Source organism: Aquirufa novilacunae (assembly GCF_045310505.1).
GTDB classification, from domain to species: domain Bacteria; phylum Bacteroidota; class Bacteroidia; order Cytophagales; family Spirosomataceae; genus Aquirufa; species Aquirufa novilacunae.
The window spans coordinates 172,833-230,503 of sequence record NZ_JBEWZG010000003.1 but is presented as its reverse complement, the minus strand read 5'-3'; the positions used below and the strand labels follow the sequence as shown (position 1 = coordinate 230,503).

At 41.5% G+C, this 57,671-nt stretch carries 41 protein-coding genes and 1 tRNA gene (1 of these 42 only partly in view); 14 read left to right on the top strand and 28 right to left on the bottom strand.

The annotated features are described in order from the left end of the window. Positions 1-211 carry the 5' end (the start) of a carboxylating nicotinate-nucleotide diphosphorylase gene (nadC, locus tag V7S74_RS09155; protein ID WP_406778455.1) on the bottom strand. Its footprint begins 644 nt before the window's first position, so the window shows 211 of its 855 coding nt (coding positions 1-211); its start codon is at positions 209-211; its stop codon lies beyond the left edge, outside the window. An 83-nt stretch (positions 212-294) separates the two neighbouring features. Here nadC and V7S74_RS09150 point away from each other — a divergent pair, with 83 nt between their 5' ends. The 3 genes from V7S74_RS09150 (at position 295) to V7S74_RS09140 (ending at position 5,206) form a co-directional block, all read left to right on the top strand. Further along, positions 295-624: a hypothetical protein gene (locus tag V7S74_RS09150; RefSeq protein WP_406778454.1), complete on the top strand. Its 330-nt coding sequence runs from the start codon at positions 295-297 to the stop codon at positions 622-624. Positions 625-761: 137 nt separating this feature from the next. After that, positions 762-3,692, top strand: coding sequence for a protein translocase subunit SecDF (secDF, locus tag V7S74_RS09145; protein ID WP_406778453.1), 2,931 nt, complete (start codon positions 762-764; stop codon positions 3,690-3,692). A 65-nt stretch (positions 3,693-3,757) separates the two neighbouring features. Beyond that, complete coding sequence (locus tag V7S74_RS09140; protein ID WP_406778452.1) at positions 3,758-5,206, top strand: amino acid permease; 1,449 nt, start codon at positions 3,758-3,760, stop codon at positions 5,204-5,206. Positions 5,207-5,325: 119 nt separating this feature from the next. On the opposite strand, the gene V7S74_RS09135 is transcribed toward V7S74_RS09140, so the two are convergent. Beyond that, positions 5,326-6,048 carry a DUF3800 domain-containing protein gene (locus V7S74_RS09135; protein ID WP_406778451.1) on the bottom strand — a complete coding sequence of 241 codons (723 nt, stop codon included), beginning with the start codon at positions 6,046-6,048 and terminating at the stop codon, positions 5,326-5,328. 146 nt (positions 6,049-6,194) lie between these two features. Here V7S74_RS09135 and V7S74_RS09130 point away from each other — a divergent pair, with 146 nt between their 5' ends. Continuing rightward, a complete protein-coding gene (locus tag V7S74_RS09130; RefSeq protein ID WP_406778450.1) occupies positions 6,195-7,787 on the top strand; it encodes a peptide chain release factor 3 in 1,593 nt (530 codons plus the stop codon). Between the two features lie 40 nt (positions 7,788-7,827). Here the strand turns inward: V7S74_RS09130 and V7S74_RS09125 are convergent, their stop codons facing one another. Next, positions 7,828-9,171 carry a hypothetical protein gene (locus tag V7S74_RS09125; RefSeq protein WP_406778449.1) on the bottom strand — a complete coding sequence of 448 codons (1,344 nt, stop codon included), beginning with the start codon at positions 9,169-9,171 and terminating at the stop codon, positions 7,828-7,830. A gap of 232 nt (positions 9,172-9,403) precedes the next feature. On the opposite strand from V7S74_RS09125, the gene V7S74_RS09120 reads away from it, so the two are divergent. Then, complete coding sequence (locus V7S74_RS09120; protein ID WP_406778448.1) at positions 9,404-12,949, top strand: T9SS type A sorting domain-containing protein; 3,546 nt, start codon at positions 9,404-9,406, stop codon at positions 12,947-12,949. 133 nt (positions 12,950-13,082) lie between these two features. Here V7S74_RS09120 and V7S74_RS09115 read toward each other — a convergent pair whose 3' ends face one another. Genes V7S74_RS09115 through V7S74_RS09105 form a run of 3 tightly spaced genes read right to left on the bottom strand, consistent with a single transcriptional unit; the run spans position 13,083 to position 16,130 of the window. After that, positions 13,083-14,819, bottom strand: a complete 1,737-nt coding sequence (locus V7S74_RS09115) for a phospho-sugar mutase (RefSeq protein ID WP_406778447.1) — start codon at positions 14,817-14,819, stop codon at positions 13,083-13,085. A gap of 1 nt (position 14,820) precedes the next feature. Beyond that, positions 14,821-15,594, bottom strand: coding sequence for a diaminopimelate epimerase (gene dapF / locus V7S74_RS09110; protein WP_406778446.1), 774 nt, complete (start codon positions 15,592-15,594; stop codon positions 14,821-14,823). Positions 15,595-15,602: 8 nt separating this feature from the next. After that, positions 15,603-16,130: a DinB family protein gene (locus V7S74_RS09105; protein ID WP_406778445.1), complete on the bottom strand. Its 528-nt coding sequence runs from the start codon at positions 16,128-16,130 to the stop codon at positions 15,603-15,605. A 75-nt stretch (positions 16,131-16,205) separates the two neighbouring features. Between V7S74_RS09105 and V7S74_RS09100 the strand changes: the two genes are divergently transcribed. After that, a tRNA-Asp gene (locus V7S74_RS09100) sits at positions 16,206-16,282 on the top strand. A 45-nt stretch (positions 16,283-16,327) separates the two neighbouring features. On the opposite strand, the gene V7S74_RS09095 is transcribed toward V7S74_RS09100, so the two are convergent. The 4 genes from V7S74_RS09095 to V7S74_RS09080 all read right to left on the bottom strand — a co-directional run bounded on the left by V7S74_RS09095 (position 16,328) and on the right by V7S74_RS09080 (position 24,884). Further along, positions 16,328-18,499 carry a B12-binding domain-containing radical SAM protein gene (locus V7S74_RS09095; RefSeq protein WP_406778444.1) on the bottom strand — a complete coding sequence of 724 codons (2,172 nt, stop codon included), beginning with the start codon at positions 18,497-18,499 and terminating at the stop codon, positions 16,328-16,330. A 182-nt stretch (positions 18,500-18,681) separates the two neighbouring features. Next, on the bottom strand, positions 18,682-19,389 hold the full coding sequence (locus V7S74_RS09090) for an alpha/beta hydrolase (protein ID WP_406778443.1): 708 nt from the start codon (positions 19,387-19,389) through the stop codon (positions 18,682-18,684). Then, the gene (locus V7S74_RS09085; protein ID WP_406778442.1) at positions 19,389-20,696 is read right to left on the bottom strand and encodes a flavin-containing monooxygenase; all 1,308 of its coding nucleotides are present in this window, start codon (positions 20,694-20,696) and stop codon (positions 19,389-19,391) included. Before V7S74_RS09085 ends, V7S74_RS09090 begins: the two co-directional genes overlap by 1 nt. Before the next feature lie 57 nt (positions 20,697-20,753). Beyond that, positions 20,754-24,884, bottom strand: coding sequence for a T9SS type A sorting domain-containing protein (locus tag V7S74_RS09080; RefSeq protein WP_406778441.1), 4,131 nt, complete (start codon positions 24,882-24,884; stop codon positions 20,754-20,756). Between the two features lie 197 nt (positions 24,885-25,081). On the opposite strand from V7S74_RS09080, the gene V7S74_RS09075 reads away from it, so the two are divergent. Beyond that, positions 25,082-25,909 carry an alpha/beta fold hydrolase gene (locus V7S74_RS09075; RefSeq protein WP_406778440.1) on the top strand — a complete coding sequence of 276 codons (828 nt, stop codon included), beginning with the start codon at positions 25,082-25,084 and terminating at the stop codon, positions 25,907-25,909. A gap of 36 nt (positions 25,910-25,945) precedes the next feature. Here the strand turns inward: V7S74_RS09075 and V7S74_RS09070 are convergent, their stop codons facing one another. Together V7S74_RS09070 and V7S74_RS09065 are read right to left on the bottom strand one after the other, a co-directional pair. Then, complete coding sequence (locus V7S74_RS09070) at positions 25,946-27,262, bottom strand: serine hydrolase domain-containing protein (RefSeq protein ID WP_406778439.1); 1,317 nt, start codon at positions 27,260-27,262, stop codon at positions 25,946-25,948. A gap of 9 nt (positions 27,263-27,271) precedes the next feature. After that, the gene (locus tag V7S74_RS09065; protein WP_406778438.1) at positions 27,272-28,177 is read right to left on the bottom strand and encodes an alpha/beta hydrolase; all 906 of its coding nucleotides are present in this window, start codon (positions 28,175-28,177) and stop codon (positions 27,272-27,274) included. A 227-nt stretch (positions 28,178-28,404) separates the two neighbouring features. Between V7S74_RS09065 and V7S74_RS09060 the strand changes: the two genes are divergently transcribed. Next, positions 28,405-29,607 (top strand): hypothetical protein, encoded by a 1,203-nt coding sequence (locus V7S74_RS09060; RefSeq protein ID WP_406778437.1) that lies wholly within the window; start codon positions 28,405-28,407, stop codon positions 29,605-29,607. Beyond that, positions 29,601-30,464: an EamA family transporter gene (locus V7S74_RS09055; RefSeq protein ID WP_406778436.1), complete on the top strand. Its 864-nt coding sequence runs from the start codon at positions 29,601-29,603 to the stop codon at positions 30,462-30,464. Before V7S74_RS09060 ends, V7S74_RS09055 begins: the two co-directional genes overlap by 7 nt. Here the strand turns inward: V7S74_RS09055 and V7S74_RS09050 are convergent, their stop codons facing one another. The 3 genes from V7S74_RS09050 to V7S74_RS09040 all read right to left on the bottom strand — a co-directional run bounded on the left by V7S74_RS09050 (position 30,465) and on the right by V7S74_RS09040 (position 34,238). Continuing rightward, a complete protein-coding gene (locus V7S74_RS09050) occupies positions 30,465-30,761 on the bottom strand; it encodes a hypothetical protein (protein WP_406778435.1) in 297 nt (98 codons plus the stop codon). 87 nt (positions 30,762-30,848) lie between these two features. Then, positions 30,849-33,227, bottom strand: a complete 2,379-nt coding sequence (locus V7S74_RS09045; protein WP_406778434.1) for a zinc-dependent metalloprotease — start codon at positions 33,225-33,227, stop codon at positions 30,849-30,851. A 60-nt stretch (positions 33,228-33,287) separates the two neighbouring features. Further along, positions 33,288-34,238, bottom strand: a complete 951-nt coding sequence (locus tag V7S74_RS09040) for a phytanoyl-CoA dioxygenase family protein (RefSeq protein WP_406778433.1) — start codon at positions 34,236-34,238, stop codon at positions 33,288-33,290. A gap of 114 nt (positions 34,239-34,352) precedes the next feature. Between V7S74_RS09040 and V7S74_RS09035 the strand changes: the two genes are divergently transcribed. After that, a complete protein-coding gene (locus V7S74_RS09035) occupies positions 34,353-35,189 on the top strand; it encodes an AraC family transcriptional regulator (RefSeq protein WP_406778432.1) in 837 nt (278 codons plus the stop codon). On the opposite strand, the gene V7S74_RS09030 is transcribed toward V7S74_RS09035, so the two are convergent. Beyond that, a complete protein-coding gene (locus tag V7S74_RS09030) occupies positions 35,190-36,146 on the bottom strand; it encodes a Fic family protein (RefSeq protein ID WP_406778431.1) in 957 nt (318 codons plus the stop codon). It abuts the gene before it with no gap. 86 nt (positions 36,147-36,232) lie between these two features. Next, positions 36,233-37,132, bottom strand: coding sequence for a hypothetical protein (locus tag V7S74_RS09025; protein WP_406778430.1), 900 nt, complete (start codon positions 37,130-37,132; stop codon positions 36,233-36,235). Positions 37,133-37,303: 171 nt separating this feature from the next. On the opposite strand from V7S74_RS09025, the gene V7S74_RS09020 reads away from it, so the two are divergent. Further along, positions 37,304-37,795, top strand: a complete 492-nt coding sequence (locus V7S74_RS09020; RefSeq protein ID WP_406778429.1) for an ester cyclase — start codon at positions 37,304-37,306, stop codon at positions 37,793-37,795. 21 nt (positions 37,796-37,816) lie between these two features. On the opposite strand, the gene V7S74_RS09015 is transcribed toward V7S74_RS09020, so the two are convergent. From V7S74_RS09015 to V7S74_RS09005, 3 genes are all read right to left on the bottom strand, one after another. After that, positions 37,817-38,998: a helix-turn-helix domain-containing protein gene (locus V7S74_RS09015; protein ID WP_406778428.1), complete on the bottom strand. Its 1,182-nt coding sequence runs from the start codon at positions 38,996-38,998 to the stop codon at positions 37,817-37,819. 92 nt (positions 38,999-39,090) lie between these two features. Next, positions 39,091-40,485: a Gfo/Idh/MocA family oxidoreductase gene (locus V7S74_RS09010; protein WP_406778427.1), complete on the bottom strand. Its 1,395-nt coding sequence runs from the start codon at positions 40,483-40,485 to the stop codon at positions 39,091-39,093. 184 nt (positions 40,486-40,669) lie between these two features. Next, a complete protein-coding gene (locus V7S74_RS09005) occupies positions 40,670-41,716 on the bottom strand; it encodes a helix-turn-helix transcriptional regulator (protein WP_406778426.1) in 1,047 nt (348 codons plus the stop codon). An 85-nt stretch (positions 41,717-41,801) separates the two neighbouring features. On the opposite strand from V7S74_RS09005, the gene V7S74_RS09000 reads away from it, so the two are divergent. After that, positions 41,802-42,074 carry a hypothetical protein gene (locus V7S74_RS09000; protein ID WP_406778425.1) on the top strand — a complete coding sequence of 91 codons (273 nt, stop codon included), beginning with the start codon at positions 41,802-41,804 and terminating at the stop codon, positions 42,072-42,074. On the opposite strand, the gene V7S74_RS08995 is transcribed toward V7S74_RS09000, so the two are convergent. The 7 genes from V7S74_RS08995 to V7S74_RS08965 form a co-directional block, all read right to left on the bottom strand. After that, positions 42,071-42,955: a PorP/SprF family type IX secretion system membrane protein gene (locus V7S74_RS08995; protein WP_406778424.1), complete on the bottom strand. Its 885-nt coding sequence runs from the start codon at positions 42,953-42,955 to the stop codon at positions 42,071-42,073. The two genes, V7S74_RS09000 and V7S74_RS08995, sit on opposite strands and share 4 nt — an antisense overlap. Next, a complete protein-coding gene (locus tag V7S74_RS08990; RefSeq protein ID WP_406778423.1) occupies positions 42,956-48,304 on the bottom strand; it encodes a putative Ig domain-containing protein in 5,349 nt (1,782 codons plus the stop codon). It abuts the gene before it with no gap. 189 nt (positions 48,305-48,493) lie between these two features. Continuing rightward, positions 48,494-49,405: a bile acid:sodium symporter family protein gene (locus tag V7S74_RS08985; protein WP_406778422.1), complete on the bottom strand. Its 912-nt coding sequence runs from the start codon at positions 49,403-49,405 to the stop codon at positions 48,494-48,496. A gap of 31 nt (positions 49,406-49,436) precedes the next feature. Further along, a complete protein-coding gene (locus V7S74_RS08980; protein ID WP_406778421.1) occupies positions 49,437-50,084 on the bottom strand; it encodes a hypothetical protein in 648 nt (215 codons plus the stop codon). Between the two features lie 65 nt (positions 50,085-50,149). Continuing rightward, entirely contained in the window at positions 50,150-50,686 is a 537-nt protein-coding gene (locus V7S74_RS08975; RefSeq protein WP_406778420.1) for a YceI family protein, read from the bottom strand. Continuing rightward, positions 50,683-51,594 carry a DUF5777 family beta-barrel protein gene (locus V7S74_RS08970; RefSeq protein ID WP_406778419.1) on the bottom strand — a complete coding sequence of 304 codons (912 nt, stop codon included), beginning with the start codon at positions 51,592-51,594 and terminating at the stop codon, positions 50,683-50,685. The genes V7S74_RS08975 and V7S74_RS08970 overlap by 4 nt, the downstream gene beginning before the upstream one ends. Continuing rightward, positions 51,594-52,025, bottom strand: a complete 432-nt coding sequence (locus tag V7S74_RS08965; protein WP_406778418.1) for a Rieske 2Fe-2S domain-containing protein — start codon at positions 52,023-52,025, stop codon at positions 51,594-51,596. Before V7S74_RS08965 ends, V7S74_RS08970 begins: the two co-directional genes overlap by 1 nt. A gap of 153 nt (positions 52,026-52,178) precedes the next feature. Between V7S74_RS08965 and V7S74_RS08960 the strand changes: the two genes are divergently transcribed. Together V7S74_RS08960 and V7S74_RS08955 are read left to right on the top strand one after the other, a co-directional pair. Then, a complete protein-coding gene (locus V7S74_RS08960) occupies positions 52,179-52,775 on the top strand; it encodes a DUF4956 domain-containing protein (RefSeq protein ID WP_406778417.1) in 597 nt (198 codons plus the stop codon). Beyond that, positions 52,768-54,873, top strand: coding sequence for a TonB-dependent receptor domain-containing protein (locus tag V7S74_RS08955; protein WP_406778416.1), 2,106 nt, complete (start codon positions 52,768-52,770; stop codon positions 54,871-54,873). Before V7S74_RS08960 ends, V7S74_RS08955 begins: the two co-directional genes overlap by 8 nt. A gap of 195 nt (positions 54,874-55,068) precedes the next feature. On the opposite strand, the gene V7S74_RS08950 is transcribed toward V7S74_RS08955, so the two are convergent. Next, a complete protein-coding gene (locus V7S74_RS08950; RefSeq protein WP_406778415.1) occupies positions 55,069-57,498 on the bottom strand; it encodes a TonB-dependent receptor in 2,430 nt (809 codons plus the stop codon). Positions 57,499-57,671 lie beyond the last annotated feature (173 nt).

Genomic DNA, 57,671 nt, shown 5'->3' with positions numbered 1-57,671 from the left:
GTACTTGAAGGGATGAATCCACTTCCTTGAAAATAGCTAGAGCTAATTCCACGCCCGCCAGCACGCCTCTATCCTTTACCTTAAGTTCTGCCGTACCTGTAGCAGTAGCTGGAACGGTAGAAAGGGAGGTATGATCTCCATCACCCACATCTTCCCGAAGGGCGGATTGGATGAAAGCTTTCACATAAGAGGGTTCTGTGTAGTCGAACATAGGGGTGTTTTATCGCCCCAAAATTACGAAAATTACCCGGAGAATTGATTTCTAAGAAAAATATCCTATTTTTGCTACTCTCAATGCAAAAGAAGGTCAAAATATCCCATCTTATTCTGTTTATCCCCGTGCTTTTTTGGCTCGTGGCTAAACCCATCTCGCTGTTCGCAGTAGAGAAAGGGGCAGTGAAGACGGAAAAGACTTCGAAGCAAACGATTGTAAAGGCTGAGCAGCACGTTTATCAAGTTGCTACGAACTTACAACTCGATTTTCCACAAGATTGGAACTTCTCAAGCCCTACGGAATTCTTCGTAGCGCGCTCAATGCAAGCCATTAAATTGCCTACATTCACTCATCGTACGCAATTCTTACGAATTTTATTTACCCAATTTATCGCCACTCTGGCGCCGTGAGGGGTAGTCGCTAGTCACTAGTCGGGAGTCGCTAGTCGTCAGTCGGCAGTAGCCAGTCACTAGTCGCTAGTCGATAGTCCGGAGGGACCATTCATCATTTATTTACCATTTACCATTCACCATTTATCATTTAAATCATGCGTTACAAAAGTGCCATTATTTGGCTGTCTACGATTATTTCAGCCTTATGTATATTCTTCCTATCGTTTACGTGGAAGTCTAATCAATTAAAAGAACAAGCGATCAAGTATGCCACTACAGCAGATGGCAAAATAGATGCAGCGAAGCGTTTGCATTTCATTGATTCCCTTTGGAAACAACCGGTATATATTGGATATACCTTACAAGAAGTGACTCAGTATGCATTGCAAAAAGGTCTTGACTTAGAAGGTGGTTTGCACGCGGTATTAGAGGTTTCTCCAGCGGAAATCTTACGTGCTTTATCTGGAAAGTCAAACGATCCAGCATTTGAGAAAGCATTAGCAGCGGCAGGTGCAGCGCAAGCGACTTCGACACAATCGTTTAACGAATTGTTCTATGAAGAATTTGCGAAGGCGGCTCCTAACCAAACTTTGGCATCTGTATTCGCTAATTCAGTGAACCGCGGAAAAATCTCATCTACTTCTACTGATTCGCAAGTGAAGAAGGTGATCGATGCGGAGATCGATGGTGCGGTAGATCGCGTTTACAAGATCATCCAAGCACGTATCGATAAATTCGGTGTGGCTAACCCGAACATCCAACGTCTTCCAGGTACGAACCGTATCCAGGTTGAATTACCAGGTGTGGAGAACCCAGAGCGTGCACGTAAATTATTATCAGGTGCTGCGAAGTTAGAGTTCGTAGAGTGCTATGAATTGAATGAATATGGTGGAGGCTTGAATGCATTAGGTGCTTTATTAGATAGAGAAGCAAAAGCGCCAGTAGCGGCTGCACCAGCAGCGGCAACAGCGGCGAAGGATACGGCTGCAAATGCTTTGGCAAACAAATTAGCCGCAGCTCCAGCTACGAAAGATTCAGGAAAAGCAAAAGCAGATACGTCTGCAGGTTCTGCTTTAACGAAGTTATTCTTGCCTTTAGGTAATAACATCGGTGTATATGTAAAAGATACGGCTCGTGTAAACGCTTTGTTTGCTCGTGCGGATGTAAAAGCGATGTTCCCTGCGAATTTGACGTTTGCTTGGGCTGCGAAAGGAATTCCAGCTAAAAATGGCGACGAAATTCTTTCTTTAGAAGCTTTGAAAAAAGGCGAAGGCCAATCAGCTCCATTAGAGGGTGATGTAATTACAGATGCGGCGCAAGATTTCGATCAAGCAGGTCGTCCAGAAGTTACAATGGCGATGAACGGAACTGGTGCTCGACTTTGGAAAAACCTAACAGGTGCTAACATCGGACGTCGTATCGCGATCGTTTTAGATGGTTATGTGTACTCTGCTCCAGTAATCAACGGTGAGATTCCAGGTGGTCGTTCTTCGATCTCAGGTAGTTTCTCTGTAGAAGAGGCAAAAGACTTAGCAAACGTATTGAAGGCAGGTAAATTACCAGCTCCTACACGTATTGTTGAAGATGCATTCGTAGGTCCATCTTTAGGTGCGGAGTCTATCAATCAAGGTTATATGTCTATGGCTTTAGGGCTATTGTTAGTGATTGTCTTTATGGTGGGTTATTATGGTACTCCAGGTTGGATGGCGAACTTAGCTTTGTTTTTTAACGTCTTCTTTATCGCAGGTGTCTTAGTCCAAATCCAAGCGGCTTTAACCCTTCCAGGTATCGCAGGTATCGTGTTAACTCTAGGTATGGCAGTTGATGCAAACGTATTGATTAACGAGCGTATCCGCGAGGAATTACGCAAAGGAAAGGGATTGCTAGATGCGATAAATTTAGGTTACGAGAAGGCCTTGAGTGCGATTTTGGATGGTAACATTACAACCGTATTGATCGGTGTGATCTTAATTATCTTCGGTTCTGGTTCTGTGAAAGGTTTCGGTGTGACGCTTTGTATCGGTTTAGTTACATCGGTATTTACAGCGGTGTACATCTCTCATATCTTAGTGGATTGGATGGCAAAACGTGCTATCAAGGCAGGTAAGGAGAAAGAGATGACATTCGAGACATTCATTTCTCGTGATCTTTTCAAAGGAATGAACTTCGACTTTATCGGAAAGCGTAAGTATTCGTACTGGTTCTCTTGGGCTTTAATCGCTGCGGGTGGTATCGTTTTATTCCTACAAGGAGGATTTAACTTAGGTGTGGATTTCAAAGGTGGTCGTTCGTACGTAGTTGAATTCAACCAAGCGGTTCCTACTGATAAAGTAAAAGAAGCATTAACGGATGATTTCGGCGGAAAAGGAGTGGAAGTGAAAACTTTCAACGGTCCTACGAAATTAAAAGTGACTACGTCGTATTTAGTAGAAGATGAGTCCATCACGGCTAATAATACGGTTCGTACGGCATTAGAAACTGGATTGAAGCAATTCTCTGCACAAGCACCTAAAGTGGTTTCTGAGTCCAAAGTAGGAGCAACAGTGGCCGATGATATTTTGACACAATCATTCGTGTCGATCTTCTATGCTTTAATCGCGATCTTTATCTACATCTTGATTCGTTTCCGTAAATGGCAATATTCATTAGGGGGTATTGTTGCCTTAGTTCACGATACCTTAGTGGTATTAGGAATGGTGGGTATCGTTCGTTTATTCGGTTTCGAATTAGAAGTGGATCAAGTATTCATTGCAGCGGTATTAACGGTGATTGGTTATTCAATTAACGATACCGTGGTAGTATTTGACCGTATCCGTGAGGAGATTGGTTTGGATGCTGATTTAGGAAATAAGGCCTTGATGATTAAGACCATCAATGAGTCGATTAACCATACGATGTCTCGTACGGTGATGACAGCGACAACGGTATTCTTAGTAGTAACGGTGTTATTGTTCTTCGGTGGTGACGTGTTAAGAGGTTTCTCTTTCGCAATGTTTATCGGGGTTGTTTTCGGAGCGTACTCGTCTATTTTCGTGGCGGCGCCTATCGTGATCGACTTTGGTACTTCGAAGAAAGAAAAGAAATAATTGTTTTGCCGGCTGATCGTTTGATTGGCCGGTTTTTTTATATTTCATCCAATTAAATTAAGACTATGAACAACAGTATTTGGAGAAAGAAACCGATGCATATGTTTGAGCAAGACATGCAAAAAAGCGAGCTCAAGCGTGTATTAGGTAAATGGAGTTTAACTGCGATCGGTATCGGTGCGATTATCGGTGGTGGAGTTTTCGTATTAACAGGTACAGCAGCGCATTACCACGCGGGACCAGCTTTGGCTATTTCGTTCGTGATTGCGGGTATTGGCTGTATTTTTGCGGCACTTTGTTATGCAGAATTTGCAGCGATGTTACCAGTAGAAGGTAGTGCCTATGCCTATGCTTACGGTACAGTAGGAGAGTTATTTGCGTGGATTATCGGTTGGGGATTAATCCTCGAATATGCGATGGGTGCGATGACAGTCGCCGTGAGTTGGTCGGGTTATTTTAATAAGCTCCTCCATCTCTTTGGGATACATTTACCAGCGAATTTAACGAATGATCCAGTTTCCTTCGGTGGTGCTGCGGTGAACTTACCAGCTTTAGTGATCGTGTGGTTTGTGACTTGGATTCTAGTCAAAGGGATTAAAGAAGCGGCTAGTGCGAACAACTTAATCGTAGTATTGAAAGTAGCCGTGATCTTATTCGTGATCATCATGGGTGCGTTCTACATCGATGTAGCGAACTGGACTCCCTTCATTCCAGAAGAGACTTTAGTGAAGCACGAAAGTGGTGAAATGCTTCCAGCATACGGTTGGGGTGGTATCATCTCAGGAGCATCTGCGATCTTCTTCGCATATATCGGTTTTGATGCCGTTTCTACGCAAGCTGGAGAGGCAATCAATCCGAAGAAAGATATGCCTTTCGCAATCATCGCGTCTCTATTGATCTGTACGGTATTATATATCGCGGTTTCTTTAGTGTTAACAGGTATGATTAATTACAAAGACATTACTGGTGATGCGTTAAAAGCACCAGTAGCCTTTGCTTTTGATGTAGCAGGTCAGCCTTGGGCGGTATTTGTGATCACAGCAGCTGCGACAGCCGGTTTATTATCTGTGATGTTAGTCATGATGTTAGGTCAAACACGTGTGTTCTTAGGTATGGCGAAAGATGGTTTATTGCCAAAGTTCTTCGCTGAAGTTCATCCTACGTTCAAAACACCTTACAAGTCAACGATTTTAGTAGGTGCCGTGGTTTCATTAGTAGCCGGTTTTACACCGATTTCTTTATTAGGTGATATGACTAGCTTCGGTACGTTGTTCGCCTTTACGATGGTATGTTTAGCGGTATGGATTCTTCGTTTCAGAGATCCTAACCGTGATCGTCCATTCAAAGTGTCTGGTTTGAACATTATTGCTCCACTAGGTATTATTGTGAACACGTTCTTAATCTTGAACTTAGGCCGCACAGCGCAAATATTTGCGTTAGCTTGGTTATTATTCGGATTAGTGGTTTACTTCTTATATGGTAGACCAAGATCATTGCTGAATACGAGAGAGTAAAAATATAAGTGATAGATAATTAATTTCTTTTAATTAGTCATACATTTGTATTGGATTGGGTGTAGCCCGGTCGGCAGAAGAGTCAACGGTATCCCGTTGGCTCTTCTGTTTTTTTGCCTTTAGCGAATCAAGATTTTGTTTAATGGAGGATGAATTTTGTCTTTTATTATTTCAAAGGCCAAGTTTTTCTTTTCATGATTAATTAGGTGCTGGGCAATTGGATGAGCAATTAAATCCGCCAATTGTAGTCCATTGCAATTTTCCTTTTTACTCTTAAATGTGACTACTATTTCAAATTTTTCAATGACAAATTTTGAGATTTTGGAAGTGCCATTTAATAGAATTTCATCTAAATGGGATCTCAGTTGTCTATCTTCTCTTTTTCCTCTCTTTTCAATTATAATATCAAGTTTGTAGGATTCTCGAATTGTTTTATTCACGATTTGAATAGACTTTTCTATTATTGCTGATAGGCAGAGTTCATAAATGTCATCTGATTTGCAGCCATTTTGATGAATGTATTTATTCTTGTTTACACCAGAGGGGATGATGAAAAATTTAGAATCCTTCATCATAGTATTTACTCTACTATGAAAGTTTGATTTGAGCCGTTTATCTAAAAGGATTTTGAATTCATTTGAACATTTTCTGATATCTCTTGAATGAAATATGATGGCATCAGTTTCCCAAAATTTTCTTTTAATCTTATCTAATGCTTGATTTAGGAAATCATTTTCATTGGTTGAAATTAGAATTCCGCATAGTAGAAATAGAGGATTTTGACTGTCAATAAATGATAATCCGTGGTCACCACTTTCATCTAAAAATAAATAATGTTTCATCTTTCAATTTAGATGTATTTACTCTTAGCTTGTATAAACTACTATGTTTTACCACTTAATTGGCATTACCTGTAATAACATAGACCAAACTTTTTATCCAATAGATTTTGGCGTAATTTTGCACCTTGATTTTTAATGAAGAACGAATGAGTCAGATTATAACTGAAATTGCGAAACGTAGAACCTTTGGGATTATTTCTCACCCCGATGCTGGTAAAACCACATTGACGGAGAAATTGCTACTCTTTGGGGGTGCGATCCAAACAGCCGGCGCGGTGAAGTCGAATAAAATTAAGAAAGGCGCGACGTCTGACTTTATGGAGATTGAACGTCAACGTGGTATCTCGGTCGCGACTTCCGTTATGACCTTCGAATATAATAAATTAAAAATCAACATTCTGGATACGCCGGGTCACAAGGACTTCGCAGAAGATACGTATCGTACGTTAACAGCGGTGGATTCCGTGATTCTAGTGATTGACTGCGTGAAGGGTGTGGAAGAGCAGACGGAGCGTTTAATGGAGGTTTGCCGCATGCGCAAGACTCCCGTGATCATCTTTATCAACAAGATGGACCGCGAAGGTCAAAACCCTTTCGACCTTTTGGACGAATTAGAGCAAAAATTAGGCATCTCCGTGCGTCCTTTGACTTGGCCGATTAATATGGGCCAAAACTTCAAAGGCGTCTACAACCTCATGGAAAAATCGCTGAATTTATTCTCAGCGAATAAAACCAAAATCGAAAAAGAAGTAGTTGCAGTCGACATCGACTCAGCTGACTTGGACGCTCGCGTGGGAGACCGTGACGCAAACCAATTACGTGAAGACGTAGAATTAATCGACGGCGTTTACGAACCCTTCGATCGCAACGACTATTTATCTGGGGATATCGCTCCCGTATTTTTTGGCTCCGCCGTAAACAACTTCGGGGTACAAGAATTACTCGATACCTTCACCCAAATCGCCCCGTCCACCCAAGCACGTGGCACGGATATCCGTACCGTGGAACCTGAAGAGAAGAAATTCACTGGATTTATCTTCAAAATCCACGCGAACTTAGACCCAAAACACCGCGACAGAATCGCCTTCTTGCGCATCTGTTCTGGTGTCTTTAGACGTAATACCTTCTACCAGCACATCCGCTTAAAGAAGAACGTCCGCTTTGCAAACCCCTATAACTTCATGGCTCAAGACAAAGAGGTCATCGAAGAAGGCTTCCCAGGCGACGTAGTAGGTCTTTACGATACAGGTAACTTCAAAATCGGGGATACCCTCACCGAAGGTGAAGTATTAAACTACCAAGGTATTCCATCCTTCTCCCCTGAAATCTTCAAGGAGTTAATCAACCTCGATCCAATGAAAGCAAAACAGCTCGAAAAAGGCATCGACCAATTAACCGACGAAGGAGTAGCCCAATTATTCACCCAACCACAACTAGGCAATCGCAAGATTGTAGGAACGGTAGGGGATCTACAATACGAAGTAATCCAATACCGTCTAGAACATGAATATGGCGCGAAGTGTCGCTTCGACGGAATGTCTGTCACCAAAGCCTGCTGGATCACTTCTGAGGATCCCAAGAAATTGCAAGAATTCGTCCGTTTAAAGGGCCAAAACATCGCCCAAGACAAAGACGGCAACTACGTATTCTTAGCCGAATCAGACTGGATTCTCCGCATGAATCAGACGAACAATCCGGAGATTGAATTCCACTTTACGAGTGAGTTTAAGTTAGCATAGAAAAAGGGCCTCACTTGTGAGGCCCTTTTTCTATGCTAATCTAATTTTTATGAAGCTTAACAGCTTTTTCAATAATACCTTCGATACCTGGTTTCAGATGGTAATTAAAAATCCTTTTATCTTCCTCCGAAGGCGTTCGTTCAATCGCATTATTTATATTAAAGTGATTTTCTATTTTTTGATTAATTTGATTCAAAATGAGATAGCGAATTCGTCGTTGGTTTTCCTGCGATTTAGTGGAGCAATCAAGTAATTCATTTAAATCAATAGTGCTTATTATTTGACCTTTTGATTGTAATAAATGTGCTAATAGCTTGTGTTCTAAATCATCTAATTTGATAGATTTTTTACGCTTCTTTCTTATTAGAATTAGAATAAAGACACCTAGAAAAAGAAAGGCTAATATCAATAAATAAGTGTTGGTGGAAGTTGATTCTGAATAAAATTTACCTACAAATTTAGATTTTTTTAATAGGCTGTTAACGGGGATTAAACGTAAATTTCCATTGTTTTGTGCACTATAATAAATGACGGTATCTTGTGAAACATAATGATATCCTGCATCCTCAAAGTAGGTTGTATTATCAGAATAGACATGTATGGTGTTTTCCTCTGGATTTAAGAAATATACTTTATCTCGTTCCAGTTGTACAAAATGCGTACCATTCCAAAAAATTATTTTTTGAGCATTCATGGAATGCGGGAAGTTTATCTCTCCTAGTTTGATCCACATTTTTAATTTAAAATCAAATTTAAATAGGGTAGGAGTCTGATTAATTTCTTCGTTTTCTAGAAAATTTTTCTTTGTTGATCCGCCAGAGAAAAATACATCAGCTTGCTTTGAATATCCTTGATATCCATCAGAGATTACTTCAGGGCCTTCGTTTTTTGGTCGCAATATTTCCCATTCTTTGCTATTTTGCTCGTCAAAATAGGTAATTCGTTTATTATAGGACCAAAATCCTTCCCCTCCGATAGAATACAATATGTTATCTCGATAGAAGCGATGTGAATTGAAGTTATGACCACTATGAATGGTTTTATCAATTCGAGTTAATTTTTTCTGTTTTTCGTTGAAATCATAGATCAGACCTGTTCCCTGAACAACAAAACGAATGATTTGATTAGGTCTAGGTAACGGATCTGCATTATTGAACTTCCTTACTAACTCAGCAAGTTCATCTGGTTGAATCATGACTTGTCCTAACTTGACCCACTCATTTGTCCTTATTTCTGCTTCAAAACTTAAATCATCCAGATTGATTCTTTTTCTGAGCTTGGATTGATAATCGGAAATCCAATGCAAGTTTTTCGAATCAGCTATTCCTTTTGCTGAAATAAGAAGTAAGGTTATAACGCAAACAAATGAAAACAGTTTGTTCATTGGGCTTTTTAGTATAAGCGTAAAAATACTTAATTAAACCATTTAAGAAGCTTTAAAAGCGTTATTCACGTTATTATAACGCAATAAATCTAAATGTTTGTTGCCGTTTATGGTAGCCTAGTTAACTTAAAAATTATTATTAGATTTTAAATTTCGCTAAAAGCTTGAACGTTTATTTTAGTTGAAATCATTTTTAAGTCGATCACTTATTAAATCTCTTTATTATATGTTGATGCCAAAAATTGCAAAATTGAGATCAAATCAATTATTGTTGATATTATTTGTTTTAAATTTTACTGGAATCTCGCAAGATATTCGAGTGAAATCGGTCAATAAAAATGTTTTGACATTTGATTCTAGTTCGGATGCATTGATGACTGAATTAGGAATTAAAGATCGTTTTCACGTGTCACGTTATCAAGAATACGCGGATTTCACTGGCGATGGTAAGAAGGACTTTTTTATCAATTATGCGGGTAATCCAGAGAAAGCTGCTTTGAGTGCTGTCTTCGTTCAGAAGATGATCAATGGTAAATTACAGTGGGTGGAGGATGTAAATTACCGAGTAAAACAAAATTCCGATTTTGGTTTTGTAACGGGTTTATCTGCTGATTTCAATGGAGATGGTAAGCGTGATATTTATCAGTTCACCCAAAATTACCATGGTAAGGATGGCAATCAACCTCCTAATTACATTGGAGGAAAAAATAATTACCCAGATAATTACCTCATCAATACGGGGACTGGATTTACTTATTTGAAAGGGGACGATTATTTTCAGGGGGATTACCTTAATCAGAAAGAGCCTATTATTTTAGATGTAGATCGTGATGGAATCCCGAATGTGATTTTTGGCAATGACGGACAATTTGGAAATGATGTAAATCCAAGAAAACCAGGGGTGTACGATTTATTCTATTCGTATGAATTAGATGCCAATAATCAATGGAAAAGGGAATTTCTGTATCCAAATGCCAATCCTATTAATTTTTGTTGCGATCGATTGACTGCATTTCCTTTTAATGGGCAAGTATTAAATGGGAATGATTATTATTTTCTGTTGCATTATAAACAAGTTTGGGATAAGACAAGTAATACCATTATCCCTTTTACATCTTGGAACTTGCCTGATAATCAGTACGTTGTTAATCAATATCAAATTCGTAAAAATGATTTGACTCGTAAATTCGATACCAATGGTGCGCAGGATTTTGGCAATTTACAACGCGAGTATCCCTATTCCATTGTCAATGACTGGGGAACTCATTTTGTTGATTTGGATCAGGATGGAACAGTGGAGTTAGTTACGTTGGAGTGGGGGAACAATAAATCAGGTGATAATCGTCCAAACAAAATTGGCGTATATAATCTTAAAGGGGAAGAGATTTCATCTCAATGGTTTGAAAATCGATTGAATTATGATAATACAAATTCGCATGCGAATGGAATTCATTTAGTAGATGTTAATAACGATGGCTTAATTGATATCGTCCCTCAAAATGGATGGTATGAGAAAAAAAATGACCAATGGGGTTATTTTATTTTCATCAATAATGGAAAAAAAATGGTCAAGCGCTCCGTAGTTTTTTCTACCAATGATCATTCGAGTGAGTTTTTTGACCAAGGTGGTAACTGGAAAGGATTTAAAATTCCAATCGATTTTAATGAAGATGGAATATACGAAATCATGCAAATTCGCATGGATAAGAATATCGATATCGTTGAATTAAACCTGTCAGATGTCGATAAAGATGGAATTTTAGATGATCTTGATAATTGCCCAAAATCCTATAATCCAGATCAAGCAGATAACGATAAAGATGGCATTGGAGATGTGTGTGACGAGCCTAATTCATATATGGTCTCACCAATTAAATTTAAGTCGACAGCTACTCATGATTTTTACGCGATAAAAAATCCATTTGGATTCGAAAATGCAAATGGTCGCATGGTGAATGGATTAGAAGAGTTTCATCCTCCTTTTGATCGAGGTACTATACCCTTTGATTTAGATCAAGATGGGCAAATGGATATCATTCACCCTAGCACTTACATCGCATATGGAAGTTCTGCTGTAGCAATGGCTCATATGGGTGTTCCAATTTACTTTAAAAACAAAGGAAGATTAAATTTTGAAGTTTATCGAAATCCTAATTACCTGGACTATTCAATTTTACATGCTCCGCAAAATTACGAAGTGTTGGATTTAAATAAAGACGGAAAGCCAGAGTTGTTTATTGGAGGAGAACATTATCACGGAGAAATGGAAGGTAAAGACAATCAAAAAATATTACATGAATGGTTAGATAGAAATAGTAATCACCGTATGGGTATCGATTACGATGCGAATGAGTTTAAATTAAACCGTTATTACTCTATTCAAGCAAATAAATATCTGATAGACGAAGTAACAAAAATTGATTTAACTGAATTGCGAGCGTCTAGTCCAGAAAATATTTTTGAATCAATTCATTCAATAGGTTCCGGTGATTTGGATAAAGATGGCGATGTTGATTTGATAAATATGGCCCAATCGTCCAATGGTTATACCTTTTCTATTATGTTGAATGATGGAAATGGCAAATTTACCTTGAAAAAATACCCCACCGATTATTTGCTGTCTGAGGGTCGTTTGATCGTTGAAGATATAAATCAAGATGGTTGGTTGGATATTGTGGGTGTTGGGAAAAAACTTGATACTAAGCCTAATTACTTATTTCAATTTAATAATATGGGTAAAGGGATATTTGACTTTAAAAACCCTAAGACAATTGAATTGGTTTATGCTGCAGATAATCCTATAAATCCAGGGAATCAAAGTTTGCGTAATTACATAAAAATTGATTTGGACAAAGATGGTCAAATGGAATACATCTGTTATGTAACTAATCAATATTCTGGATTAGGCAGTTTGGATATGCAACCAACAAAATTAGCCCTCTTGGAGCCTCATAATCAGGTACTGGTTTACACGCATAAAAATAATGTATTAATAAACACAACATCAACTTTCATACCAGATCAGAATAATTTTGGTAAATGGTTTACGAATGAAAGTGGTATGTATTTTATTGATTTGGATTTAGATGGCAATCTGGATTTGGTACCTTATGTGAATACGTTAGAGCCTAAATACCTTTGGAATAGTAGTTCTGATTTTCAGTATTTTGCGTTCAATCCATCGACCAAAAAATTTGATTATAAATCAAAGCCAAGCTATGCATCTTTATTTACTTCAGATGATAAAAATTATGGTTCTTTAGCAAGAAATTTAGGTCGATATACTTATGATTATGTGGATTTAGATGGCGATGGAAATCTGGAAGTTATCCAGCCATCGGTCAAGATTGACCTTGATCCGAATGTAAAGGGGAATGAAAATTATATGTTGATCATTAAAGATAAATCCTTAGATAAGCGTCCGGATGATGATGGTGATGGCGTTAAGAATGTAAATGATAAGTGCCCGAATTCCAGCCCTGGAGCTAAAGTAGATTCAAAAGGTTGTGAATTAATATTATCAAATGCATTAACTGATGATAATGTTGTGATTTCGCCAAATCCTTTCGATCATTCCATTAAAATTAAATTTCCTGAGGATTTCGGCCCATTAGTTACAGCTAAAATATATGATCTGAATGGTGTAATTGTTTGGGTAAAGGAATCTGTTCGAGATTCAGAAATAGTAGATTTATCTGGTCTAGCAGCCGGTAATTATTTTTTAAACTTTACTTCAAAATTGAATGGTAAAATGGGCATGATGAAGATAAGCAAATAGATTAGAGCAAAAAGCATAAAGTAGGAATCTCCTACGGAGATGACCGTATGAAATATTTCTGAATGTATAAAAAATGGGGCTGAAGCCCCTTTTTTTATACCACCTTTATTCTTTGTGCTCTATTCTTTATTCTTTAAACAAGACCTAAATCCTCCTGAATAACCCCCACCTTCTTCTGCAATTCCGCATAGACCGTAAAAAAGTCAGCTGCGGAAGCTAAAGGTGCGTTCACAGAAACGTAGAACTTGATTTTAGGTTCGGTGCCGGATGGGCGGGCGGATACTTTAGATCCGTCGGCTAAGATTAATTGAATCACATTCGACGCTTCAATACCTAAACCTAATTGGATAGGTGTTGTTTCGCCTGTTAATAAGTCAGTCGAAACTAATCCTTCGTAGTCTAACACGCGAACGGGTTTTGAACCTGCCACCGTAGCAGGGACGTTCGAGCGCAAGTTGATCATCATTTGTTTGATCTCTTCGGCGCCTGCTTTTCCTTTTTTCGTCAGGGAAATAAGTCCCTCGTAGTAGAAATTATTTTCTACGTACATCTCCGCTAAGAAGTCGAATAATGATTTGCCTTGGTCTTTCGCGTAAGCGGTTAATTCAGCGATCATGGCACAAGAGGCCACCGCGTCTTTGTCACGCACGGCATCGCCGATTAAATAGCCGTAGGACTCTTCGCCACCGCCTAGGAACTTTTCTTTTCCTTCTAATTCGCGGATAACTTGGGCGATGTATTTGAAACCGGTAAGTGTGTTATAGCAAGGCACGCCTTTGGAGGTGCACATTTTGTCGATTAAGTCGGTCGTCACGATGGTCTTCGCGGCGAATTCGTTTCCTTTTAAATCCGATACTTTTAATAGGTAGTAGAGGATGAGGCTGGCCATTTGGTTCCCGTTTAAAAGGGCCCATTCGCCGTCTGGGCTTTTTACTGCGGCACCCACGCGGTCTGCGTCAGGGTCTGTGGCGATGACTAAGTCGGCGTCGATGGCTTTGGCCTTATTTAATGCCAAAGTCAAGGCTTCCTTCTCCTCCGGATTCGGGTAAATCACCGTTGGGAAATTACCATTCGGTTCCGCTTGCTCTTCCACCACCGTTAAGGCCTCGAAACCTAGCAATTGCAAGGCTTGAGGAACTAAAGTAATTCCGGTTCCGTGGATAGGAGAGAAGACGATTTTGAGGTCTTTTTGTCGCTTAATCACCTCTGGCTGGCGGCAGTTGACTAAAATCGTTTGTAGGTAGGCCTCGTCGATGGAACCATCTAATAGGTGCAATAAAGCGTCGTTTCCTTCAAATTTGATATCAGCGATGCTCGTAATCGCGTTTACTTCCTTCACGATGTTTTTATCGTGAGGTGCTACGACCTGTGATCCATCAGACCAATACGCCTTGTATCCGTTGTATTCCTTCGGGTTGTGAGATGCGGTGATCACTAATCCTGCTTGGCAGCCTAGATGGCGAACCGTGAAGGATAATTGTGGCGTAGGGCGTAAGGCTGGGAATAAAAAGACTTCGATGCCGTTCGCAGTGAAAATGTCTGCAGCGATGCGGGTGAACTCAGGCGAGTTGTTGCGTGAATCGTGCGCGATGGCTACTTTGATTTTTTGGCCTGGTAATGACGCATTCAAATAGTTCGCAAAGCCCTGTGTGGCAGCGCCTACCGTATATTTGTTCATGCGATTCGAGCCTACACCCATCTCACCGCGCATACCGCCTGTACCGAATTCCAGCGATTTATAGAATGAATCAGTCAAAGTAGTTTGATCTCCTTTTGCGATTAATTCCTGTATCGTCGCCTTCGTCGCAGCGTCGTAGGGGCCAGAAAGCCATTGATCAATATTTTGTTGTGTGGTTGAATCTAAGGTCATATTACACGGAAATTGTGCCGGTAAACACGTGTTTTGCCGGGCCTATTAAGAAAATATTTGTAAATCCAGAGATGGCATCGCCGTCGAAATTCACGGCTAATTCACCTCCTAGGGTTTTGATTTTAACGGGAGTTTGTACGTTTTGAAAGGTTTTAGCCACTAAAGCTGCTGCCGTCACACCCGTACCGCAAGAATAGGTTTCGTCCTCTACGCCGCGCTCATAGGTGCGTACGAAGAGAGTTTGGTCATCTAATTTTTCTACAAAATTAGCGTTCGTTCCATGGATGGGCTGGTATGCTTCGGAATAGCGAATCGCTGAACCGGTGTTTTTGACATCATAAAACTGCACCTGCTTCGTAAAACGCACGAAATGCGGGGAACCAGTATTCGTAAAATAATCGTCATGGTGTTGCTCGATACCTTTCACATCCATCATCTGCAGAGAGATGGTTTCGGGATTAATATAGGCCAAATGCGGTCCATCTACCGCAATAAAATGGGCTTTCTCGGTCACAATGCCTAAATCCGCTGCAAAGCGAACTAAACAACGGCCGCCATTTCCACACATCGTCCCCTCCGTTCCATCTGAATTATAATATACCATGCGGAAATCATAGCCCTCTGCTTCTTGTAAAAGCATAAAACCATCAGCCCCTATCCCAAAACGGCGGTGGCAAAGCAACGCAATCGCCTCCTGATTTAGGTTAAAGGTCTTTGCGCGATCATCGACCACGACAAAATCATTTCCAGTTCCTTGGTATTTGTAAAAATGCATAAGGCAATTTAAGAATTTTGGCACAAATATCGCTCCTTAATTATCCTAAGGTGGTGTTTTTCGTGACCCGCGATCATCCAGGCTAGAGCTCTCGCACTAATCGACTTCCCATTTGCTTGACCCATTTGGTTCCATTGCTTAGTTGAAAGTGAATGTAAAAGCAGGGTTGTCGCCTCTCTTGTCACCTTGTATTGTGCGATGATATCCTCTGTGGCATGCATTTCATATTCAGAGGCTGCTTGGTATTCATTTTCATCAAACCCCGGAAGAGCTGTTTTTTCGCCTCTGGATAGGGCCAAAACTCGGTAAGAAAATATCCTTTCCGAATCGACTATATGCCCTAACAAGCCTTTCAAGCTCCACTTTCCTGCTGCATAGGCTTTATCGGCAAATCCGTTTTCTGCTTTTTCAAAGATTTCAATCAGTTCGTCGTACTGATTTTTCAGCACATCAAATAAATTTTCATCTTCTCCAAAACTCAGATATTCAGCGAAATACGGCGCATTCGGGTATTCGTAGCTAGCAGGTATGTGCATATTTTCTTATTTTTTTACCCAAAGGTATTGTTTCAAAGCATAATTTCCCTAATTTTGTGCCACTAATTACAAGACGGTCCGGTAGTTCAGTTGGTTAGAATACATGCCTGTCACGCATGGGGTCGCGGGTTCGAGTCCCGTCCGGACCGCCAACTAAGAGAAAAGCTTCAAAGAAATTTGAGGCTTTTTTGTTTTTATCATATTACTAACAATCCCATCTCCCGTAATTCTTCTACGATTTCTCCTTCCCAGAAATTGTCGAAATCACCTAGGCCAGCATCTGAATAGGCAGCTTGAAATTCAGCAAAGGTTCCTGTTTTTTCAGTTCCCAAGGAAAGTGCAGGTAATGCATTTGTAAGCCATATTCCAAGTTTTTCTGGTACCTCTAATTCCACTTCCTCTCTGCCTAAACTGAATAATAAGGCTTTTTTTACCTTGCTAGGCGTAGGTCCTAGCCAAACGATTTTAGCAGTAGGTTTAGGAAATGTATCCTCTTTTTGAGATAGAATGCGGGCAATGTAATTCTTCGGGATCTGCGTGCGAGGAATTTTGAAATCAAACCATTCCTGCAACGGCATGTCTAAACCGATGCCATGCATGTAATTGAATAAGGATTTCTTCAATCCTTCACTGAATTTGGCATGATCCGTTCCAGTAGGATCTGCATGTTCTAAATCGTTATTTGCAAAACGTCCCGGTTCTGGATTTAAAATCTGTATTTGGTAGGCATCAGGATAGAGACCTACTGGACTATGAGCCGTTAGCGCAAATTGATGCCAAAAACCTGAATGCATGACTCCATTTTCTACCAACTGTCTCACCACTTCTAGTGAATCCACCGTCTCTTGCGCGGTTTGGGTTGGGAATCCATACATTAGGTAGGCATGAACTAAAATGCCTGCCTGAGTAAAATGGTCAGCCACTTGGGCAACCTGGGCTACCGTAACGCCTTTGTCAATTAAATCTAATAATCGATCAGAGGCCACCTCTAATCCTCCCGAAACGGCGATACAGCCGGAGCGAACGAGAAGCTGACATAGGTCTTTGGTAAAACTCTTCTCAAAACGAATATTCGTCCACCAAACCACCGTCAAACCCCTGCGAATAATCTCAATGGCCACGTCTCGCATCAAGGCGGGTGGAGCAGCTTCATCCACAAAATGAAAACCATTATTCCCGGTTTGGGCAATCATCGCTTCGATGCGATCGACCAGCATCGGTGCGGTAGTCGCTTCGTAGTCTTTAATATAAGATAAGGAGATGTCACAAAAGGTACATTTACCCCAATAACAGCCATGCGCCAGGGTCAATTTATTCCATCTTCCATCGCTCCACAAACGGTGCATCGGATTTGCGATCTCGATGACGGATAGGTATTTATCTAAAGGCAAATCCGAATAATCTGGAATGCCCACATCTTTTTGTTTGACGTCTGAATCTTTGGACCCATTTAGGTAAGTGACTTCACCTGCTACCAGGCAAAACGTGCGTTTCAAATCCTTCAATTCACGCGAACCTTTCAAATGTTCCAACAGATTCATTAATGGTGTCTCTCCATCATCTAGCGTGATAAAATCCACAAATTCAAAAACGCGCGGCTCTTGTAAGGAGCGCAATTCGGTATTGGCATATCCTCCTCCAAAGGCGACTTTGATGGCCGGGTGGTGTTTTTTAATCCACTGCCCACAACGTAAAGCACTGTATAAATTGCCTGGGAATGGGGCAGTGATAGCGACTAAATCGGGTTTTTCGGCAGCGATTTTTTGGGCTAAAACGTCTACCAACAATTTATCAATATAGGTTAATGGTGTGTTCAAGGCTTCATGTAATTCCTGAAAACTGGAAGCAGATCTGCCCAGCCTCTCCGCATAGCGACTAAAGCCAAAATGCGGATCCACCGCATCAATAATCAGATCAGAAATGTCTTCTAAATAAAGGGTGGCTAAATGCCTCGCTTTGTCCCGCACCCCCATACTCCCGAAGGCCCATTCCAGATCACTTATTTGCTGAAAGCGAGAAGCTTCTGGCAAATAGTTTTGCTCTGCAATCACATGCGCCAGGGTGGGGTTTTTGTCGTGTAAAAAGGAAATTACGGGGTCAATCGTGCGAATGTAGGACTGTTTTAGTCGCAGCATGCGCTGCCCATTTTCATTCAGTTTATTGCCTGAATTTTCAATCTGGGTGAAAAGTTGTTGAAGTCCTTTGGCGGAAAAAAGCTGCAATATGACTTCGAGCCCTAGATCCGCCTGAAAAGAGGAGATGTTGCGGGTATTCAAAAATCCCTTCAAATATGCCGTCGCAGGGTAGGGCGTATTTAATTGGGTAAAAGGTGGGGTAATAAAAAATACCTTGTGGTCTTTTGAACTCATGTTCCCCAAAAGTACTTAAAAAAACAGGCCATCTATTGATAGCCTGCTTTCTTTTTTTCTCTCTTTTCTTCTTTTTTCTCCTTCGGAGTTTTAGCGGGTTCTTTCTTTGCCGCCTTTTGGGAATTCATGCCTTTGGCCATGGTGTTGGGGGTTTAGGGAGGCAAGGTCGGGAAATTAATTGATTATTTTTCCTCTAACCAGGATTTTATCACCTCCGCCGTTTTTTCAAAATCCTTATCCAGCATCAAATCATGCGACCCTCCTTTGATGATTTCGAGTTTCGCCTTGTAAAGTTTCGCGGTGTTCGCAAATTCTTGAATGGTGATCAATCCATCCGCTGAGCCACCCACCACTAAAAGAGGGACAGATGTGCGATGATGAAAAGGGAGCATTAATCCTAAATAGGCAACAAATGATTCTGCACACATCAATGGTGCATAGCGCTCGGAAAGTGCTGGGTCATTTAAAATCAATTTTGGAAACCGCGTAAAAGCTCCTACCAGGTCTCTGCTGATTAAGTAAGGAATTACACCAGGGTATCTGAGTAACACACGAAAACTAGCAGCTAATACTCCTTCAGGAGGAACTGAACCTAAAAGTACAGCCTTTTTGCAAGTGCCTGTTTTTAGGAAGTGCTGCAAAATCATGCCACCCATGGAATGTCCAATGATGATGGGTGGTGCTTCCAGATCTGCTACTACACGGTGTAAAGCTTTCACATAATCACCTAAGGAATACGAAATTCGCCGAGTGCTGCCTTGGACCTCATGTCCCGGAAGGTCAAAGGCAACACAGTTATACCCCAGCTTCTCGAAATAGGGAATAAAATGCTCCTCCCAACACCAAGCGCCGTGTGCCATGCCATGAACGAATACGATCGTTTCTTTCATCAGATGGGGTTTTTACTGACGTAGTTTTTAGGCAGGTGTTTTTTCAGCTGATTGACGAACAGATGAAAGTCTACCGTTATCGTGTGTCGCGGGGTTTTAATTTGGTTGAGGTGGGGATGTGTGACCTCTCTTTGGCATAATTCAGCGATATTTTCCGGTCTCTGCCAAAGGCCCTTAATCGCCCTCGCCGCTATCTTGCTTTGCAATTCCGCACCCGGCCAAATACAACCCAGTGGCTGGAACATGCCCACGAAAAACAGGTTATCGTATTTCTCATGCAACATTTTGAGGTAAAGTGGCACATCGCCTTCGCTGTAATTTAAGAAGTCTTTTCGGAAGAAGGGGTGTTCCAAAATATAGCCGGTGCAGGCAATAATCGTGTCAAATTCCTCCACAGACCCATCCTTGAAATGCACATTTTGGCCCTCAAAATGATCAATATCAACTTTAGGGAACACCTTTCCGTGCCGTACTTTATACAATAATTCTTCGTTGATGGTAGGGTGGGTAGCTGTAATCGCATGTTCTGGCTCTTGAAGACCATACATTTTATTGGAACCGGAGAATATTTTGACGGATAATTCCGAAAGGAAAAATTTCAATTTCGTAGGCAGCCAGGCTAAACGGGAAGCCACCACATCACTCGGTTTGCCAAACAAAAACTTAGGCACAATCCGGTACCCTCTTCTCCAGCTAATACTTGTTTTCTTACTCACCCGGCTCGTTTCTACCGCCACATCACAAGCTGAATTCCCACCTCCTATGACTAGAATTCGTTGATCTCTAAACGGCTCAGCTTTCTTGAATTCATGCGAATGCATCAAACGACCCGTAAATTCCCCCGGATAATGGGGCATTCGAGGCAACCAGTGGTGGCCATTGCACACAACTAAGTGGGTAAAGTTTTCTGTTTTTTCTACCCCATCCTTCTCGGAAACGATGACCCAGTTTTTGTCATCGTCTAACTCGCAAGATTTTACTAAGGTCCCAAACTCAATATTCGGCGCGAGATTAAAATGAGCCGCATAAGCTTGAAAATAACGTCTCAATTGATCATGTGATGGATAATCAGGCATCCCTTTCTCGAAATCGTCGAAGGTGAAGTCCTCGTATTGCGATAGAGTTTTGGAACTAATAATGTGCGTAGTCTCAAAAACACTGGAGTGTCCTGTCTTCTCGTTATAGACCCAGTTTCCGCCTACCTGATAGTTGTATTCATAACAAACTACATCAAGTCCTTGATCTTTTAGGTTTTTTAAGGCTGTGATGCCGGATGGTCCAGCACCGATTACGCACACTTTGGTCATAGAAATGGCTTTTTGTCAAATATAACAAAAAGACAATTTAATCCCTGAATTCCACTATTATTCCTTTATCAACGCCACGGTACTTATCCGATTGTCAGTATCTGTAAATCGAATAATATACTTTCCTACAGGTAAGTTTGACATATCAATCACATCGCCATTATTTATTTGATTTACTCGTTTGATGACTAGGCCAAACGAATTAATGAGTTCAATATCCCCTTGACTTTCAGTCGCTATTTTTAGTTGATTCCTAGTTGGATTAGGGTAGACAGAAAAAGTAGGGACCTCTAAAATACCCGTGATGGCAATGCTTATCGCTGCCGATGGAGCACTTGGGCATCCTTGCGCATTGGTTACCACTAAACTATAGGCACCCGTCGCAGTGGCTACATAATTATTTTGTGTAGCTCCAGTAATTGCTTTATTATCCAAAAACCATTGATAAGTCCCAGTCGCAGTTGTACTTAAATTTTGAATGTTTGCAACGCTAATGGTAGGGGTATTTGGCTTTTGAACGTCCAATAAACTTGAAATGGTGGCTTGGTTTTTATTGCCCACCGTATCGAGCAATTTACCTGCCAATACATTTAGCGTTAAGCTATCTGCACAAGTTCGGTCAATGCTAATTTCAAAGTTTCGATTATCCACCTTTTTAATACCTGTAATTGAACCATTTTTGATAGATAGATCAGCAGTGGATAAGGTATTTCTAATGTATTCATTCGAGCGAACGTTAAGTACTAATTTACCGTTCGTTGAACTTGTTTTTGAGATACTCAAGATGGGATCCCGCGTATCCTTGTAGATAGTTGAAATAATCGGCTCACTTTCGTTATCCACAGAATCTCTCACGATACAACTAACTTCAATTAACCCATCTTCAAAGCCTTTTAACACGGAATCTTTGACACTGATGTTTGAATTAGAGAAGGTTCCGGTTATTGTTTTTACCAGAGCTTCTGTTTTGTAAAAGCCAGGCGAACTTTGTTTTGTAGGTGTAACACTGGCTTGTTTAATGCTCAAAATATAGGATCCTTTTGCTTCAGAAGCTTTAATCTGGTAGATCAATGAGTCAATATTAGTCTTGCCAAAATTCGCCAAATTGGTTTTTAAAATCGCAGATTTTGGAGCAAGCACATCTTTAGCATAGATCGATTTGCCTATCCCTAGGAGTGTTTTTGTCGAGTCTAGCATGAAGACGGTGGCATATAAAATTCCATCATTTACGCCTGTTAATTTGATGTTTTCGACCACGATGGAGTCTTTGCTCATCTTCCCTTCACTTACGACAGAATTACCTCCCATACTACTATAAAAACGGGCACGGTAATTCTTGTTCTTGCAATCTTTACAACTGATGGAAAGGCTAAGTGCCTCTGCATTTTTGGCATTCACTTTTTTGCCTAAAATTTCCACTTTTGGCTGTACTAGTTTCGTCGTATCTGCTTTTTCTAAATCAAAACGAACCACCTCTGTGAAGTTGTAGTATTTCTTATTTCCTGCACGGTCAAAAAGGGTTATACCTTCCACTCCCCATAAACCAGGGGCAGAACCTTTAGGCAATAAAGTGGATACTTTGTATTTCCGCCAATTCCCTGGAGGGCCTACTATATCTTTAAGAGAGAAGAAGAAATCCTGTCCGAATGATTTGGTGAAATCACCCTGCATTCCATAGTAGAAAACTTTTCCTTGAGGGTCTCTTAAAGTATAACCGCCATTTTGTAATCCAGCCTCATTACCTAAATATGCAGAGCTATCTCTTGCGAAAAATTCCATCTCGAACAAGGTTTCCCCATCTGGTGCTGTCGGGTTACTAGGCGTTGCTTTAATATAAATTTGATTAATATCTAGAATTGGAGGAATGAAATCTGGGTATTTTGTTTTAACATATACACTATCTCTTAGATGTTTAGTTGTATTTTTTTCAACTCGAAAAGCAGTAGTATCCCTCATAAAGAAGGCTCTGGCTTCATTTCTTGCCTCATCAATTAAAAACATGCTGGTTGTCACATAATAACCTGTCGGATAGTATTCAGGGATAGGAAATTTGTAGTTAACGTGGTTGATGTTTTTATTTTGAACATCTTTTTGAATATAGGTGGGATTATCGCCTAAAACACCGAATTGAAAATCTTGGCGAACTCCATTTTCGTCATTTTTAGGTATTGCAAAGTTCAAGCCAGTATAAACCATTTTATTGGTTTCTATCAAATCAAAATCGGCTTGAATATTTTGGTAAGTGTCGCCGTCCGCATATTCATCGGTAGAGAAATATTTATATTTACCCGAACCCGTTTTTAGTTTTAACGTATTTTCGGAATACTTAGGATTAATGATGTCTTCTTTGGGATTATTGATGAAAATTTTTAGTCCAAACGTACTGTTATTTTCATAGCGTTGATTCCCTACCTGATCAGTAAGTACAATTTGATTCACACTCCAATATCCGGCTTTAGAAAATTTCGAAATGGTAATTTTCCCCTCCAGAATAAAGCCTTTCCCATTATCTATTGGATTTAAATACATATCATATGCACTGCCTATAGAACTACTAATTCTGGTGAAGGCATACTTTGCCCCATCTTGTTTTTCATCAATCTTATTTAATTCAATTCGAATGACTAATTCTTTATCCTCCTCAGGTAAACCATTGACTTCCACATCAACTTTTTTGATTTTGCCGGGGTAATTATAGTCAGGAAATAGATTATAAACCTGGAAGGTTAAATCCTTACGAATAATGGTTACATACCTTGTTCCTTGCATAATCCGATCCCGAATAAATTCAAATTTCTTCATGGATCTAGACCGAAGAATTTCTGGATTGACCACATAAGCAGCAATGGATTCTGCCATATCCTCATTCGGATTTTTCGCATGTGCATAGGCGGATACAAATTCTGTCGTATTACTAGTGCTCCACCCTTCTGCCGCTGTAGGGTCCAGAAACCATCCTCCAGTAGTTGCCCAATCATCTCGTAGTTTTTGGTCAAATAAGCCTTCCCACATAAAGTGGGCTTTTTCATGTAATATCAAGCGTTGAACATCGGAGTATTGAGCACTATTAAATGCTTTCTGCATAAATTCAATCGTTTTTCTTCCTACCCAAGCAATGGCTGCTGCTGGTGGATAAGTCGGATTGTCTTGTCCTGCAATTCTTCTTGCTAGATATTTTAAATTGCTTTGAACATGCATTCCATCCGGTAATTCTTCGAACATGGACAAAATGGATATTTTTTCTGAAGCTGAAAACTCTTGGAAATTGGAGAAGTCTTCACCCATGATTTGTTTTAATTCTGCATTAGGAATAAGAAAGCGAATCCCAAAACGGCTATTTGCGAGCTGATCTACAGCATTCTTATCGTAGCCATAATTAGTGGCAAAATTGACGATGGCTCCATAGAGTCTTTTGGAATAAAATCGACCTTTCACCCCATCCAAAGTAACCACAAGGGGAGAGGAATAAGTAAAGGCTTTTCTGGAAATTGTGACAAACTTGATATTATTTCGTTCGACGATTTGAATGTCATCAATCACCTCTTGATCGGTGATGTACCAAACCGATTTCACCTCAGACTTGAAGGTGGCTAAGGCATCATCATTAATGATAAGTGATGGAATTCTCTTAACTGTTTGAAATAAACGGAAGGCGTCCTCTGGCGTCCAAGGGCTAACTTTATCCGATAAGGCAATGCCGTGTTTGTTGAGTAGGTTGATTGAATTAAAGTCCTCGGGTATTTTGATACTTTGGTCTAAAATCTGAATCTCGTTTGGTTCGTTGATATAACTTTGTTGCGCGTGTCCCACATAACTCGAATCATCTTGCCATTTATAAACATAATTGGTCTTATTCGTCAGTGTGATGGGGTTTAAGCGAATCTCTAAAATTTTATCCGTCCCATTTAATTCAAAAACCTCTGTGGAAGGGAAATAATACCCGGTAGCATCTAGTTTTAACGCCCATTTTCCATTACTTAAATTCGGGAATGTATGCTCAAGGTTGCCTGTAGAAATGCCGCCTAACTTTTTGAAGAAGAAAATTTCTGAACTTTTTTGAATCTGAACCGTGCACGTATCGCCTACTTTTAAGCCAAGTAGTTTTACCTTAATGGAGTTTTGGGCGGAAAGGGAAAGGCTTGAGGTGAATGCAAGGAAAAAAAGTGTTCTAAAGAGAATTGATCGCATAAATTTGAGGCTTTGCAATGCAGAGGTTACAATAACATAAAAATAAATTCATTTCATTAAAAACACAATTCGACAGGATGTTCAAATGAGTACAGATAATTCATACATGTTTCTATTCTGTTCCTAAATCCGCAAAAGGGAACAGATTAAATTTCGTAATCCACAGATTTACTTATGAAAATGCGCTTATTTGTAACATGAAACACTTAATCTTATTACTTGTCATAAGCCTCTCCACTTTTGGCCAACAAAAAATACCCTACGGAAACAATCCGAAAGCCGGTCATTATGCGGCTATACGTGGAATCAACCTCTATTACGAGACCTATGGAAAGGGGGCTCCTTTGCTTTTTATTCATGGGAATACCGGTTCAATTAAGGACTTCAGCAATCAGATTCCTTTTTTTTCGAAGCACTACCAGGTGATAATTGCCGATAATCGATCACATGGGAAATCCATTGATACGCAAGATTCCTTAAGTTATGAACAGATGGCGGATGATTTTGCGGCACTCCTCGATCACCTGAAATTAGATTCGGTAAACGTCGTGGGCTGGAGTGATGGCGGAATTAATGGACTTTTATTAGCGAGTCGTCACCCAAAGAAAGTGCGTAAACTAGCGGTTACAGGAGCTAATTTAATTCCGGATCCGATTAAAAGCACCGATCCATGGGTTGTTGAACTAGTTAATCATATGATTGATAGCTTACAAAAAGCGCCCGAATCTTTGGAGCGCAATCGCGTACTCAAATTGAGTCGAATTTTAGTGGAACAACCTCACATCACGCACGCTAATTTAGCGAAAATTGAGTGTCCTACGTTGGTAATAGCAGGTGATCATGATGTGATTTTACCGCATCATACCCTAAAAATTGCCTCTGCCATCAAGCGTTCTTATTTATGGATTTTGCCAAATTCCGGCCATTCCACCCCCGTTTTTTATAAAAATATTTTCAATTCCACTGTACTTGATTTCTTAAAAACACCTTACCGGAAGATAGAGAAGCAAGCTAGATTCTATTAAATAAAATAAGGCCCACCGCAGGTGGGCCTTATCTATTTATTTTGCTATACTACCCCAAACGAGGTGGCGGTATTTGCCATTATGTCCCGTGGGTTCAGGAGCTAATTGCATAAAAACCATCGAGAACATATCCTCTTTGCGATCTATCCAGAATTGTGTCCCAAAATACCCGAGCCAGAAATAAGATCCCGCTGAAATCGTTTCGAATTTCGCTTGTTCTTCCGGATATACGTACACCGTTATGCCTGCTTTGAATTGAGAGCGGCCGGTTACACCCATCGCTACCCCATCTTTTGTAGCGACGTCGAATAGTGGTTTTTCGATCATTTCTACGGTTTTTTTGCTCAAAATTCGAGCACCATCTAGTTCTCCGTAATTTAATAGCATTTGGAAAAAACGGGCATAATCGTCCACATTACTCATGACGTCCGTTCCGCCCATGGCTAATTGTGTATTTGTGTCTTTCCAAAAATCCATCGATGTCTCTGTCGAGAATCCCATTAAATCACGTCCCACTTGGTCGGTATAAATGCCCAGTTGTCCATTGCTTTTACGCGTATAAACTTGTGTTACATTTTTCCATTCTTCTGTAGGAACTCCCAGATACGTACGATTCATTTTGAGTGGAGCAAAGATCTCTTGACGTAAAAAATCAGGAAAGCTGCGGCCATCTAATTTTTCAATGACACGCCCTAAAACCTCTAAATTCATTCCATACGTCCAGCTTTCACCAGGCTCGTGGGTTAGGGGTAATTTAGCAGCGCTTTGAATGATCTCAGCCAGTTTTAATCCACTTTTGACCTTAGGGAAGGCAAAGGTAATATTTGCTCTCACGTAAGCTTCATGTCCTAAACTTGCGAAAGGGGGATAAGCAATTCCTGAGGTGTGTGTGAAAACGTGCTTCATCAAAATCTTGTTTTTCGCAGGACGGGTGATGAATTCGTGCTTCACTGTGTCATATCCAATCAAAACTTGCATGTTCGCAAATTCAGGCAAGATGTCGCCTAAGGGAGTATCCATGGTGAAAAGTCCGCGTTCATACAATTTCAAGCCAGCCACCGCTGTGATGATTTTGGACATACTGGCCATACGGAATAAGTGGTCTGTCCGCATGGCTTCACCTGTTTCTAGGTTTGCTTTTCCAAAAGCCTTTTTATACACCACTTTGCCATGGCGCACGATCATTCCGATGGAACCAGGAATGATTTTTTTATCTGTTTGGGAGGTTAAAAATGCATCTACGCGCTGAATACCTTCTTTAGATAAGCCAGCTTGAATAGGATCTCCAGTAGGGAGTCCGGATTGCGCAAATACGTTTATTGCGCAGAAGAGGAGTAGGAATAATTTTTTCATGGTTTGGGTTTATTTATCTGCTTTGTGACCTTTTCCTAATGATCGATCGACTGGTAGACCATAGAAATAATAGAGGATTTTGCCTGTCAAAGCACCTATTTCAGAAACGTGGCTTTCATCTTGGAAAACATGATGTGTTACGTTGAGTCCCGGATAATTCCTACTTTTTAACGCATTAGCTAAGTTCAAGGCTCTTTTTTCAAATAAATTTTTGCCTTCCAGCGAGGAGGCGGAAATGAATACTTTGCCTGACAATTTCTTCTTCGAAGCGAAGAAGGCTTTCTCTAAACGCATCGTTTCATCATCATTAACAAATAGGGGAGCGCTGTTGATACCTATTTTGGAGAAATAACCCGGATCCTTGAACATCACATGAGATGCAAATAAAGAACTTAGGGAATGACCTGTTAAACCACGATCGTCAGATGTCTTGTAGTTTGCTTCGATGAACGGGATCACCTCCGTTTTAATGGCATTATAATACTGTGCCCCATCTCCAGAATGCAGTTTTACTGGTGCTCCGCGAAGCAAATTTGCTACATGGAAAGAGTCTTCATAAGCCACATTGTCAAAATTCAACACGGGGTAACGAGAAATAATCCATTCAGGTAAACTCATGCGATCATCACCTATACCCACGATGATGGCCGGCTCGATTTCTCCCGCCATCATTTTATGCATTTCGTGCATCAATGGGAAAGAATAGAAGGCATCCAGCACATATAGTACGGGGTATTTTTTATCTGACTTAGCATCATATCCCATCGGTACGGAAACCGAAACGCGGATATTGCTTTTCATGATTTTGGATGGAACATCGTACGCTTCTGCACCGAAAAGTGTGGCTGGTTGTGGGCTTTGAGCTAGGGCGCTGAAAGTGGCGAGCGCTACTAATAAAACGAATAATTTTTTCATGAGGGTTTGTTTTGGTTATCACCAAAAATATTCGGTTAGCCTTGCTATATCCTTAAATTCTCGAATAAGTTTGTTCCCATTTCCGCAAAAGGGAACAATTTCAACGTTAGCAAAATGTCCAAATGTGTCCAAATGGTAAAAAATAGGCAAGATTTTTGAACAAAGGAATTCTCTAAAGGTTCCTCTTTTAAATTTAATCGTATATTGAGCGGTTATTGTTCTAATTTATGCCAGCATCTATTCCCCTTAGCTCCCACGAAAAAAAGTGGTTGATTAAAATTATTCAGGAAGTTTACGGGATTCAGATTTTGGATGCTTACTCCTGCCAAAAACTAAGCGACGAATTACTCTCCAGAGCACGTATTTCCATTTCATATAATACGATTCGGCGGCTTTTTGGCGTTATAAAAGGACCCACACAAGCCTCCCGCTTTACCTTGGACAGTTTATGTAAAGGCCTAGGCTATGCCGATTTTGCTGCTTTTCAACAAGCGGTTAATCAATTCGAAAAGGATTTCTTTAACGAGATGTTGATTTTAAATCGCCTGAAAAAGCGAAAAGACGATGCCATTATCCTCGGAATTGCGCAACAATTTCAGATGAAGAATTGGGATGAGGTATATCAATTTAAATCGATCATTGATCTCTGCCTAGAGGTGGAAAATTTCGATTTATTGACACAGATTTTTGAGCTGAAATTTGACACGAAAAATCAAGACGTCACTTGGCGTTTATACGTTTCTTTTCAGTCCATCTATGTCCAAAGTTGCCAAAACAATGAACGTGTCATTGCTTATGTGGAGGAATTGTTGAGGACAAATGAACTTGCTCAGCGGATTTTATTGCAGTTGTTTGTAGAGGAGGAATGTCTTCAGGGCTATTACGGCAGGTGGCTGCGTGCAACCTCAGAGGATTTAGTGGAGGATATGGTGGTGTTTAAAAATAGCATGCTGTGTCAACTGGCTTTTGAAAATAAAGAGATTGAAACCGCTAAAAAGCATTTATTCATCGCAAAGCAGGCCTTCAAGGAGCACATGCATCCGAATCTAAGGGGTCGTATTGCCGCCTGGGATTATATCTTACATGGCAATCGGCAAACATGTGAAGATTTTTATACAGGTCTCCATGAATTTACTGACAAGCTATCCTTTTTGGTCTTTTTCTATCGTTTATTAGAGGTCTATCATCAGGAGCTGTTAAGTTTTGATTACCTTGAGACCTTTGTAGTGGACGATTTGCTCATTAATTTTTCCTTCCCTGAGAAGCATAATTTGAATAAAATGTATTTGTTGAAGGCACGATATTGTATCCAAAAAGGCGATGTAGGACTGGCAAGACAGTTAAAGGGTAACCTGAATCTACGCTACATTTACAGTTGTGATAAAGCCTGGGTTGATCGTCAGCTCGCATTTGTGGAAGCAACATGCTAGGTCTACTTTACATCGTTTTAAGCTCTGTTTTCTTCGGATTCAGTAACGCGTATTGGAAGAAGGCCATACAAAACACTCCTTTTTTGCAAGTCATTTTTATGCGAGGGCTTTATACGACTTCGTTTTTTGGCCTCTGTTATTTGCTCGATTTGCGGTGGGGGATTTTCGAGCCTTGGCTAGGTGCCCTTCCTGATTTTTCGGCAGAGCAGCTCGGTCTGAGTTTTGGACTCTGCGTTTTTAGTGCTTTTGGATTATTTTTTTTCGTTCGTACGCTGAAAACAGAAGCTGTTTCACTAGTAGCTCCCATCTCTTCGATCAATGTATTTGGCTTGTTAACGGCGGTGCTATTTTTCGGGGATTCCTGGGGAATGAATCAGACAACTGCGATTTTTTGTGTGTTAGTGGGCCTCTTATTTATCTTTAGAAGTCAGTGGCAATTTGCGTCGATTTCCTCTTTTTGGAAGGCTTTAGGTGGGAGTATTTTAGCCTCTTTTTTCTGGGGAGTTTCCTATTCTTTGTTTAGATTCCCCATTCATTGGCTGGGCGTTTTACCCTTCACGTTCTTGCTCGAAGTAAGCGTAACACTTTTTGTAGGGGTATTATTAGTTTCCCAAAAGCACAGCTGGCAGGCAATTCCCCAGCGCCCCATTCAAGTACTAGCTCTGTGCATCATTTTAGGATCTATTTTTTTGCACATTTCCTACCAGTCTGCATCGGTCACCCAAATCATTTTCATTGGTAAATCACAACTGGTTTTGACCTTGTTTTTTAGCCATCTACTCTACCGCGAAAAGCTTACCTATCTTCAAATAGTGGGGGTAGGTTTTTTAATTCTATCTATTTATTTAGTCGTCTAATTAGAGTAGCATCGCTAAATAACTCTTCATTCCAAAGGCCTCCCGCGGGCGAAGGTGACGCAAAGAGCAAAAGCGATTTTTCGTTAGAGCGATGAACGTATCGGCTAGTACTAGATTTTCAATGGTCCGTATCTGTACCACATCGTTGACAGGAAATGTGTGGACGAGTTTTTTAAATCGGAACAGGCGCAAAGAGTACACCTCGATCATCCCGTCGTGAATCAATACCTCGCGTCCTTCTTTTCCAGCTAATAGGATATACCAAGGACTTTTGCAGACAAATTGCTTTGAATTCATAGTTTTCGTTTCTATGATTCAAAGCTAGTCTAACCGCTTGATACATGCTTTGGCCAAATAGGTTCAAATAAGTTCAAACGTGTCCATTTACTCAAAGCAATCCATACCAATAGGCGCACCATCCGGAATCACCGGTGTTTGCATCGGTTTCCAATCCGCTGGATTTGCCTTGAATTGATCAATGGTTTGAACTAAATACCCAGCAAAAGACCCGGTCTTTTTGCTGTAAAATTCCCGAATGCCTTTCACAGAGGAAGCGACCTCTGCCGCCGCTAATGGAGAAATGGATGGCGCATTCAATACATTCAATAAGGAAGAAACCACCTTGAAATTAATCGTCTCTTGTGTAGCCTGTAGATAGGCGTCAGTGTGAGACGTAAAAAGTGTGGCCTTCAATAAGGTATTCAAGGTCTCTGAAACCCCTAATTGCTGCGCGTTTACTGCTTTATTACCAGCTAACCGAGAAAGACGATCAGGGTGTAATAGAAAGTCTAAGGTGTAATCAGCCGCTGATTCGACGGCGCCGAAAGGATCGAATGTGATTCCTGTTTTCCCTTTAAAGGATTCCCTTGTGCGGTCATTGTTGAAAGCGCGAGGTGGGAATAAAGCTAATTTATCCTTCGGAATGGCTAATGTTCTAGCGTCTAATGTCGCTGCCACCGATTTCAAGGCTTTTTGTTGTAAGGCTACCGAAGCATTTTCTAGCACGAGTTCTTTGCCACCTCTGACCGCGTAATTGTATTCGTAGCCTCCAATGATCTTAGTCGTTGCCTCTGTTTGGTAGCGGTGCAAGAAATACAAGGGAACAAAGACGTCTTCTAAGTGTGAATAGGTCTCGTTCGGGCGAATGTTTTTCACAGAAAAGTTCGCGATGGCTTTTTGGCGAACGGCTAAAATGTGGTCTAATTCGTCTACGATGGTTTTTCCATTGTCCCAAAGGTGGGCATAGATATGCGCCCCACCCGGGTTACGTGCATCGGAGTCGGTGATGAAGCGAAGTCCTTTGGCATAGGCATTATCAATCACCTGATTTAATTCAGCTGTGGTTTTGTGATCCCCATACGCATAATCTACAGACACCTTATCCCAGTCGCCTATTTTCGTATCATAAGCGTGGCTGAAATCCATCTGGTCTCCCTTAAAATCGATTTGTGGATGCGGATAATCCATTACACTGCTATTCTCCCGAGCACTGGCCGCATAGTTATGGGCAAAACCCAAGGTATGGCCTATCTCATGTGCGGCGAGTTGTCTGATGCGAGCCAAAGACATCTCCATCATCGGTCCATTCGCAGAACCATCGGTCGCAAATGGAGCGTTCATTAACGCTTGCGCGATCATGAAATCCTGACGAATCCGAAGACTACCTAGACTCACGTGCCCTTTCATAATTTCCCCGGTACGAGGATCCGTTATACTCGCTCCATAGCTCCAGCCTCGCGTAGAACGGTGCACCCACTGAATAACATGATATCGGACATCCATCGGATCCGCATCCTCAGGTAATAATTTAACCTGGAAAGCATCCTTATAACCAATGGCCTCGAAAGCCTGATTCCACCAGCGACCACCCTCCATTAAGGCAGAACGTACGGGTTCCGGTGTGCCATTATCTAAATAATAAACGATTGGTTTAACCGCCTCGCTCACGGCTGCTTTGGGATCTTTTTTCTCCAAATGATGACGCGTAATCCACTGCTTCAATACTACTTCATTCACAGGAGAAGAGTAATCTTGAAACGAAATCGCATTTGCTCCGGAACGCGGGTCGAATACACGCGGCTGGTAGTTATTGTCTGGTAATTGAATAAAGGAATGGTGCTCTACCACGCTCACATAATCCGCGTTAGGGGCGACGGAACGAATTTCTGCTCCATTTCCATTGCCAGCAAAGGTCAAGCGGGCTTCGAATTCGGTGTTTTGCGGGAAGGATTTTGTGCGCTCTAATGCTAGTGAGCTTTTGGACTTATCTAAACTATAGATTCCTTGTTTTGCCTGATTTAAGCGCTTCAAAACGCCATGTGCGTCTTGCATCAAGAAATCAGTAATATCGATAATATAAGCCCCCTCTGAAGTGCCTTCAATTTTGAAACCGAATAAAACTGATTTTGCGAAGGCCTGCTGCACCGATAATTTCTCGAGAGGATTGGTGGTGTTCGCCCGGTATTGGGTGTTCGGTTGAACTAAGAATAATTTGTTTCCTTGTTTCTCAAAGAAAACGACCTGCTCATTGCCTAATTGACCTCTATCCAGCCCTAAATCATTATTTCCCACGCCTTGAGCTAAGGAATACACATACATAAATTCCTCGTTTAGCTTTTTTACCTCCAAGTAGATTTTGTCATTCGACTCGTCGTAATAGAAGTTGAAATAGCCGGTATGGGCTTTCATGGATTTGATTTTATCCGCTATTTGTGCGGAAGCGCTAAGGCTAAAAAGGACGAAAAGTAGGAGCAGTTTTTTCATAACCCAATTTAGGAATTTAGCTGATAAAGAAAAAGCTCGAATTTCTCCGAGCTTTCTAATTTACCAGCGATCTAATCCCAGTATTTTTTTCCCTAGCTCATTGAGCTCAGCTGTTTCATATTTCGTTTGTTCCCATTTGCGCGGATCACCTGGGAAGGCGTAGCCCTCTGGAGCGATGCGATCGCGCCAAGAATTAACCCGCCATTCGCGTAGTTCCGTATTATCTTCCTCCGCCGGCATCATCGAAATATATTGTGCACAACGCACTTGGTCGCTATTGTTTGCGCGAATACCATGAGGCTGCAGACTATTAAATATCAATAAGTCGCCGGCCTCTAGTGTTACTTTAGTAGGGGTGAAACCAGTCGTGTCTGGGAGGAAACGGTTGCGGTCTTCTGGTTGCGTTAATTTCCAGGTATCGTAGTCGCGGAATAACTCGGGGATACATTGGAAGCCTCCCATGTTTTCATCCAATTGATCGGCTAAAGCCAAAACCCCTTGCACATTCACGGGCTTCGTCTCCGGATCGTAATCCCAGTGGATAAAGGCCTTGTATTCGTGGCCGGGACGAATAGGGAAGTTCAAGTTTGCACGATCGATCGTCACCCATAATTTCTCCGTCCCCCAAATATCCACAAACGCATCATAAACTCTTTGCGTCGAGCGATTGTCCCACTGAAATTGGCTATTATAACATTCTACCATCCCCGTGTTTGCCAGTTCCTTCATCTTCATTTCTGCACGTGGAGCAGTGTACCAAGTGCTAGGGTCATTCGGATCTTTCTCTTCGAATTCATACAAGAAGGCCGCCGTTTTTAAAGCTTGCTCACGCGCTACCGCTTGCTTAATCACTACGTAACCATTATGCTTCCAAAAGGCCCAATCCTCCTCACTTAAAACCCGTAAAGGCTGTCCGTTTGAACGATCATTTAATTTTAAAGCACTGCTTTTTGCTGTCGATGGATTACCCGGAATGTCGTAGTGGGCGTTATTAGGGATGTCTGTTTTCATAGGTTCTTATTTTATGCCAAAGGTATAGCGACCTGAGCCTCTTTTTTTCTGCTCTATTGATAATTATTTGTACTGCATTGATAAATTATTTCCACATTTAGCTATTTTAGGCAAATGAAATTGAATCTAGAGCAAATTCACCCGGATAATGACAGTTCATTTAGGTTTCTTTTGACCCCTAAATTGAACGAAGTTTTCTATTGGCATTTTCATCCAGAAATCGAATTAGTATATGTGGAGGCAGAAAAGGGGATCAGGCATATTGGTGATCATATTTCCACCTATGAGGGCTGTGATTTGGCCTTAATCGGCTCCTATATTCCCCATTTGAATTTTGATTATGGGGTCAAAGCCACCGTGGAGACGGTGGTGATTCAATTTCCAGAGACCTATTTTGAAGCGGGTTTAGCTCGTATTCCAGAGCTTCAAAAGGTAGTGGATTTAATGGAAAGAGCGAAAACGGGCATTGCGTTTACAGGTGAAACGAAACGAATAGCCGGGATTCGGTTGAAGAAATTACAGTACATGGATCGTTTCCATCAATTTATGGAGTTGATGAGCATCTTTCAGTTTTTGGCCGTATCCGACGAATTCGAAGACCTCGAGGTTCGCCCCATCTCAAGTCAAACCATCTTAAAACAACAAGAAAGGATGCACCGCATTCATCAATTTGTCGAGATGAATTTCCAAAAGCCCATTGATACCCAACAAATAGCAGAGGAAGTAAACTTGACTTTGCCTGCCTTTTGTCGCTATTTCAAGAAGGCAACGAAATTAACCTACACGGATTTTGTGAACCAATACCGTGTGCAATACGCAAAAAAACTGCTCATCCAAGATAAGAATGTGACCGAGACCTGCTTCGAATGTGGTTTTGAATCGCTGTCCTATTTTAACCGCATCTTTAAAAAGTTTGCAGGGGTGTCACCTTCAGAATTTAAGAGGAGATGATTACACTAAAACACGATATCTCGTTGCATTGCGTTCTCCATAAGTGGAAAATAACACCAACTCGACTCCTTTTTTTAAGTCTCTGCTGGCCGTAGCAGTGGACAAGTTTTTAAAAACGCGTTGGTAGTCTTTTCTAGAGAAATCCTTCATACCGATGAAAATGAAGTATTCGATTCGTTCAGTTTCGGATAAAACGACATTCGTGGTGTTTAATAAATTCGCTAATGATTGGTCTAATACACCTAACATATATTCAATGAATGGCGTCGATTGCCCGCATGCGTCGCTTTTAGCCAGTGCTTGATAGTACGCTGATTGTGAGGCAGCGATAATCGTTTCGAAGGGTAGGAATTCAAAAATCGGATGTGATTTTGATAAAAGTAGCGATTGCCAAAAGCGCCCCATTCGACCATTTCCATCCAAAAATGGGTGTATGAATTCTAATTCGTAGTGAAAAATACAGCTTTTAATAAGGAGCAGATCTGGGTCCCTGGCCACATAATCAAATAAATCATCCATTAGGTAGGATACACGTTCTGCCGGCGGTGCGATATGAGTGAGCGTTTTTCCTTTCGTGATTCCAACGGACCTATTTCGGTATTCCCCTGGATTTCTTACTAATCCTTGCATTAAAAGGAGATGTGCATTCAGAAAGGAAGCTCTTTTTGAGGGATCGAATTCATCCCAGCGAGCATATAAGGCTATGGCGTTTTGGACTTCTTTTTTGTCTCTTTCAAAACCGAGTAAGAGCTTTCCCTCGTCGATAGCCTGCACCTGTGACTCACTCAACGTATTTCCTTCGATGCCTAGAGTCGCCTGAATCGTCTTAATTCGATTCGCCTTCCTCAGTTGAGGTGATTTTTTGTCCAAATAGTGCGCGGAGGCTTCTCCAATCTTTAAAGAGATCGACGCCACTAAATTCAGAATAGAAGGGGAAATAGTATAGGGCGGCTTCATGATAGTATCATATGATACTATCAAAGGTAAAATAAAAGGCCGAAGAACAACGTTCTTCGGCCCTCTTTAAAATTCCTTAAAGAAATTTATTTAATCCCCTGAGAGAATTGATCTAATCCAGAGATTTTTCCATTTAAGTCAAATTGAAACATTTCAATTAATGACTTGTTCCAAACGCTACCATCCTTCGCAACACGCTTCTCCGTAGAAGTTACGATTACACCTGAAACTGGATCTGTATATGCGATTTTGATTGGAATAATTCCTGAAATTTTCCACTCAACTGATTTGAAGTCATTCATCATTTGACGAAGATCTTTCTTCTCGATCACCATTTTGTTGCCATCAAAGTCTGTTATTTTGACTTTATCAGCGAAGAAAGAAAGGACAGTTTCAATATCTAATGCATTATATGCCTTGTTGAACTTCTCAATCGCTTCCACTTCGCCACGGTTAGAGAATTGGAATGCTCTGCCGTTTGTTTCTCCTTTTGAGTAGAATCTACCACCTTCCGTTTTTCCAAACTCGTTTGATTTTGGGATAGATGAAAATTGGTTGAAGTCAGAAATTTTCCCAGACTGGTCTACTTTAAATAATTCGAACAAATTCATTTTTTGCTTCGATCCATCAATAGCCTCGCGTTCCTCTGTAGATTGTAACATGACAATTTCGTCCGTTGAACCTGCTACTTTGATAGGTAAGATGGCATAGGGAACGTTATTTAATTTCTTCATGTAAGCATGCCATTTCTTATTGAAGTCACCTGTTTTCTTTTGCATTTCTGGAGAGTATAGAGCTAGGTCTTTTTCAGAATCATTTGAGTTATACGCTTTCACCATGTCTAAAATTACTTGGCTACTTTTCTCAGAACCTAATTGGAAACCCTTTCCCGCATCTTTGCCAGAGAATATTTTACCCGCAGTTTGTTGTGCAGATGCACTGAATACAGATGCGACGATGGCACCTACTAGAACAAATTTTTTCATTAGAATTAATTTTTTGATTTGGTCAGCAAGTACGAGTTAATCGGGGGGCTTTGAAAGTAGTTGTGACTTGAATTTGTTCCCAAATGCGCAAAAGGGAACAGATTCGTTCGATGTAAAAATGATTAAAATGAAGAGATGAGTTAGGTTTGGTAAACTAAAAAACAAACAATAATGAAAAAAATCATTTTATCGATCTGTGTAGCGGCAGGATTATTCTCTTGCACATCAGAAGCAGATCAAAAAGCAAAAGTTGGAGCTGAAAACGTGGCTTATTACTCACGTGTTTGGGAGGTGGCTATCAATGAAGGTCGCACGAATATTTTGGATTCAGCTTACACGGAAGATGCCGTATTGCATACCGTTCCAGAAGTAAAGGGCAAAGCGAATTGCAAGGCTTATTATGAGAACTTTGTAACTGGTTTTACGGAGCGTCAATTTATTGTAAAAGAGATGTTTGCAGATGGCGACAAATTAGTCAAGTATTGGCAGTTCAAAGGAAAGCATACAGGTAATTTCTTTGGCATTCCTGCGACTGGTAAATCCGTAGATGTCATCGGTTGTACGATTGCCAAAATGAAGGATGGCAAAATCACGGAGGAGCAAGATTTCATGGACAACATGGTATTAATGACTCAATTAGGTCTGCTTCCGACGGCTAAATAAAAACAAAATGGAGGTGGAGGCTTAAGCTTCCGCCTTCTCTTTAATATAGGCAGAGGGAGTTACTCCTTTCCTGGCCTTAAAGGCATCGATGAATTTCGAACGTGAAACGAAGCCTGCGTCGGTGGAAATGGCCTCAATAGTGAGGCGCTTCGCATTTCCCTCCTCAATTAATTGACAAGCATACTCAATGCGTAAGTCATTTTTCCATTCTCCAAAAGTCTTCTTTAATTCCTTGTTGAAATAACTAGACAAGAATCTTTCTGGAATTTTAAGATCAAAAGACATTTGGGACAGAGAAAAATCATTCTTCACGAAAGGGTGCGTGCTCAAATAGTGCTGTAAATCTTGATCGAATTCTCGCGAAGCTGGCTCTTTTTTAGGTAAACTTGATTTGATCTCTTGCAAAATCGTCGCAGGGGCAAGTTCCACTTCGTAGGAAACATTTCCGTAGAGGATTTTGGGAAAGAGAAATAAGATGAAGTTTTGGACAAAAAATCCTCCACCACAAATTCCAAAGAAACGCGCTTCACTGAAGATGATGTTCGAAGGAATGCCTAAAATGGCATAGTTATGCGCGTAAATAGTGAGCATATGGCCTAAACTATTTCCTGCGATAACTAATTGCAAAATGACAAGAGAGAAAATCCATTTCTGAATCAAGCGGTGATTCGAAGGTAAAGCACCATATTTCTGCATTAAGTGGCGCTTATTCCATAGGAAATAAACGACAGCGCTGATGCAGTAGAGAATCAAATGAATGGAGCGGCCGTACAAAATCTGCTCAAAAGTGACCCATTGGAAGTTTAAATTATAGTCCTCCGTAATGTTCACGATTTCATGTGCCATTGCTGTTTTAGTGGCTAAGGGCAATGTCGTGAAAGGTAAGGTCGCAAAAAAAGTAAAAACGGCGGGAATTAAATGAAGCAAATCATAGCGATACAATCGCTTGTCCTCTGATACCGTGTGTTTTACGTAAAAAAACAAGGCCGGTCCGAGTAAAAAGGAGAGGGGTAAAAAATGCACAAAACAGATGCCTTCCCAGAACTCGATTTTGCTGTAATGTAGGCCAAAATAGACCATCAAAACCGAATTGCAACACAAGAAAAATAAGGCTAAAAACGTATTAGATCTATTTAATGAACTTAAATAGTACAAAAGAATAAAGGAGGTAAATATACCGAATAGTGGTGCTAGTATTGCCAAAACATGAATTTAATCAGTCACAAGATAGGCAAAAATTAAAATGACTACAAATAAGCAGCCACTACTAAAGAATACCAGTGGCTGCAGATAAGCTAGATTTTATAGTATTGCTCCCATCCTTTTCTTGGCGGCGCTCCTACTAACAACGAATTAGCTAATGTGTTGTTCGTGATTTGTTTCGTCTTGCGATCGAACTGTAATTTGGTATTTAATTTTTGAGCCATCACACCTAAGGAGAATACTTGGCTTAATGGTCCAGCGATTTCAAACGGCGAACGCGTCTTCTCTTGTCCCAAACACGCCTTCAAGAAGTTCGCGTAGTGGTTCGAAGGACTTGCTTGTACCTCTGGTAATTTCAAATCTTTTGCTGCATCACCTAAAATCGACAGCGTACTTCCGTGTGATCCTCCTTTGAAGGTTAAATCCTTGCTATAGATGATTTTACCAGGGTTTAATTTCGCTGGTTGAATCTTTCCGTTTCCAGCTGGTGGAATGTTCGGATCTAATTCGTTTGTTCCATAGTTCGAAGGTACTGGAGGGATGTTGTTCACTCCGTCATACCAGGTGATGTCCATCGCTGGCATATTCTTGCGCTCTGGGAACTTGAATTGAATCGTAGACGACATCGGATAGAAGAAATTATTGTGTCCATCCGCTCTTAACATATTGATTTCTGTAGGTAAGCCTAGTTCCAAAAACTCGTGTGCCGTATCCATGATATGAGCACCCCAGTCGCCTAAGGCACCTAAACCGTAGTCAAACCAGCAACGCCATTGTCCATTGACAAAGTCTTTTTGGTAGTCATGTGGCTGAACCACCCCTTGCCAAATATCCCAATCTAAGGTAGATGGAATCGATTCTGCCTCAGGGAATTTCGTGATTTTAGGATCCCAATTGTGCCAGCGACGAGGGGAATTCATGTGAGCCGTCATCGACGTCACATCTTTGATGATTCCAGCCTCTTTCCAAGCTTTAAATTGGAAGTAATTTCCTTCTGAGTGGCCTTGGTTACCCATTTGAGTAACCACTTTCGGGTGCTTGCGCGCCGCCGCCATCATTAATTCGATTTCATTAAAGGTACGTGCCATCGGCTTCTCTACGAAAACGTGCTTGCCTAAACCTAAGGCCATCATCGTAATAGGGAAGTGAGAGTGATCCGGAACACCAATTGAAACGGCTTCGATCTTCGATCCCATTTTGTCAAACATTTGACGGAAATCTTGGAAGCGAGGCACATCAGGGAATTTCTCTAATACCTTGAGTGTTTGAGGTGCGCCCATATCCACATCACATAAAGCAACAATGTTCGCAAGTCCCGTATTGTATAAGGACATGACATCTAATCCGCCCTGATTTCCGATTCCGATGCAAGCTAGATTAACTTTTTCGCCTCCAAAATTAGACAAGATGTTAGGGAATGCAGCAGCAGCTCCTAATAGGCCGGCATTCTTCAAGAAATCGCGGCGCGAATTGTGTAGTTGATTCATGTTGTAAGATAGGTTTGCATTTAAAAGCCAAAGACTTAGTTGAACTACTCTTATAGAGGCACAAAAAAAAGATGAAAGAAAAGTTCTTTCATCTTGATGCACACCAAACCACTAATAGAATTTGTAATAAGCGAAGGTAGGTCTATTTCTCGGTTATCAAACACCGGCCTCTCACATTATCAGTTTACTGATAAAGCGATGCCGCTAACGCTAAATTTACACGCATCTTTTCACGTAGTTCCGCGGGCTCAATCACCTGTATTTCAGTGGCATAGCGAAATAGGAAGTGCTCCACATCCTGATTTATTTCAAGGGTTAGTTCGAATATAAAAGTGTCCTTTTGTTTTTGGGAAGGATGAATCGGGTATTTAGGGAGATAGGATAGGATCCAAGAATCTGCTCTGACCTGAATAAGAATCTTTTCAGCCGCCTGAGTCCCTCTAAAAAGTCCGAGACTTTGTTTGAAAAAATCAGCGGGTTGAAATTCCGGGTGAATGCGTAGGTTAACACGTTCAGAGCTGATTCGAACCTGTTCAATTCGGTCCAGGGCAAATACGCGAAGTTGATCTAAGGCTATTTTTGTGTTGGATTCTGTTATTTCCTGGAACAACAAATACCAGCCCGTGTACCAGCCATTATTGTATTCTTTGATCAGTAGGGGTAAGGCAGTAATTTTTTTAGCGGAAGAGGTCGTGGTCAATCCTTTGTGCGTTATTTCGATGGGCTTCTTTCCTGCGATTGCGTCCACGAGAAATTTGACGTGTTCCGAACCAGACCGATCTCCTTCATTTATCAGTTCAATCGCCGGCCAATTCGCCAGTTCTTCGTGGCGCATCAGGTTATTTTCTAACGAAATGGCTCTCAGCTTATTCACGATCCCGTTTCCATTTCCACCCGTAAACAAGTGTTTATTAAAGTCGATGATGGAGGCGATTTGGTCTAATTCCTTTTCCGAAAAAGAAGGAAAGGCACTAATGTCATCTCGGATATAATAGAATCGATTCTCGGACTTGGAGTAGCGAATTAAATCGCCCTCCGTTTCCTCTAAACTAGGGTAGCGTTCGGCAAGATGCTCTTTCAAGGCCTTGATGTCACGGCTGAAGCTGCGTTCGCTATAGCTGACTTGATCAAAGTGTTCCGAAAAATAGTCACTCACCGTGGCTGCGCGTAACGCAAAGGTCTTTCGCAGAAAGAGGTTATTAAGTTCTTTTAGTCGATCTGTCGTATTCATGAGGCGAATCTAGTAGATTTTCAGTAGTTCGCCAACTTTTGGCGGACTACTAGTGCAATTTTGGGTAAACAAAAACGATAACGACATGAAAAATTTCAAAACTTTACTTGTTCTTCCTTTCTTTTTTTACGCGACAGAAGGCTATGTGAAAGCTTTCAAAGTACCTGGTAATCAGCTAGCGATTGCTCTTTTTGTCTTAGTGAATTTTATCATTTGTCTGGCACTGATTGCGGCAGATTTTCAATTCTTTGGTACTTCAGATGCGGATGGTTTTTATACCCAGGCGGTATTAGCGGAAGGTTTGTACCTCGTAGGTGGGGCCGGATTGAATTTGTTCTCTGAATTGGAGCAGCGTTAGTTAGAACGCTCGAATTGGAATCTCAAAACGAATTCGTGCGTCTGATTCGTGATTTTGGAAATCGTATTCGTCGGCATTTCGTATTGATAGCCTAGGTAAACGGTAGGGCTAAATTGCACCCCTAGATTGACACCGATGGCATTTTCATTGCGATAGCCTACACCTAGGTCGAGTAATTCATAAAAGGATCCGGTAAGGTTGATGTCATAACTTAATGGCAAGTCAGCCGCCGCACGTACGATCGCATTCGTATGAATACTCACTGCTTGATTTAGCACCTGCTTCTTCCCGATCATCCCATAATAGAAGGATGCGTCTTTGTATTTACCCGTTTGTAGGCCAAAATCATTCCACAACATACGTGGTTGCGAAATACTCACATAGAACTTATCTTCCTTCGCTAAGCGAATTCCCCAGCCTGAATTGATCTGCAATCCGGTAGAATAGTTTTGGGTAAACAGCTCATCTGTTTGGTCTAATAAACTCAAGCCCGCAAAGTCCAAAGCTAAATTCGTCACACCCACTCGAATACCCCCAGACAAAGCCCATTTATCATTGATCAACGAGTGATAAGCAAAATCACTATTCACGGAGGTCGCTTTTACTGGTCCTAATTGATCTAAAAATGCGGTGAAACCCACGCCCATCTTTTCCCCCCAATTGAAATTCCCCATCAAGGCAGTAGTCACCGGAGTGCCCGGCATGGAAGTCCATTGATTACGGTTAACTAGGAGGATTTCATTTTTATCGCTAGCGCCCACGAAAGTCGGATTAATGACTTGTGGATATAATCGAAATAAGGAGAATACGGGGTCAGTCTGGGCCTTGATTTGGCCAGTTAAAAGAAGCAAACATCCCACTAATAGAAAACGTAATCTCATTTATTTCTTTAATCGATTGATGTAAATATAAGTAGAAACTCGAGGTCTCACGCCATTATAATCTAAAATATAGAAATACACGCCATCCGGTAAGAGCCCATCGCCCGCCAAAAGTGGATTTCCACGGTTCGTCTCTCCACCCCAATTATTCGCATAATCCTTCACTTCGTAAACGATGTCGCCCCCACGATTGAATACGGTCAAGGTATTCGGCGTCGTCCGCATCACCCCTGGAATGACTAAATAATCATTTTTTCCATCCCCATTTGGTGAAATTCCTTGGAAGGCCACGGGGTCACAGGCATCCGGATCAATTCGGTTATCAACTCCATCATGATCGCAATCAGGCAAACCTCCATAGTTCAAATCATTCTCCCACTCATCTTTGATCTCATCCCCATCGGAATCTAGGTCATTATAGTCTGGCAAACCATCCTTATCCGTATCCACCGGATTATCGCGATCCCCGCCTATCTCCACGATATCAGTATAGCCATCTTTGTCCGTATCATAATTGACATCTTCCAGCACCGTAATCGTCGTACTATCGATACCAGGCCCGGTTGTATTCGTCGCAGTCACCACATACGTACGCGGTTTCGCCGGCCAGGTAGGTGTACCAGATATTAAACCTGTTTTAGGGTCAAAATTTAATCCAGCCGGTAAAAGCGAATCAATTTTAAAACTATCGGCAATACCTACAAGCTCAGGTTTAAAGCTAACAGGCACCCCTTGCCTAAACACACCCGGAATCGGATATTTGATCTCAGGGAAGGCAATCAGTACCTTAATGGTGACGATGAAGCTATCATATCCAGTAGAATTGCTAGCCGTTATCGTGTAGTCAACAAAATCTTGTGCTTTCGTCGGAGTCCCTGTTATGGATCCCGTACTCGGATTCATACGTAATCCAGCCGGTAAAGGTTTATCCACCGTATACAAAGAAGGGGTGCCTTGGACGCGCGGATTCAGGGAATCAATTTTGATTTTTTCGATGTAGGTCTGCGGCGTCAAATAGCTCAAACTGCTCGGTCTCGGAATAACGGTCGCGATTCGGATCGTATCGGTTGTCGAAGCTGTGCTATTCGTAATGGTTACCACATAGGTCGTCGGAGGTGATAAAGCCGTAGGTGTTCCTGAAATGATACCCGTCAATGGATCAAAATTTAGTCCCGCCGGCAGCGGTTTATTGATTCGAATGCTCGAGATAATACCTTTCGTGGAAGGTACAAGTGGAGGATTCGGGACGCCCGCAATAAACAGATCCACTCCCGTGTATACCGGATTAATTTGAGCACCTAAAACGGGTTCCGGATAGCTAATGCGTGGTCTCGCAATTAATACCGTGATGACAAGACGAGCTCTAGCGGAACCAGTCGTATTCGTTGCCGTTACCCAATATTCGGTTAGTGGAATGGCCTTTGTCGGCGTCCCGGAAATGATCCCAGTTAAAGGATCAAGTCGTAACCCGTCTGGTAATATTTTGTCAATCGTGTATGTATCTACTTTCCCAAGTACACTCGGATTTAAAGGATTAATCGTGATTTCTTCCTCGTAAATAACCGGGGTATTGTATTTTAAGTTTTTCGGAGGAGCAACCAGGACTTCTAGGTCCAAAGGTGCAGACGTAGATCCTGTCGAGTTAGACGCCGTTACCACATAACGAATTACGCCGGTGAAAACACTCGGTTTGCCCGTGATTTCTCCTGTTGCCGTATTAAAGGTTAGTCCGAGTGGTAGTGCTTTGTCGATGGTGAACGCTGTCGCCAAACCACTATAAGTAGGTCTGATCGGAGCCAGCGTACTATCTTGAATAAGACGGGACGGGCTGAAGTATGCCAAATTAGACGGTGGCGCGATCACCACAGAAATATCAATACTTGCCGTGGTAGATCCCGTACTATTTCTAGCAGTTATGACATAAGTTGTCATCGAACTCAAGGCCGTAGGAGTGCCGCTGATAATACCGGTGGCAGAACTGAAATTTAGACCCGCCGGAAGCGTGCGGTCGATGGAGTAAGTCGCGACTGTCCCTGAAACGGATGGAGCGATGTCAGGAATGAGGAAGTTTTGGTATAGAACTTTAGGCGTCGGATACACTAAATTTCGCGGTCTTGCAATCAAAACCGTAATCACTACATTCGTAGAGGTCGATCCCGTACTGTTCGTCGCCGTCACCACATAGGTGGCAGTAGGTTTAGCTAAAGTAGGAGTTCCAAAAATTCTCCCCGTCGATGTATCCAAAATCAATCCCGCCGGCAAGCTTGGACTAACCGAATAAGATGCGACCGCACCCGTCACATTCGGATCGAGCGGTGTGATATCAATGCCCTCTTCGTACACCTGAGGAGTCGCATAAGACAATCCGGAAGGAGCCGGAATTAAGACGGTAATAGGCAGCGCATACGAACTTGAACCCGCCACATTAGTAGCCGTAATGGTAAAAATCGTTCTCGGTATCGCCTGGGTAGGAGTCCCTGAAATCTCTCCCGTGCTTGTATTAAAATTAAGCCCAGCAGGCAATGCTTTGTCAATCGAATAAGACGCCACAAAACCCGTCACCGTGGGTGTCAACGTGCTTATCGCCGTACCAGTAAAATAAGTAGGCGGATTAATATACCTTAAATTCGTAGGCGGCGGAATGGTCACTGTGATGTCCAACGTAGTCGAACTCGAATTCGTCGAGTTTGTCGCTGTAACGGTGTAGGTCGTTCGAGGCGATTGAACCGCGGCTGCGCCGGAGATAATTCCCGTGCTTGTATCGAAATTCAGACCATTGGGTAATCCTGGACTAATGCTATACGTATTCACCACGGTCCCGTATTTGTTTGGACTTAAAGGCGTGATGGCTACCGTCTCATAAAACACATTCGGCGTTGTATAAGTGATTTGCGGGCGGGCGATGAGGACAGTGATGTTTGTGGTGGCCGTCGTGAATCCCGTAGTATTTCGTACTGTGATGGTATAATTTGTACTTGGATTCGCTAAAGTAGGAGTCCCGGTAATTTGACCCGAATTTGGATTAAAGTTTAATCCAGCAGGGAGTGTGGGGAAAATTTCGAAAAGATCTGTAATTCCAGTTACACTCGGATCAATAGAGGAGATAGGAACTCGTTCTTCAAAAAGTAAGGGACTTGCATAGCTCAAGTTACTTGGTGCCGCAATTTTGACGCCAATGGTGATGGGAGCAGTGACAAAATCTGTGGAGTTGCTCGCTCGAATGATGTAGACCGTATTAGGGCTAGCTTGCGTAGGAGTTCCAGTAATTTCCCCTGTAGTGGGGTTTATATTCAGCCCCGCAGGTAAACTAGCCGCAGTAAATGTGATTTCTGTACCCGTGATACTCGGCGTTATTCCGGTTATAGGAACTCCTTGCGTGAATTCGTGCGGAGATGAATAACTAAAGCCACTTGGAGGAGGAATAACAACTCGAATGCTCGTCGTGTAAATAATGGAAGCTGTACTGTTAGCTGCCGTTATCGTATAAATAACAGGTGGACTTAATACCGATGGGAATCCCTTTATTTCGCCAGTCGTTCCGTCAAAAACAAGTGCCCCTGGCAAAGTTGGACTAATGGTATAACTTGAAACTGTTCCCGTTATGGTGGTAGGAGGAATAGGCGTGAATGGCGTATTTAGATACAGGGTAATCGGGTTGGGGTACGTTAAATTGGTAGGCGGAGGAATAACCACATCAAATGAAATGGTTTGAGTGAAATCGCCATTCGCATTTGAACCTTTGATGACATAAGAATTAAAGCCAGTAGTCTGAGTAGGTGTACCTGAAATGGCCCCGGTATTAGGATCTACACTAAGTCCACCTGGCAACGCAGTGATAGGGGTATAGGTTGTTACAACACCTCCTGTAGGTTCTCTGACAGGTAATATGGGTGTTATGGGTGCTCCTGTGTAAAAACGGTTCGGAACAGAGTAAGTAAAATTAGGTCGAGCAATAATTACCGCGATATCAATATTTGAATCCGTAAAACTTGTCGAGTTAGATGCCCTAATTGTATACCTTGTCGTCGGACTAGGCACTTGTGGCGTTCCTGAGATTTCCCCCGTAGAAGCATCAAGGCTTAAACCACTGGGTAAAGTAGATCCGGGAGCCATGCTGAAAGTCACCCCATTACCTGAAACAGTAGGCCGAAATGGCGTAATGGGGGTATACTGCGTAAAAGTATAGCTAGAGGTTTGGAAACTTAAACCCGAAGGCGGAGGGATAACTACCGTAAATACGACAGTAGCGGTCGTCGCACCCTGACTATTTCTTCCTTCGACAACAACGGTTACTGGATTTGAATTTAAGGCGGTAGGAATTCCTAATATATCCCCTGTATAAGGATCGATTGACATTCCCGGAGGCAGGGTTCCACTAATTATACTGAAGGTCTCAAAATAACCAATTGAACTTGCAATCGGAACCAGATTTTGTTGATTGACAATGAGTTTGTTAGGTGTATTATAGCTAAGAAAAGCGGGAGCAGCTAGATTTATCTGAACGGTGGCTGTGTAATTATTGGAGACACAGCCTGTGGTTGTGTTTTTGACATTGACGCTAAAATTATAGCTACCTATTTGCCCAAACGGGATATTAACTGTTAACGATGAACCGCCCATTGCCGCATTTGAAATAGGAGTAAATCCAGTCATATTGATGGCATTCGCAGAAAATTGAGATGGATCGTTCGTAGTTGATGTGTAGGGAATAGCGAATGATCTATCATTCGATGTAATGGCTGGAACTGCACCTAGCGTTATGGTAGGTAAAGGGTTTACAACGATGGTAATCGGATTACTAGCAGAACTAGTAATGCCTCCCACTGTTGATTTGGCTGTATATATGCCAGCTTCAGAAACAGTAATTGTTTGACCTGTCGATCCAAGAAGTACATTGTCTTTATACCAAGTGATATTCCCGCTTAGATTGGAAGTTAAAGTAGTTGAACTTCCTTGGCAAATGGCTTCTGAACCTTTATTTTCCCATAATTCAAAGGTTAGGGTACCATTATTATTCGTATCTCCATCTGTGAAATTATATTTTGAACCACCCGCCCAGGTACCTATGTAGTATTCGTAAATATGATCAGATGAATAGCCTACGGGAAAGTTAGGTAAAGGAGGACATGATCCGTTTAATTTCCAGGTCGCCTCCGTACATGTTGAATTCAGGACAGGTGAATCAGTTCCAATGGGATTTGTAATATTGGAATTATAATAAGCGGCATCCATGTAGAGAGCTGTAGAGGCTATATTTGTCCCGAAAGTGCCCTTTACTTTTATTTTGTAATAATAATTTCCGTTCGTGGAGGAAGAAATTTGACTAGAGGTTCCAAAGTTTGACCTCATATTTTTCAGATCTTCTCCTAACTTAAACCAGCCGGATGTGGTTGTGCTCCCTGATATCATAGGCGCCGGACTCACGGATTGAGCTCGGGTTATAAATTGGACGCACAGGAATAAAAAGAGAAATAATTTTCTCATGTATGATGAAGAACAGATATCCTTTAAAATTAGGGAAAATAAATGGTTATTAATTTATTTCCCCTTCCAATAATTCGCCAGCGCTGAACCATTAATATTCATAATAGGCCCAAAAATCGCAGCCGGCAAACCTAGCGTCCCTACTTTGCCCATCGCCATGGCGAGGCCAGAGGCTAGACCCGCGTTTTGGAGACCTACTTCTATGGCGATCGTCCGACAATCTTGCTCTGGCAAACCACTTACCCGTCCGCCCCAATAACCTAAAATAAAACCAATGACATTATGCAATAAGCAAGCGATCACGAGTAGGGGGCCCACCGCTAATAGGGCATCTCTGCCGTTTGCCGTAATGATCACGACGATCGCGCCTACACTCCACATTGAAATAGTGGGCAATGCATTTTCAAACCATTGGAATCGTGCTCCAATGAGTCGATTGTACAAAACTCCGATGCAGATGGGAATTATGATGAGTTTACTTATTTCCCAAACCATTGCCATCAAATCAATTTCAATTAATTGCCCTGCCAAATTTTTCATTAGCAGTGGCGTTAACAAGGGAGCAATAAACGTAGCTATGGAGGTTAGCGTGAGGGATAAAGCTACATTGGCTTTGGCCAGATAAGACATCACATTAGAGGCTAATCCACAGGGCATGCAACCTACTAAAATGATACCAGCTGCAATTTCTGATGGAAAATTAAACAACTTTGTCAGCCCCCAGCCCACGAATGGCATGATGGTAAATTGAAAGAAGACCCCTAAAATTACCGCTTTAGGAGAACGAAGCACTTCTGCGAAATCGCTAATTTTCATCGTAGAGCCCATCCCGAACATGATGACCTGCAATAGGGGGATGATCAATGCTTTGGATTTAAAGTCACCAATTCCCAAAAAGGGATCCGGAAAAATCAATGTAACCAGGACAGCAACAATGATACTAAAGGAGAATCTTAGTCCTTTCATTTTTTGGTTTTTGCTGTCAATTTAAGAAAAATTAATTATTCAGCATTCCCTTTGTGACCCAAGCTTGGATTTGATTTATTTCACAGCTTCCTAACTTTGAAGTAGCGGAAGGCATGGGTTTGTATCCAACTGCGTGTGTAATGGAACCTACTAATCGTCCATTAGCCGCCTGCACTTTCACGACAGCATAAGTCGAAAGATCAATACCTGCTGAAGGACTTGCTGCACTATGGCAACCCACGCAATAGGTTTTAAGAACTGGTGCAACAGACGCACTGTACGTGACATTAACGGTATCGCAATTAGCCGTATTTGAACAAGAATTGTTCTTTGCTCCTTGTTGAATCCATTTTAAAACTAGGACTTTTTGTGTTGGATTGAAGGCTGCAGCTGGGGCAGGAGGCATTCGATCTTCTCCAGTTTCGTTCAAGCATTTGTACAGATCGCTAGAAGTGGGGGATGCAGGATTTGCTTCTCTTCGTATGTTTGTATAATCCGTCAAAATCACTCCGTCTCTATGACTAATTGCATCATGACAGCCGCTCATGGCACAATTTGAGGTAATTAATGGTAACACGGATTGTTGAAAATAGATGGTGTCTGGGCTGCAATTAACGGCGGGTGTTGAGGGAATGATGGGGATAGTGGTTGTATCCACAATGACTGGTTGATTGGCCAAAGGGGTATTTTTATCGTTCAAGCACGATATCAAGAGAAATACTCCGAAAATAGAGCTTAGGATTCTCATTTTTTCGTGTAGTTCATCTTACTAGACACCTTCACTACCTCCGCGATTTTGGCGAAAACGATTTTGGGAATATCCACTTTGTAGTCGACTAAGCGCACTTCGAACTGACAAGTTAAAGCAAGCGTAGAACCAGTCGAAACAATAGTCCCTTTTAATTCGATAGGACGTGTCACACCATGAATAGTCGCAGAACCGGAAGCAGAAATGGGATAAGTGCCCGCCTTCGTTAAATCGACATCTTCCTTGATTTTACCTTTGAAAGTAGCAGAAGGGAATTTTTCGCTTTCCAAATAATTCTCATTGAAATGCTCCTGCATTAATTTATTCGGGAAAACGAAATTCGTAATACGCATTTGGACTGCCACTTCGTTCGTTGCCGTGTTGATGATGCTGCTCACGGATTTGTTTACGGCATCGATATCCTCCATGGGAGTCTTGGAAAAGAAGGATACTTCGCCATTAGTAGTAATATATAATTGTGCCTTGGATTGGAATCCAATGAATAGTAGGGCTAAAAGAAGTAATTTTTTCATTTTTTCTTAGGTTCTAAACTGAAAGTTCGGGCGATGTTAAAGCCATAAAAGATGTCGCCGGCACCCCAGGTTCCTGTGGTTTGGCCTATAAAATGTTTTTCGGTCATGCCGCGCGAGTTGGTCATGTGAAACTGAAAGACGTGTCCGCCCGTTTCGATATCCACCCCCACTGAAAAGGAATCCTGGTAGGGATAAGCTGTACCTGCGCCTTCTTCGTAATCTTCTTTATCCACGATATTCTTATAATATTCAGCAGAAATACTGAAGCGGTTCGTCAACTTATAACGACCACCTACTCCCATCGAAAGCAGGTTATTATCTAAATAAATAGACTCCGATTTATTTTTATGGAGCACCGTAGGCATGATTTGTAGCGATAATTTATCAGAGAACTTTCTAGCGATAAGAACTTGCCCAAAATAGGATTGTCTCTGTAGGTTATTCTCGTAGCGCATCACATTGCCGATCGATGTCGTATAGCCGGTAGGCATGGTGTTCGTGGCCATTCCTCCGTAAAGCGTTGCAGTCACCGGCATTTTATTCGATTGAGCGAGCACTTTGTATTTTCCATACAGGTCATAGGTCTTCTCGATAGTCGAACGACCAGCCCCAAGTAGAATTCGATCAGTTAAGGAATATTCAACCCCTAGACGGATTTTGGCCTCATCTAAACCGAAAAAATTGTCAATAAATCCTGAATTTACGGAGCCGAAACGGTGGGAAATCCAGAAGTTCAAATGCTGCTTCGCCAGAGTTTCCACTGTTTGCCCATTAATCAAACGGGTCCCTTTAAAAGTTGCCTGCGTGTAGGTCGTCTTTTTTGCATCCTCTTTCTCCAGCATGGCTAATAAGTCATCCTGAGCGAAAAGGGGCGAACTGATGAAAAGAAAGAATAGTAGCTTTTTCATTAGGCGTAAATTCTTAGGCTAGTGCCTGTTAATGTGGTTTTATAAGCTTGGATTCCTCGGCTACCGTTTGCATTTGTGCCTGCACCGGTAATTGAAAAAGTAGCGCCGTGCTGGGTGCAATAAAATCCTCCACCACTGTAAATGACATTGGCCTTGTTCTCATGTGAGCAAACTTGGGTAACAGCCGCGAATGCGGTGGCCGAAACACGGGCGATGACGATTCCATTCGCAATCACATAATTTCCGGTCGTATTCAATTTTGAGTAAGTGGCAGTGCTTAAATCTAAGGTAAAATCGACGCTGGAGGCCGGAGAAACTGATTCGTTTTTGCAGGAACTTAAACTGGAGGCACCGCAATAAACGGCTAGAAGAGCGGCTCCTTTCAAGCCCATGGACTTTAAAAACTCGTGGCGTTTGATTTTATTTTCCATTTGATAGAGGGTTTAATGTTAGCAATTTAAGATTTTAAACGCGCTAAGTAAATGATTATTATCATCTATCGATGAACGATGCAATGAAAATGATGAACGGGCAGATAGGGGAGATGAAGGTAAATGGTTATATTTGAAGATAATTCAGAACAAATGCTAGAAAATTTCCTACTTCGGTACGCACTTAATTTACTCTTTACCTTTATTGTGGTGCGTTTTATTTACTATCCGAAATACCGCAATAACGACTTCGTATTTACATTTTTCTTGTTTAACACGATCTTATTTGTGCTGTGTTATTTGCTCGCGGAGGCAGATTTGAAGTTTGGATTTGCCTTTGGTTTATTTGCCTTGTTTTCCATGTTTCGCTACCGGACGGTCACCGTTCCGATCGGTGAAATGGGCTACTTTTTCTTAGTGGTTACTCTTGGAATTATCAATTCCTTAGCCTCTTTAGTGAATTTAGAGATGCTTTTAGTGGCGAATTCGGTCCTAGTGGCGATGACGTTTTTATTAGGTCGCACCTTGTCATTGACGCATGAGAATTACCAAACACTAAACTATGATAACCTGGGATTAATTAAACCCGCTGAGCGTGCAGAACTATTGAAAGATTTAGCGGATCGTACAGGCTATCCCATTCATAAAGTGCAAGTAGTGAAAGTGGATTATCAGCGGGGAATTGCACAATTAAAGGTGTATTATTTTTCCAAAGAAAACGAGTCAGCTCCGCTCGACCTAGATGCATAAGTTTCTTTTTATCTTATTTCCCCTGTATGTTTTCGCCCAAAAAGACACCTTACAAGAGGTTCGGGTGGAAGGAATTCGTTCTGAATTGACGAGTGACCCGACGAAAAAAGTCTACCAAGTTGGGGCTAATTTGACGAATGTAGGAGGTAATCTTTTCGATGTGCTGAGTAATATCCCCTCCATTTATGTGACCAGCGATGGAAATGTGAACTACCGGGGTAACCAAAATTTGACCATTTATTTTGATGGTAAACCCGCCGGGATTTCTAGTTCTTCTCGCGCAAATGCCCTCAGTCTCTATCCCGCTGATCAAATCGATCGCATCGAAATCATTTCGAATCCTGGGGCGAAATATTCAGCCGAAGGAAGTGCCGGCATTTTGAATATCATTTTGAAAAAGGGAACGAAAACGGAATCGCTTCGTATCAATTCGAATGTGGGCACGAACGATAAATATGCCTTTTCTGCAACGTATGCAAAAGGGTTTAAGCGATGGACGCATTTAGTGGATGTGAATCTCCGTCAAAACATCCGCAACAATTACCAATACCTCTACCGAGAAAATTCCAGTGCCTTCGGCGCTGCGCTAATCTCGCAGACCACGGATGAAGTGAATCGGGATTATAATCAATCCATTCGCTTAAATTCAATCTATAATTTGAGCAAAGATCGCTCTTTCGGAATATCGTTTATCGGTCGACATTCCTCTGATCATAATTCGGAAATTCGCTATAACACGAGCGAATTTGATTACGCCGCGGATCGATTGTATGCGCGGGATGCGGATAAAAAAGGCCGGGACTTAGGCTTCGATTTGAATCTGTCTTATAGTCCTAGTGCGAATGGGAAAATTGACTTTTTATGGATCCAAAACCAAGGCTCTGACGCGAATTCGTTCTTTCAGCAGTATTATTTTGGCGATTTTGAGACCCCTAATCCGAACATTCCGGTTCGTAATGAGCGCTCTTCTGCCAGTAGCGCAAATTCAACTCTGTTGTTACAAGGAGATTGGACGAAGTCCTTTGCGAAGCGAGGCCTCTTAGAGTATGGATTTAAATTCAATTCCCGTTTCTTTGAAAATGACTTTCTATACGAAAAGCAAAAAGAGGGAATATACCTGCGCGATGCGAAGCGTTCGAATGGTCTCGTTTATCGAGAGCACATTCAAGCCGCTTATGTGTCCTACGTTTATGAAAATAAATATGCGACTTTAAATGCAGGTCTTCGGGCAGAGGCCACCGAAATCGCTGGCGATATTCAGCAACAATACCTGAATCTGTTTCCTTCTTTCTCGCTTGTTCACCCGCTCTCAAAATCATCAAATCTGTCTTTTGCTCTTTCTAGTCGCATCACTCGACCAAGTTATAAGTCCTTGAATCCTTTTATTTCTTTCGCCGATCCGCTGAATTTGAATTCAGGAAACCCTGAATTGAAGCCAGAGAAGGCCTTTTTGTACGAACTCACGCATACAAAGGATTATGCATCCCTCTCCATTTCGAACACGGTATTTTATCGTGACATTAGTGGTTTAGTAGGAAGGGTTCGCACTTTTTTAGCCGGTGACACGACCTTAACTCGTTATGAGAATATTGCCAAATCTCGTGCTTGGGGCATCGAGAACCTCAGCACTTGTTCTATCTCAAAAGCCTACAAGGTCACGCTTAATACTTCCCTTTTTCAATCCGATTTGGAAGGATTTATCAACAATTCAATCGTTTCTCTGAATCGCTGGAGTTGGAACTCCCGTTTGAACCAGCAATTCAAGTGGAAAAACAACTGGTCAGCTCAGATCTCTGGCATTTTTCAATCCGCCCAAATCAACACCCTAGGCATCATCGAACCCTATTATACGGTTGATCTAGGATTGAAAAAGGATTTTGGCAGACTCTCTCTGAACGCCCGTGTGAACGATGTGTTCAATACGCAAAAAACCATCTACGATTCCCGTCCCTTCGGTCTCATCAGTGACCTTGAACGCAAAAAGGAAACCCGTATTTTCTACTTCGGTTTTAGCTACAAGTTCGAGACGAAGAAGATGAAAGAAGCGAGAGAGAGGAAGAGGGTGAACGAAGAAGAAGTTGAATTAGATGATTTTTAATCATCTAATTCAACTTCTTCTTCGTTAAAAGCACAAAGCATAAAGAATAAAGAATAAAGCACAAAGCATAAAGAAGAGTATGGAGTAGAGAGTATAGAGCAGAGATGTTCGAAGTAATCTTAGAGAGTTTTTTTAAATGTAAATCACAAAATTATTGCGCAGCACAATTTTAGATTTACATTTAAAAAAACGAGTTTATTTTGATTTAACCCTGCTCTTCTCGGCCTCTAACCCCGTCGCTCTTTCTCGCGCACCTTTAATGGACATATTGCCAAAACGGTAGGTAAAGTTTAAGCGTACCACACGGGAATCTTGGCGTGGACGAACGACGATATCTAAGTCACCGTATTTGATAAATACATCTGGGTTTGACGTGTAAAGAACATCTTGCGCGTTTAGGCGGATGACACCGCGTTTGTTCATGACTGTTTTTTGGATCCCTAAATTAAGCGCTCCTCCTGCTCCAAAAATAAAGGCACTCTCCAGACCTCCGGAGAAGTAATTTCCACCAATTTCGAGGCGGTAAGCTTTGGGCAAGGTAAAGATGTGATTAGAGCTGATGTAAAATTGATTGTTTATAGGGCTAAGGTTCGCATTTTCTACTTTTCCTGTTAGTTCAGCGCGGTTAAAGTAGATGTCGTTGTTCGAAGACCACCATTTCGCGATAGGGATCGGTAGAGAGAAACCGAGGCTATAATTCGTGCGCTCCGCCATGTTCGCCGTGGTCTGGTAAGATTTTCTAGCCTGTGTATCTTGTTTCAAAATTTCAGTGATCACATTCGTGGTATGGCTATAGCCTAAAATGGTGCTGAATGCGCCCATATAGGTGTGGCTCAATTCGATTGAATTAGTTAGCTGAGGAGTTAACATGGGGTTACCCACTTTGAATGTATAGTTATCCAAGAAGAAGACGAATGGATTTAAATCGCCATAGCTGGGACGGTCGATGCGGCGGGAATAATTGAAGCCGAGGCTATGATTTTTGGACAAATCATACTGAAAGAAAGCACTCGGAAAAAGTTGCGCATAATCGCGGTGGAAAGTGGAATCTTTCGAATTAGCCGTGTAAGCTTCAGATAATCCATCCGCCACGGTCCACTCACCACGCAAACCAATCTGGTAGCTGAACTTGCCAATGGCACGTTCAGTATTCAAGTATGCTGCATGAATTTGTTCCGTATAGACGAAGTGATTGCTTTGGCCTGTCAAAAAAGTAAAGGCAGGATCACCCTCATTTTTTCCCTGGAAGCGTAAATCGTTATCCGTTTTAACATAGGACGATTTCAACCCCGTTCCCCACTTCGATTTTAGAAAAGAAGGCAGCACATAATCCAACTTGAAAGAATATTGGTCAACGAATGATTTCGAGTTATTCAACAATAAAGAATCCTGTTTCAAAGGACTAAAGTCACCACGCTGAAACTGAGAGCGCAAATGGGAACCACTATTGTCCACAAATCGCGCATAATCTAAATCAATGGTTAATTCGCGACCCGTGCTGTCATAAGTATGTTTGAAATTGAAATTCGCCGCGTAATTATGGCTCGGATTTCCCACATTATTGAAGGTATTTAAGCGGGTCAAAGCGGTTCCAGCACTCGTATATTGAATGGTCTGATTCAATCCGTCGTGCAAAGTAAATTGATTGATGTTTCCAGATACTAAAACTCCTAAAGTCGTTTTCTTTGAATAATACCAGTCCACACCCCCTTTTAATTGCGTCGTTTGGTTCTCATTTTTAAATGCATACCCGTTTTCCCATACCTCATTTTGGGCTCTAAAATAACGCGTTAAATAGTTGCGTTCTAATGAAGTCCGGTTGACCACAGAGCCATTGCCAAACCAGTTCCATCCATTCTTTCGGTAATTCAAATTCACCCCGGTACTTTGGCGAGAATAAACTCCCTGGGCTAACGTTGCATTCGCAGATCCGTTTAAGCCGATATTCGAGTTCTTCTTCAATTTAATATTGATAATCCCACCCGTTCCTGCAGCGTCATAACGGGAGGAAGGATTCGCCATAATTTCCAGCTGAGATACCTGGTCTGCAGGTAAATTTTTCAAATAATTCGCCAAGTCCGCCCCACTTAAATAGGAGATTTTTCCATCGATCATAATCGCAGCGCCTGACTTCCCGCGCAATGAAATATTGCCGTCCTTATCTACAATCACACCCGGAGAACGTTCTAATAATTCCATCGTGGTATTTCCCGCCGCCATCGCCGAGTTCTCTACATTCACGATCGTTTTATCCAGCTTTTTTTCGATAAACGGTTTCGTAGCCGTCACTTTGACTTCCGCTAATTCGGTGCTTAATGGCAATAGGGTAATGGTACCTAGGTCGATTTTGGAATCTGCCGTTATTTCCTCTATGGTGATTTTTGTGGGCTTCCATCCAGTGGATTGTAAGGTCAAAGTAAAGCGACCGAGCGGTAGTTTGGAAACTTTCAATTCCCCGTTTTCATCTGTATTCATCCCCTTAACTAGGCTAGAATCACTGGTTTTTTTCAATAATACCGTAGCAAAAGGCAAGGCCTCTTTATTGGCATCTTGAAGACGAAGGTGTAAGGAATTTTGGCCAAAAGCCGTAATTGAACTAACAAGTAATAATAGCAAAAATCTCATCTAGGCAATGTTAATGAAAAACGAAGATGCAATTTCTGATAAATTGGTTGCCTAATGAATAAGTTATTGATAATCGGTTAATTTCCCATTTAAAGCACAAAGAATAAAGCACAAAGCATAAAGTTGGAATCAAAAAAAGGGCCGAAGCCCTTTTTTTGATGGTAAAGTGATTT

Excerpts from the sequence above, each read along its gene's own strand:
- V7S74_RS09150 (WP_406778454.1), top strand. The coding sequence starts at position 295 with ATGCAAAAGAAGGTCAAAATATCCCATCTTATTCTGTTTATCCCCGTG.
- secDF (WP_406778453.1), top strand. The coding sequence starts at position 762 with ATGCGTTACAAAAGTGCCATTATTTGGCTGTCTACGATTATTTCAGCC.
- V7S74_RS09140 (WP_406778452.1), top strand. The coding sequence starts at position 3,758 with ATGAACAACAGTATTTGGAGAAAGAAACCGATGCATATGTTTGAGCAA.
- V7S74_RS09135 (WP_406778451.1), bottom strand. The coding sequence starts at position 6,048 with ATGAAACATTATTTATTTTTAGATGAAAGTGGTGACCACGGATTATCA.
- V7S74_RS09130 (WP_406778450.1), top strand. The coding sequence starts at position 6,195 with ATGAGTCAGATTATAACTGAAATTGCGAAACGTAGAACCTTTGGGATT.
- V7S74_RS09125 (WP_406778449.1), bottom strand. The coding sequence starts at position 9,171 with ATGAACAAACTGTTTTCATTTGTTTGCGTTATAACCTTACTTCTTATT.
- V7S74_RS09120 (WP_406778448.1), top strand. The coding sequence starts at position 9,404 with ATGCCAAAAATTGCAAAATTGAGATCAAATCAATTATTGTTGATATTA.
- V7S74_RS09115 (WP_406778447.1), bottom strand. The coding sequence starts at position 14,819 with ATGACCTTAGATTCAACCACACAACAAAATATTGATCAATGGCTTTCT.
- dapF (WP_406778446.1), bottom strand. The coding sequence starts at position 15,594 with ATGCATTTTTACAAATACCAAGGAACTGGAAATGATTTTGTCGTGGTC.
- V7S74_RS09105 (WP_406778445.1), bottom strand. The coding sequence starts at position 16,130 with ATGCACATACCTGCTAGCTACGAATACCCGAATGCGCCGTATTTCGCT.
- V7S74_RS09095 (WP_406778444.1), bottom strand. The coding sequence starts at position 18,499 with ATGAGTTCAAAAGACCACAAGGTATTTTTTATTACCCCACCTTTTACC.
- V7S74_RS09090 (WP_406778443.1), bottom strand. The coding sequence starts at position 19,389 with ATGAAAGAAACGATCGTATTCGTTCATGGCATGGCACACGGCGCTTGG.
- V7S74_RS09085 (WP_406778442.1), bottom strand. The coding sequence starts at position 20,696 with ATGACCAAAGTGTGCGTAATCGGTGCTGGACCATCCGGCATCACAGCC.
- V7S74_RS09080 (WP_406778441.1), bottom strand. The coding sequence starts at position 24,884 with ATGCGATCAATTCTCTTTAGAACACTTTTTTTCCTTGCATTCACCTCA.
- V7S74_RS09075 (WP_406778440.1), top strand. The coding sequence starts at position 25,082 with ATGAAACACTTAATCTTATTACTTGTCATAAGCCTCTCCACTTTTGGC.
- V7S74_RS09070 (WP_406778439.1), bottom strand. The coding sequence starts at position 27,262 with ATGAAAAAATTATTCCTACTCCTCTTCTGCGCAATAAACGTATTTGCG.
- V7S74_RS09065 (WP_406778438.1), bottom strand. The coding sequence starts at position 28,177 with ATGAAAAAATTATTCGTTTTATTAGTAGCGCTCGCCACTTTCAGCGCC.
- V7S74_RS09060 (WP_406778437.1), top strand. The coding sequence starts at position 28,405 with ATGCCAGCATCTATTCCCCTTAGCTCCCACGAAAAAAAGTGGTTGATT.
- V7S74_RS09055 (WP_406778436.1), top strand. The coding sequence starts at position 29,601 with ATGCTAGGTCTACTTTACATCGTTTTAAGCTCTGTTTTCTTCGGATTC.
- V7S74_RS09050 (WP_406778435.1), bottom strand. The coding sequence starts at position 30,761 with ATGAATTCAAAGCAATTTGTCTGCAAAAGTCCTTGGTATATCCTATTA.
- V7S74_RS09045 (WP_406778434.1), bottom strand. The coding sequence starts at position 33,227 with ATGAAAAAACTGCTCCTACTTTTCGTCCTTTTTAGCCTTAGCGCTTCC.
- V7S74_RS09040 (WP_406778433.1), bottom strand. The coding sequence starts at position 34,238 with ATGAAAACAGACATCCCTAATAACGCCCACTACGACATTCCGGGTAAT.
- V7S74_RS09035 (WP_406778432.1), top strand. The coding sequence starts at position 34,353 with ATGAAATTGAATCTAGAGCAAATTCACCCGGATAATGACAGTTCATTT.
- V7S74_RS09030 (WP_406778431.1), bottom strand. The coding sequence starts at position 36,146 with ATGAAGCCGCCCTATACTATTTCCCCTTCTATTCTGAATTTAGTGGCG.
- V7S74_RS09025 (WP_406778430.1), bottom strand. The coding sequence starts at position 37,132 with ATGAAAAAATTTGTTCTAGTAGGTGCCATCGTCGCATCTGTATTCAGT.
- V7S74_RS09020 (WP_406778429.1), top strand. The coding sequence starts at position 37,304 with ATGAAAAAAATCATTTTATCGATCTGTGTAGCGGCAGGATTATTCTCT.
- V7S74_RS09010 (WP_406778427.1), bottom strand. The coding sequence starts at position 40,485 with ATGAATCAACTACACAATTCGCGCCGCGATTTCTTGAAGAATGCCGGC.
- V7S74_RS09005 (WP_406778426.1), bottom strand. The coding sequence starts at position 41,716 with ATGAATACGACAGATCGACTAAAAGAACTTAATAACCTCTTTCTGCGA.
- V7S74_RS09000 (WP_406778425.1), top strand. The coding sequence starts at position 41,802 with ATGAAAAATTTCAAAACTTTACTTGTTCTTCCTTTCTTTTTTTACGCG.
- V7S74_RS08995 (WP_406778424.1), bottom strand. The coding sequence starts at position 42,955 with ATGAGATTACGTTTTCTATTAGTGGGATGTTTGCTTCTTTTAACTGGC.
- V7S74_RS08990 (WP_406778423.1), bottom strand. The coding sequence starts at position 48,304 with ATGAGGTCAAACTTTGGAACCTCTAGTCAAATTTCTTCCTCCACGAAC.
- V7S74_RS08985 (WP_406778422.1), bottom strand. The coding sequence starts at position 49,405 with ATGAAAGGACTAAGATTCTCCTTTAGTATCATTGTTGCTGTCCTGGTT.
- V7S74_RS08975 (WP_406778420.1), bottom strand. The coding sequence starts at position 50,686 with ATGAAAAAATTACTTCTTTTAGCCCTACTATTCATTGGATTCCAATCC.
- V7S74_RS08970 (WP_406778419.1), bottom strand. The coding sequence starts at position 51,594 with ATGAAAAAGCTACTATTCTTTCTTTTCATCAGTTCGCCCCTTTTCGCT.
- V7S74_RS08965 (WP_406778418.1), bottom strand. The coding sequence starts at position 52,025 with ATGGAAAATAAAATCAAACGCCACGAGTTTTTAAAGTCCATGGGCTTG.
- V7S74_RS08960 (WP_406778417.1), top strand. The coding sequence starts at position 52,179 with ATGCTAGAAAATTTCCTACTTCGGTACGCACTTAATTTACTCTTTACC.
- V7S74_RS08955 (WP_406778416.1), top strand. The coding sequence starts at position 52,768 with ATGCATAAGTTTCTTTTTATCTTATTTCCCCTGTATGTTTTCGCCCAA.
- V7S74_RS08950 (WP_406778415.1), bottom strand. The coding sequence starts at position 57,498 with ATGAGATTTTTGCTATTATTACTTGTTAGTTCAATTACGGCTTTTGGC.